Here is a 56,447-nt window from a genome sequence, read left to right as displayed (position 1 = left end):
GTCGCCCTGGTGGGGCTGTTCGCCATCTCGGAGTGCCTGATCTACCTGGAGGACATCCGCGGCACCAGTCGTCCGACCCTGACGCTGGGCTCGGCGATGCCCGGCGTGCGCTCCGCCGGCCGCTGCGCGCCGACCATCGCCCGCGGCTCGCTGATCGGCTTCGTGGCCGGGGTGCTGCCCGGGGCCGGCGCGGCGCTGGGCAGCTTCCTCGCCTACATGCTTGAGAAGCGCTGGGTAGGGCGCAACGGCCGCTTCGGCCAGGGTGACCCGCGCGGCGTGGCGGCGCCCGAGGCCGGCAACAACGCCGCCGCCGGCGGGGCGCTGATCCCCATGCTGTCGCTGGGCATCCCCGGCAGCGGCACCACGGCAATCCTGCTGGCACTGCTGCTGTCGATGAACATCACCCCGGGGCCGCTGCTCTTCGAGCAGCAGCCGGAGATGGTGTGGGGGCTGGTGGCGGCGCTGGTGATCGGCAACTTCGTGCTGCTGGTGCTTAACGTGCCGCTGGTGAGCCTGTTCGCTAAGGTGCTGCAGGCGCCGGGCTGGTTCCTGATGCCGATGGTGGTGATGGTGGCCTTCGTCGGCGTCTATTCGCTCAACAACAGCGCCTTCGATCTCTACATGATGCTGGGCTTCGGGGTGCTGGGCTATGCGCTGCGCAAGCTGGAGATCCCCACGGTGCCGGTGGTGCTGGGCCTGCTGCTGGGCGGACAGATGGAGTTCAACCTGCGTCGCGCCATGTCGATCTCCGGCGGTGACTGGAGCATCCTGTGGAACAGCGGCATCTCGGTGGGCATCTACCTGTTCGCCGTCATCCTGATCGTCGCCGGCCTGGCCTACGCCTGGCTGATACGAGGGCGCCTGCAGTAGGCCTGCAAGACTGGGCGCCGGCGCCCGGGGCTGCCAGAATGGGCCATCCAAGGAGAGAACGCCCATGACGCAGATGAGCTGGGAGCGGCTGCTCGACCCGGGTCGCCTGCACGACCGGCGCGACGAGCGCCCCGGCGGCGGCCGCGACGAGATCGGCCGCAGCCCCTTCCACAAGGACCACGACCGCATCGTCTTCGCCGGCTCCTTCCGGCGCCTGGGGCGCAAGACCCAGGTGCACCCGCTGACCGACAACGACCATATCCACACCCGCTTGACCCACTCCCTGGAGGTGGGCTGCGTGGGGCGCTCGCTGGGAATGATCGTCGGCGAGCGGCTGAGCGGCCGCCTGCCCGACTGGATCACCCCGGCGGACCTGGGGGTGATCGTGCAGGCCGCCTGCCTGGGCCACGACATCGGCAACCCGCCCTTCGGCCATGCCGGCGAGTACGCCATCCGCGACTGGTTCGCCCGCGCCGCGGCCGATGGCGGCGGCCTGCTCGAGGGGCTCACCGAGCTCGAGCGCGAGGACCTGCTGACCTACGAGGGCAACGCCCAGGGCTTTCGCATCGTCACCCAGGTGGAGTACAACCAGTTCCGCGGCGGCATGCGCCTGACCACGGCCACGCTCGGCACCCTGCTCAAGTACCCCTGGACCGTGGAGCACGGCGGGGTGGCCGGCAAGTTCGGCTGCTACCAGAGCGAGCGCGAGCTGCTCGCCGAGGTGGCCGAGCGGCTGGGCCTGCTGCCCCGCGGCGAAGGGCGCTGGTGCCGCCACCCGCTGGCCTGGCTGGTGGAGGCCGCCGACGACATCTGCTACGCGCTGCTCGACCTGGAGGATGGCCTGGAGATGGGCATCCTGCGCTTTGACGAGGTGGCCGGGATCCTGATCCAGATCGCCGGTGGCGAACCCGCCGACTATGCCACCATGCAGCGCCACGGGGTCTCCCAGCGGCGGCGCATCGCCGCCCTGCGCGGCGCGGCCATGGAGCGGGCGGTCAACGACGTGGGCGCGGTGTTCGTGCAGCACGAGGCGGAGCTGCTGAGCGGGCGCCTCAAGGACGACCTGCTGGAGCTCTGCCACCCCGACCTGGGCTGGGGGGTGAAGGCGGCCAAGCAGCTGGCCCGCGAGCGGATCTTCCAGAACGAGCGCAAGGCCAAGCTGGAAATTGGCGCTTATACGACGTTGGGGATTCTTCTGGAGGCCTTTATCGGGGCGGCCCATGAGCTGCACCACCACGGGCGCTCCACCTTCAAGCACCAGCGGGTGCTGGCGCTGATCGGCGAGAACACCCCGCGCCCCTCCTGGAGCCTCTACGACAGCTACCGGCGCATGCTCGACTTCATCGGCGGCATGACCGACCACTATGCCGTGGACCTGGCCCAGGAGATGGGTGGCCGGCTGCGGGGCGACTGAGATGGCGCTGCCATGGGCCGCCGCGGCCGGCTGGCGGAGTGCGCTGCTGGGCCTGGCGCTGCTGCTGGCGGCCTTGCCGTCGCTGGCCGAGGGGCCCCTCGAGACGCTCGAGCGGGAGGGCTTCGACCACTACACCCTGGCGCTGACCTGGCATCCCGGCTTCTGCGCGAGCCGCTCGCGCCCGCCCCGGGAGTGCCGTGAACCGGACCTGCGCGACGGGACGGAGCAGGGCTTCGTGCTGCACGGCCTGTGGCCCTCGCTGCCCGAGCGCTTCGCCACGCGGGGCATCGACCGGCGCCGCTGGTGGCGGGAAGGGTGCTTTCTCGAGACGCCGCGGCCCGACGGCAGCTTGTGCCGTGCCCACTCGCCCCTCGAGCTGCCGGCGGCACTGGGGGAGGCGCTGGATGCCGCCATGCCGGGGCGCGCCAGCTGCCTGGACCGCTACCAGTATGCCAAGCACGCCGCCTGCCTGGCGTTGCCCGAGGCGGCGTACTTCGCGGCCTCGGTGGCGCTGCTGGAGACGGTCAACGCCAGTGCCTTCGCGGCCTTCGTGACCCTCAACCAGGGCGGCGAGGTGGGCCGCAACGCGCTGATCAATGCCTTCGAGGCGGCCTTCGGCGAGGGCACGGGGCGCGCGCTGCGCCTGGAGTGCCGCGGGCGCGGCAATCGCCTGCTCACCGAGGTGCGCATCGGCATCGATGCCGCTCGCCTGGCGGCCTTCCCGGCGGCGGAGGGCCTGGTGCGCCAGGACCGTGGCCGCTGCGCGACCCGGGTGCGCATCGCCACCTTCGACTGATCAGACCGAGGGGCCCTCCAGGGGCGGCAGGTCCAGCAGGCTGGCGCGATGGCGCAGGGCGATGATCACGGCGTCGTGGGTGGCGTCGTCGACCTCGCCCAGCCGGGTCGCGGTGAGCCGCCTGGCCAGGTCGACGCCACCCACCACCAGCAGGTCGTCCGGTGCCTGGCTGTTGTCGATCTCCCAGCCGGGCAGGGCCAGCACGCCCTTGACCGGTACCGGGCCGCCCACCTGGTGCTCGAGCCAGCCGGTCAGCCAGCGCGTGGCCTGGCGGGTCTTGCGCAGCGGGCGACGCTCGCTCCAGCCCGGGAAGCGCAGGCGGTCCGGTTCCACGGCGACCAGGTTGACCTCGCGGCCGCCGGGGGTGATGGCGGGGGTGCGGGCGCGGGTCTCGACCGCGAAGATGCCGTGGGGGGTAACCGCCACATGGTCGATGGTATAGCCATCGCCGGGCACGTCGTGGAAGACGAAGTAGGGATGCGCCTCGGGACGGATCAGCCGCTCGAGCTCCTGGCCCACGGCGAGTTCACAGGCCAGTCCCAGCTTCAGCCGGCGGATGCGCTGGAAGTCGCGGATCAGCAGGAAGCAGAACACCAGTGCCAGCAGGGTGCAGAGCGCCCCGTAGAGCGCCCACTCGATCCAGTCCTGCTCGCTGGAGAAGAGCATGCGGCCCATGCCGTAGACCAGTGGCGCCAGGGTGACGATGGGGCCCAGGGCGCCATCGAGGAAGAGGCCGGCGAAGGCGCGGTCAAGGCGGTCGCGCAGGGCCTGGCCGGGCTCGCGCAGCGGATGGGCGTCGAAGGGCGAGCGTACCCGGGCATCATGCAGGTTGCGCAGCGCCACCACGATCACCGCGGTGGCCGCCAGCGGGAAGAGGAAGATCAGCGGGAGCAGGTATTCCAGCCAGGCCATCGGGATTCCTTGCCCTGAGGGGGGAGCGTCCATTCTAGACAACCTAGCCCTCGCGGGGCCATGCTCTTTCGGCGTGACGGGCGAGGGATGAACGATGGGGCATGAGGAGGCAGGCGTGAGACAGGCAACAGCAGCGACACAGACCCATGACCTCGAGGCGCTCGCCGACTTCGTCGCGCGGCACCCGCGGCTGGCGGTGCTCACCGGCGCCGGCATCAGCACCGCCAGCGGCATCCCCGACTATCGCGACGACCGCGGCGACTGGAAGCGCCCGCCGCCCATGCAGCACCAGGTGTTCATGGCCAGCCATGCGGCGCGCCAGCGCTACTGGGCACGGGCCCTGGTGGGCTTTCGTGCCCTGCAGGACGCGACGCCCAATGCGGCGCATCAGGCCCTGGCGCGGCTCGAGGCGCTGGGCCATGTCGGCGGGGTGATCACCCAGAATGTCGATGGCCTGCACCAGCGGGCCGGCTCGCGGCGGGTGATCGACCTCCACGGGCGTGCCGACAGGGTGCGCTGCATGGGCTGCGGTGCCCGGCGCATGCGCCATGACCTGCATGCCGAGCTGGCCGACCGCAATCCGCTCTGGCGGGAGGCCGGTGCCCGGGCGGGCCCGGACGGCGATGCCGACCTGGAGGCCGACTTCTCGGGGTTCCGGGTGCCGGGCTGCACGCGCTGCGGCGACGGCATCTACAAGCCCGACGTGGTGTTCTTCGGCGACAGCGTGCCGCGCGCCACCGTGGAGGCCGCCTTCGCCCTGCAGGCCGAGAGCGATGCCCTGCTGGTAGTGGGCTCCTCGCTGATGGTCTTCTCAGGCTTCCGCTTCGCCCGGGCGGCGGCCCGGGAGGGCCAGCCCATCGCCTGTCTCAACCTCGGCCGCACCCGGGCCGATGATCTCTACGCGCTGAAGGTCCAGGCCCCCGCCGAGGCCCTGGCTGCGCTGTGCGAGATGCTGGAGGATGCCTCGCCCCGAGGGATCAGCCGCCGGCCAGCCTGACCTGGTAGCCGCGCTTCTCGAGCTCGCCCTTGAGCAGCTCGCGGTGGTCGCCCTGGATCTCGACGATGCCCTCCTTTACCGCCCCGCCGGTGCCGCAGCGCTTCTTGAGTGCCTTGGCCAGGGCCTTGAGCTCGCCGGCGGGCAGCGGGATGCCCTCGATGGTGGTCACGCCCTTGCCCTTGCGGCCGCTGGTCTCACGGCGGATGCGCACGATGCCGTCCAGGTCGGCCAGGCGGGCCTGCTCGGCCCGCTCGTCGCAGTCGCACTCGGCCAGGGGGCGGCGGCACTCCGGGCAGGTATCGCCATGTTCGGTGGAGTAGACCAGGCCGCCGAGCTGTTCCTTCAGGGATGCCATGTCGGCCTCCTCACGGTCGAGAGTGTCCGGGCGATGATAGCCCTGCCGTCGGCGCTCTGCATCCGTGAAGACGCTGTCCACAGGCGGTCTGGCGGGAAGGGTGTGGATATCAGGCGTGGGCGGCCAGGGCGCGGCTACTCTCCAGGTGGCCGATCACCGTGGGCAGCTGGAACATGTTGCTGATCATGATGGCGCCCGCCGGCGTCTCCTCGACGTCGGGGAAGCGGTTGAGGTGGATCACCGTCATGCCGGCGGCCAGGGCACCCCTGACACCCACCAGGGCATCGTCGATGACCACGCACTCCTCGGGGGCGAAGCCCATCAGGCTGGCGGCATGGCGGAACAGGCAGGGGTCGGGCTTCCAGCAGTTGGCCGTGTAGGCACTGAACAGGCGATTACCGAATACCTCGGCGAGCCCGGTGGCCGCAAGCGAGGTACGGATCTTGTTCTCCGGGCCATTGGAGACCACCCCCATGGGGTGGCCTGCGAGGGCGGCCAGGGCCTGGGTGGCGCCTTCGATGGCGATCAGCTCGCTGGCCAGGCGCCGGTTAAGGTTGGCGCGCATGCGGCACTCGAGGGTGTCGAGCCGGGCCGGGTCTACGCTGCCGTGGCGCTGCTCCAGTTCGGCGACGATGTGGCGAAAGCGGGCCCCGCGGAACTCTCCCATGTAGTCGCTGGCCTGGAAGGGCAGGCCGGCGTCGGTCAGGCTGGACGACATCTCGTCGGCGAGCAGTGGCTCGCTGTCGACCAGGGTACCGTCGCAATCGAAGAGCAGGCAGAGGGGGCGTGCCATCACCGGGCCTCACGATGAATCAGAACGTTATAAGATCATTGTTACAGATATCGGGTCTTCCTGCCCAATATTAAAGTCCAGTTTCCCTATTTTGTGAACAGTGTTCTTGAATCTCGGGGTGACAACAGGTGTCAGGGCTTCACGGCTTCCAGGGTGTGGCGAAGCACGAGGTCGAGCGCGCGGCGAGCCCGGGAGACGCCGGGTGCCGGCCGCTGCCCGAGCCCATCACGGCGATGGCGTTCGCGATCACCGCAGGCTCATGCCTATACTGACGGCGCGTCACGGCCAGGAGCAGGACCATGAATCTCGAACGCGTCGTCTTCGGCTTTTTCATCATCCTTACCCTGAGCCTCAATTACGCGTTCGTCGTGGGTGGCGTCGAGTCCCCGGCCCACCACAATGTCTGGATTCTCACGCTCACCATCATCGCCAACCTGGTCGCGATCGGCCTGAAACTGGGGGATCGCTCGCAGACTGGGGCGTTGCTGCTGGCGTCCGGCCTGGTTGCCGGCCTTCTGCTGATCACGGCGCGCGTCGTCTGGATCGTCGCGGATCCCGTTGGCGGGGGCGGACCGGGGCCCGGGGACATGGCCGATATCGTCTCGATCGCCACGGGAGCGCTGGTCGCGAATATCGTCGCGACGGCGATTCTGGTGGGCGATACGCTGCTCTCGCGCCGCTAGCAGGCCGCGCGGATCGGTTCAGCGTGGCCGCCGCGATCCAGGACAGGCAGATGGAGGGTTGAACGCATGACGCCGACCTCCGATCTCGACCGGGTGACGATGATCGTCCTGCGCTATATGCGCCGGCCGCTGTTCGCGCTGCTGTTCGTGTATTCGGTGGGCATCATGGGCATGGCCCTGATGCCAGGCCAGGTCGTCGATGGTGAGACGACCAACATGAGTCTCTTCCACGCCTTCTATTTCTTCACCTACACGGCGACCACCACCGGTTTCGGCGAACTGCCCAACGGCTTCAGCGAGGAGCAGCGCCTGTGGACGATCTTCTGTCTCTATACCGGCGCCACCGCCTGGTTCTATGCGATCGGCTCCCTGATTCGCCTGGTTCAGAACCCCCATTTCAGCCAGGCCATGGATGGGTTCCGCTTCGCCCGCAAGGTCAAGCAGTACAGGGAGCCTTTCGTCATCCTCTGCGGTTTCGGCGATACCGGCAGCCTGCTTGCCCGGGGCCTGAGCGACCACCGTATGCGCGCGGTGATACTCGATTCCGACCCCGAACGCATCAAGGCACTGGGCGTGCGCGATTACTCGGTCGCGATGCCGGGACTCTGCGCGGACACCAGTGCGCCGAAACACCTCCTGGCCGCGGGAGTCGAACATCCCGCGTGTCGGGCCCTGGTCGCGCTGACCAACGATGACGACGTCAATCTCAAGATCGCGGTGATGGCACGGCATCTGAACCCGCGGCTCAGGGTCATCTGTCGTTCGACCTCGGCGCGCCACGAGGCCAATCTGCGGGCACTGGACAACGTCACGGTCGTCGACCCGTTCGAGATCTTCGCCCAGCTCCTTCACTGGGCGATCGTCCGTCCCGAACTGCACAACCTCAATTCGTGGTTCGTGGGCGCTCGTGGCGTCAAGCTCGGGGTACCGCTAGAGGTTCCGCGCGGCGACTGGATCCTGTGCGGGTACGGACGGATGGGGCACTGGATCCATCGCTACCTCGAGGCCCAGGGCGTCGGCGTGCGGATCATCGATCCGGAAGTGGACACCGAAGAGGCCGGAGACGGTGCGGTCATGGTCCAGTCGCACGCCGATCATTTGGCTCTGGTGACCGCGGGGATCGAGAATGCGGCCGGGGTCGTTGCCGCGACCGATCGCGATGCCGACAATCTCAGCACGCTGCTGTCGGTGACGGAGCTCAATCCGCAGGCGTTTCGCATCGTGCGCCAGAACCGTCATGAGAACCAGGTCGCGTTCGATGCCGCGCGGGCCGACCTGGTCCTCCAGCACAGCCTGACAACGGCGCGCCGGATCCTGAAGCTGCTGATCTCGCCGCTTGTCCAGGAACTGATCGAATGGCTCGCTGAACAGGAACCGGCCCAGACGCAAGGCCTGGTGGCCCGCCTGCAGGTAGCCACGGGCACGGAACCCCCGCACCTGTGGTCGGTCAGGCTGGTCCCGGGGGAGGCCCCGGCGGTGACTGACTATCTGGAAGCCGGTGGTGTTGTGACGTTGGGTGCGCTGTGTCGCGATGCGCGTGCGTTCCCGGAAGCGCTCCCGTGCGTCGCGCTCGCCGTTCGCCGGGCGGGCCATTCGATCATGCTGCCGGATGAGGAGTGTCCGCTCGACGCCGGTGACGAGATCCTCTTCTGCGGCATCCAGTGGGTGGAACACATGCTGCAGGCGACGCTGCATAATCCCTATACGCTGCGCTATGTCGTCACCGGGGTCGATGCACCGCGCGGGGTCCTGTTCGCATGGCTGGAGGAGAGGCGACGTCGAGTCATGGGCCCAGCAGCAGGGCGAGCGCCCCGGCCAGGTAGCAGGCGATGATACCGACACTCTCGAAGCCGATGCGGCCAGGGCCCTGGCGCTCGCGATGGATCATCCCGACCATCAGGATGCCGGTCATCAGCAGCGACAGGGCGACCCACAACGCGACCGTGTCGGGAATGGCGTGGTAGACCGAGCCACCCCTGTAGGCGATGTCCGAGGCCGCGACGAACAGGGTGTCGAAGGCGTTGCCGCCGATGATGCCCGCCACGGCCAGGGTCAGGGCGCCGCGCCGCACCGCCGCCACCGAGGTCACCAGCTCCGGCAGCGAGGTCACCACCGCCGTCATCAGCGCCCCCACCACCGACTGCCCGAGGCCGGTCTGCTCGGCGATCACCGCGGCACAGCGCTCCAGCAGCCAGCCGCTGATGCCGAGCATCGCCGCCAGGGCCACGAAGGAGAGCCAGAGCCTTGTCGCCGAGCGCTTCATGGCCCGCTCGTCGGGCACGTCGGGCTGGGTCTCCCGGGTCTGGGCGGGTCGCCACATGGGGTTGTCGCGGCTGCGATCCACCAGGCGCAGGCCGAACAGGTAGCCGAGCAGCAGCAGCGGAGTGACGGGGTGCACCTGCCATAGCGTCCACTCGGGGGCGAAGCGTCCCACCAGCACCAGCGACAGCAGGCACAGCAGCAGGCCTGCCTGCATCAGGTTGCCCAGCGAGGCCGCGGCATGTTCCAGGTTGGCGCGCCGGTGGGTGATGTCGGCGATGGTCAGGAACAGCGTCTGCACGGCAATGCCGCCCAGGGCGTTGCTCATCGCCAGGGTCGGACGGTCGGCCAGCGCCGCCGAGACCGACACCACGATGCCCGAGAGGGAGGTGGCCATGCCCAGCAGTACCGCGCCGGCGATGGCCTCGCCGAGGCCGGTGCGATCCGCCAGGTCGTCGACGATCCCGGTCAGCCGGGTCCCCACGACGCCAATCACCAGGGCGCAGCCGCCGAACAGCAGCAGGGCCATGCCGAGGGACGGCTCGTCCAGCAGCGACGTCATGGGGTTCGTTTCCCGACCCTGGCGGTCGTGTCCCTTGCCGCCGGGCGTGGCGAGAGCACTGCGCTGTCCATGGAGGCTCCTGGGGGCGGGGTATCGAGACGAGCGTAGCGCGTTATGCCCCGCCTGGGCAGGGGGCCGAACGCCTTGCGGTGAGTGTGCGACCTGGGACCATGTGCCAGATCTCGCCACCCGTGAAGCGGATCAGGGCGGTGGATCCCAGTGCGCATCTATTATTTATCTTATTGAAATAAATGGTTTTATATCTTCCTTTTGGCATCCTGGCCCGATGGGTGCAGCTCGTAGGGTGAGCAACACGGCCGGCATGAGCCGCCCGCTATCACAGGGGGGCACCGGCCGGGACGTAAAGCCAGGCGGCTTTCACAATCTCGCCAGTCCACGATTCGATGGAGGTGTGAACATGATGTCCAAGGAAACTCTCAAGAAGCTCGGTATCCTCGGTGTGTCCTTCGGCCTGATCGCCAGCCCGCTGGCTTTTGGCGGTGGTGATGAGGAGTACGAACCCGCCACCACCACGGAGCAGGAGGAGTCCAGCGACTCCGGTGAGGCCATGGGCTCCAGCGACAATGCCGGCGCCAGCGTTACCAGCACCGAGTACGAGAACGAGGAGCAGGAGAAATCGGAGTGGGAAACCTCTGGCTCCGATGACGGCTCCGACCAGGAGTACGAGGAGGCAGAGGAAGAGTGGGATGAGCCCGAAGAGGGCGAGGACGACGAGGAGTCCACCTGGTAAGGCTCTGGGCGAGCCCCCCGGGGTGGCTCGCCCCTGATTCGTGATGGCAGTCTTCAGAGCGAAGAGGTGTTGCCGCCCCGTTGATCGGGGCGGTTTTTTGTCTGTGCCGCCCTGCCGGGGGCGTCATCCGGCCCAGGGTCGGCTAGCATGAAGCGAGGGCCGCAGGGGGCACCTCCTGCGGCGCATGATGTCACGGCAGGCGAGGTAAGGATGAAGCAGGAGACCCTCTGGTCACTGGTCGGCTCCGCGGCGGCGGTGGCCGCCAGCGTGATGGCCCGCAGGACCGCCGACAAGGCCTATCGGCATGAGGTCGGCGAAGCCCCGCCGGCGAATCCCGACGAGCCGGATGTGGGCTGGCGACAGGCCCTGCTTTGGGGGGCGGCCACCGGCGTGCTGGTGGGGGTCGCCCGGGTGGTGGGACGCCGCGCCGGCCGCGAGGTGATGCATCGTGCCCCCCGTCCCGGCCGCGGTCGGCGGGCGCTGCGCCGGCTCGGGCGATAGCGCCCATGGGCTCGGGTCGCAGCGCGTGCCGCCGCGCCGGCGGGTGGTGGACCTGCCTGGTGGCGATGCTCCTCGCCGCTCAGGCCATGGCCGGGACGGACGATGAGGCTGCGGCCTGGCGGGCCCTGGCGCAGGGTGGGCATGTGGCCCTGGTGCGCCATGCCCTGGCGCCCGGTATCGGCGATCCGCCGGGCTTTGTGCTCGATGACTGCACCACCCAGCGCAACCTCTCCGCGGATGGCCGCGCCCAGGCTCGAGCCATCGGCGAACGGTTTTGCGAACGGGGGATAACGGTGGCGGCGGTGCATGCCAGCCGCTGGTGCCGTGCCCTGGAGACCGCCGAGCTGCTGGGGCTCGGCGAGGTCATCCCCACCCCGGCGCTGGACTCCTTCTTCCGCGATCGCGGCGAGGCCGACGGCCGCACCCGCGCCGCTCGCGCCCTGATCCGCGACTGGGGTGGCGAGGGTGCCCTGGTGCTGGTCACCCACCAGGTCAACATCACCGCCCTGGTGGGCGGAGGCGTCGGGTCCGGCGAGATCGTCGTGGCAAGGCCCGGTGCCGAGGGCCTGGACGTGGTCGGCCGCATCCGCTGAGGGCGGCAGTCGCCGCAAACGACAGGGGCGGCCCGCGGCCGCCCCTGTGGTTCAATGCGCCGTGATCACTTGACCCTGGGGTCGAGCTCGCCACGCTCGTAGCGCAGGAACATCGCCTCGAGGTTGATCGGGGTGATCTTGCTGGCGTTGCCGGCGGTACCGAAGGCCTCGTAGCGCGCCTTGCAGATCGCCTTCATGGCCGCCGTGGAGGCCTTGAGGAACTTGCGCGGGTCGAACTCGGCCGGGTTCTCGGCCAGGAAGCGGCGCACCGCGCCGGTGGAGGCCAGGCGCAGGTCGGTGTCGACGTTGACCTTGCGGACGCCGTGTCTGATGCCCTCCACGATCTCCTCGACCGGCACGCCGTAGGTCTCGGGAATCTGCCCGCCGAACTCGTTGATCACCGCCAGCCACTCCTGGGGCACCGAGGAGGAGCCGTGCATCACCAGGTGGGTCTCGGGGATGCGGGCGTGGATCTCCTTGATGCGCTGGATGGAGAGGGTGTCGCCGGTGGGGGGCTTGGTGAACTTGTAGGCGCCGTGGCTGGTGCCGATGGCGATGGCCAGGGCGTCCACGCCGGTGGCCTTGACGAAGTCGGCGGCCTCCTCCGGGTCGGTGAGCAGCTGGTCGTGGTCCAGCTTGCCCTCGGCGCCGATGCCGTCCTCCTCGCCGGCCATGCCGGTCTCCAGGCTGCCCAGGCAGCCCAGTTCGCCCTCCACCGAGACCCCGCAGGCATGGGCCATCTCCACGGTGCGGCGGGTGACGTCGACGTTGTAGTCGTAGTCCATCGGGGTCTTGCCATCTTCGCCCAGCGAGCCGTCCATCATCACCGAGGAGAAGCCGAGCTGTATGGAGCGCTGGCAGACGCCGGGGCTGGTGCCGTGGTCCTGGTGCATGACCACCGGGATGTGCGGGAACTCCTCCACGGCGGCCAGGATCAGGTGGCGCAGGAAGGGGGCGCCGGCATACTTGCGGGCACCGGCGGAGGCCTGGACGATCACCGGCGAGTCGGTCTCGTCGGCGGCCTCCATGATGGCGCGCATCTGCTCGAGGTTGTTGACGTTGAAGGCCGGCACGCCGTAGCCATGCTCGGCGGCGTGGTCCAGCAGCTGGCGCATGCTGATTAGAGCCATGGGGTCACCTGTCGTGTATAGAGATCATGACGGCGTGGCCACGAGGGCCACGCCGGATAGTGGATTTCGAGGGGGGCGGTGCCTCAGCGGGCGGCGGCATCTTCCAGGGCCTTCACCGCCGGCAGGGTCTTGCCTTCCACGTACTCGAGGAAGGCCCCACCGCCGGTGGAGATGTAGGAGACACGATCCTCGATGGCGTACTTGTCGATGGCCGCCAGGGTGTCGCCGCCGCCGGCGATGGAGAAGCCGTTGCTCTCGGCGATGGCCAGCGACAGCGCCTCGGTACCCTTGCCGAACTGGTCGATCTCGAACACGCCCACCGGGCCGTTCCACAGGATGGTGCCGGCATCCTTGAGCAGGCCGCCCAGGCGCCCGGCGGTATCCGGGCCGATGTCGAGGATCATCTCGTCGTCGTTGACCTGGTCGACCGGCTTGACCACGGCCTCGGCCGACTCGGAGAACTCGGTGGCCACCACCACGTCCGTCGGCAGCGGGATCTCGACCCTGGCCATCAGCGCCTTCGCCTGGTCGATCAGGTCGGCCTCGTGCAGCGACTTGCCCACGTTGTAGCCGGCCGCGGCGATGAAGGTGTTGGCGATGCCGCCGCCGACGATCAGCTGGTCACACCTCTCGGAGAGGGCGTTGAGCACCTCGAGCTTGGTGGAGACCTTGGAGCCGCCGACCACCGCGACCATGGGGCGCGCCGGGGTGGCGAGCGCCTTCTCAAGGGCGTCGAGCTCGGCGGCCAGCAGCGGGCCGGCGCAGGCGGTGGGGGCGAAGCGCGCCACGCCGTGGGTGGAGGCCTGGGCGCGGTGGGCGGTACCGAAGGCATCCATCACGAAGACGTCGCAGAGCGCGGCGTACTGCCGGGCGAGCGCCTCGTCGTCCTTCTTCTCGCCCGGGTTGAAGCGCACGTTCTCCAGCAGCACCACCTCGCCGTCGGCGACCTCGACCGCGCCGTCCAAATAGTCGGTGACCAGGCGGACCGGGCGGCCCAGCAGCTCGCCGAGGTGCTCGGCCACCGGCGCCAGCGAGAACTCCTCGGCCGGCTCGCCCTCGGTGGGTCGGCCCAGGTGGCTCATCAGCATCACCCGGGCGCCGGCGTCCAGGGCGGCCTGGATGGTCGGCAGGCTGGCCCGCAGGCGGGCGTCGCTGGTCACCTTGCCGTGCTTGACGGGCACGTTCAGGTCCTCACGGATCAGCACCCGCTGGCCGTTGAGGTCGAGGTCGGTCATCTTGCGCACGTTCATGGAAGCAGGTTCCTCGTCTGGGGAAAGCCGAAGGGACGTCATCTGTCGGGGGTGTCGGGCGGAGCCGGGGGCAGGGCGGCCAGGCGCCGGGCGACATCGAGCATGCGGTTGGCGAAGCCCCACTCGTTGTCGAACCAGCACAGCAGTTTGACCAGGCGGCCACCGGCCACCCGGGTCTGGGTGGCGTCCACGATACCCGAGCGCGGATCGTGGTTGAAGTCGACCGAGGCCACCGGCTCCTCGGTGTAGCCGAGCCGCCCGGCGAGGCGGCCGCGGCTCGCCTCGGCCAGCAGGGCGTTGACCGCCTCGGCGGTGGTATCGCGGCGCACGCAGATCGACAGGTCCATGGTCGAGACGTTGATGGTCGGCACCCGCACGTGCAGGCACTCGAAGCGACCGGCCAGGTGGGGCATCAGGCGGTTGATGCCGCGGGCGAGGCCTGTATCGACCGGCACGATGGAGTGCATCGCCGAGCGGGTCAGGCGCAGGTCGGTCTGGTGGTAGGCGTCGATCACCGGCTGGTCGTTCATCGCCGAGTGGATGGTGGTGGTCACGCCGTGCTCGATCTGGAGCGCCTCGTCGAGCACGGTGAGCACCGGCACCAGGCAGTTGGTGGTGCAGGAGGCCGCGGAGACGATGCGGTGGTGCGCGGCCAGGGTCTGGTCGTTGATGCCGCTGACGATGGTGGCATCGACGTCGCTCTCCGCGGGCTGGGAGAACAGCAGCCGGCCGGCCCCGGAGGCGAGGTGACGCTGGGCGGTGGCGCGGTCGCGAAAGCTGCCGGAGCACTCCAGCACCAGGTCGATGCCGAGCTCGCCCCAGGGCAGCCTTGCCGGATCGGGCTCGCAGAGCACCCGGATGGCCCGGCCGTTCACCACCAGGCGCTCGCCCTCCACCTCCACACTGCCGGGGAAGCGGCCATGGGTGGTGTCGTAGCGGGTCAGGTAGGCAATGGTGGCGAGATCCGAGAGCTCGTTGATCGCCACGATCTCCAGGCGCGGCTCATGGGGCGAGGCGTGGCGTGACGCTTCTGCCTCGACGAGGGCGCGCAGCACGCACTGGCCGATGCGGCCGTAACCGTTGATGGCGATGCGAAGGGCCATGGGGGTGACAGGGACTCCGGAACCGGGAAACACGAAGCGGCGATTCTAGCGCATCTGCGCCCCGATCGTCTGCTCTAGGGGCCCACCAGTAGTGGCTATCGCATGAATAGAACGCTGTTCATCGAGGCGATAGCCGCAGGCCCTGTGGCCATTGTGGGAGCGCAGCTCTGCTGCGCGATGGCCAAGGGCATCGATGTTCCGTGGCCACCATGGGCGCCTGTCGGCGCCATTCGTTGAGGCGTCGCACCGGCAATAAATTGCGCTCTCGCAGGGCACTTCGCCGTCTTCACGCCGAAGTGCGATGATCCGAGAAAACCGCGCAATACCGGCATGGGATGTCCTAAACGAGAAGAGCTTTCGCGAGCAGGGTAGAGGGCGCAACCGAGGCCCTTGAAAAACGCCGAAGCGCTCCTATTGTGCAGATTAGCGGGGCGATGTCAGCTGCAAGTGGCCTCTCCCCGCCCATCGACACGAGGTCAATCAGCGTAGGAGGTGTTCGTGATGTTCGGAGATCTCAGGCGTTTCGATACCGGCCGGACCCAGGGCCTGGACTGGTTCCGGCAATGGATGGACGAGATGCTGCCCGAGGCCGGTGCCGCGGATATCCGTTCGGTGCCCCGCGGCAGCTTTCCGATGATCAACGTGGGGCGCACCGACGATGCGGTACGGGTTTATGTGTTCGCCGCCGGCCTCTCGGCCGAAGAGCTGGAGGTGAGCCTCCAGGACAACGTGCTGACCGTCTCGGGCCGGCGTGGGCCCGACGCCGCGCCCGAGGCGGCGGCGGCGCGCACCGACTTCCGCCTCGAGCGCTTCCGTGGCGAGTTCAGCCGCTCGCTGGCGCTGCCGGATGGCCTGGACGTCGAGCGGGCCGAGGCGCGCTTTCGCGACGGGGTGTGCGAGGTGCTGCTGCCCAAGCGCGAGGAGCTCAAGCCGCGGCGCATCGCCATCCAGGCGGCGTGAGACAGGTCGTGTGTTCGAGGACTTCCGAGGAGGTGAGCGAGATGAACGATGTGACACGTCATGATGCCCCCCAGGCGCCGGCCGACCGCGAGCAGGAAGTGGAGACCCTGCTGCCCCCGGTGGATATCTTCGAGGACGGCAACGCGCTGCACCTGATCGCCGACATGCCCGGCGTGACCCGCGAATCGCTGCATATCGAGGTGGACAACAACGTGCTGAGCCTGGAGGGCGAGGTACGCCTCGAGATGCCCGAGGGGCTGACCGCGATCTATGCCGAGGTGCGAGCCCAGCGCTATGCGCGGCGCTTCACCCTCAGCCACGAGATCGATGCTGAGGCCATCCAGGCGCGCATCGACAATGGCGTGGTGGAGCTGGTCCTGCCGCGCAAGGAGACCCACCGCCGGCGGCGCATCGAGGTCAAGGCGGCCTGAGCGGGCGCTGACCCGGGAGCCCCTGCTCCGCGCGGGCAGGGGCTCCCGTTGCATGCGCGGCCTCCTCTCGGTACCGTTTTCCCCTACGCTGGGAAGAGCGTATTCACCGGTACCAAGGAGAGGAACGACATGAACGATATCACCAAGCTGCTGGGCAGCGAGGCCGACACCCTGCTGGGACACGTCTGCCGCGGCGTGCCCGCCGAGACGATCCACCCGCCCGGCCCGGATTTCATCGACCGGGTAATGGCCCAGAGCGACCGCCGCCCGAACGTACTGCGCAACATGCAGGCGCTGTTCGACCACGGCCGCCTGGCCGGCACCGGCTATCTCAGCATCCTGCCGGTGGACCAGGGCATCGAGCACTCGGCGGGGGCCTCCTTCGCGCCGAACCCGCGCTACTTCGACCCGGCCAACATCGTCGAGCTGGCCATCGAGGGCGGCTGCAACGCCGTGGCCTCGACCCTCGGCGGGCTGGCCGCCGTGGCGCGCCGCTATGCCCACCGGATCCCGATGATTCTCAAGCTCAACCACAACGAGACGCTGAGCTACCCCGCGATCTACGACCAGACGCTGTTCGCCCAGGTCGAGCAGGCCTTCGAGATGGGCTGCGTGGCCGTGGGGGCGACCATCTACTTCGGCTCCCACGAGAGCCGTCGCCAGATCATGGAGATCAGCGAGGCCTTCGAGCGTGCCCATGAGTTGGGCATGGTCACGGTGCTCTGGGCCTACCTGCGCAACCCGGACTTCAAGCAGGACGGCACCGACTACCACGTGGCCGCCGACCTGACCGGCCAGGCCAACCACCTGGCGGCCACCCTCAAGGCCGACATCGTCAAGCAGAAGCTGCCCGAGACCAACGGCGGCTACCGTGACATCGCCTTCGGCCACACCCATGCCAGGGTCTACGACGAGCTGACCTCGGACCACCCCATCGACCTGGCGCGCTACCAGGTGGCCAACTGCTACCTGGGCCGTGCCGGGCTGATCAACTCCGGCGGTGGCTCCAAGGGCGCCTCCGACCTCGCCGAGGCGGTGCGCACCGCGGTGATCAACAAGCGTGCCGGCGGCATGGGGCTGATCTCCGGCCGCAAGGCCTTCCAGAAGCCCACGGGCGAGGGCGTCGAGCTGCTCAACGCCATCCAGGACGTCTACCTGGCGAAGGACGTCACCATCGCCTGAGGCGATCGCGGCTACCAACGCAGGCGGGCCCGGCAGATGCCGGGCCCGCCTGCGTTCGGGACGAGGAACTGTCGGGCGGGGTTAGCCCAGCAGCGTCTCGGCCTGCTCGACCACATTGTCCACGGTGAAGCCGAAGTGCTTGAACAGGTCGCCGGCCGGCGCGGACTCGCCGAAGGTGGTCATACCGAGGATGGCGCCGTTCAGGCCCACGTACTTGTACCAGAAGTCGCGATGGCCGGCCTCGATGGCCAGGCGCGCGGTGACGGCGGCGGGCAGCACCCGCTCGCGGTACTCGGCATCCTGTCGGTCGAAGAGGTCGGTGGAGGGCAGGGAGACCACGCGCACCGCGCGCCCCTGCTCCTCGAGCCGCGCCGCGGCGTCCATGGCCAGGCCGACCTCGGAGCCGGTAGCGATCAGGATCAGCTCCGGGGTGCCCTCGCTGTCCTTCAGGACGTAGCCACCACGCTGGATGTCGGCCAGCTGCTGCCGGCTGCGCGCCTGGTGCGGCAGGCCCTGGCGGGAGAAGACCAGGGCGGTGGGGCCGGAACGGCGCTTGATGGCGGCGTCCCAGGCGGCGGCGGTCTCCACGCTGTCGCAGGGGCGCCAGGTGGCCAGGTTGGGGGTGGAACGCAGGGTGGTCAGCTGTTCGATGGGCTGGTGGGTGGGGCCGTCCTCGCCCAGGCCGATGGAGTCATGGGTGAAGACGTAGATGGCCTGCTGGCCCATCAGCGCCGCCATGCGCACGCTGTTGCGCATGTACTCCATGAAGATCAGGAAGGTGGCGCCATAGGGCACGAAGCCGCCGTGCAGCACGATGCCGTTCATGATGGCGCCCATGCCGAACTCGCGCACGCCATAGTGCAGGTAGTTGCCCCCCGGCGCGTCGGGGCTTATCGCCTGGGCGCCCTTCCAGAAGGTCAGGTTGGAGGGCGCCAGGTCGGCGCTGCCGCCGAGCAGCTCGGGCAGCTGGGGGCCGAGCTCGTCGAGGCAGGCAAGCGACGCCTTGCGGCTGGCCACGCTGTCGCCCTTGGCCTGGGCGGCCTCGATCATCGCCTCGCTGGTGATGCTGGTCGGCAGGTCACCCTTGAGGCGGCGCTGGAGTTCCCTGGCCTCTTCGGGGAAGGCCTCGGCGTAGCGCGCGAGGCGCTCCTTCCAGGCGTCCTGGCGGGCCTGGCCGGCCTCGGTGGCATCCCAGCCGCGGTAGATCTCCTCGGGCACATGGAAGGGCGCATGCGGCCAGTCGAGCTGGCGGCGTGCGGCGGCGACTTCCTCCTCGCCGAGCGCCGCGCCGTGGCACTCCTCCTTGCCCTGCTTGTTGGGGGCGCCGAAGCCGATGATGGTCTTGCAGATGATCAGGCTCGGCTTGTCGTCATGGCTGCGAGCCAGCTCGATGGCGGCCTTGATCTCCTCGGGCTTGTGGCCGTCGACGTTGGGCACCACGTGCCAGCCATAGGCCTCGAAGCGCTTGGCGGTGTCGTCGGTGAACCAGCCCTCGACCTCGCCGTCGATGGAGATGCCGTTGTCGTCGTAGAAGGTGATCAGCTTGCCGAGCTTCTGGGTGCCGGCCAGCGAGGCGACCTCGTGGGAGATGCCCTCCATCAGGCAGCCGTCGCCGACGAAGCACCAGGTGTGGTGGTCGACGATGGTGTGGCCGGGGCGGTTGAACTGGGCCGCCAGGGTGCGCTCGGCCAGGGCCATGCCCACCGCATTGGCCAGGCCCTGGCCCAGCGGGCCGGTGGTGGTCTCGACGCCCGGGGCATAGCCGTATTCCGGGTGGCCGGCGGTCTTGGCATGCAGCTGGCGGAAGTTCTGCAGCTCCTCGAGGCTGAGCTCGTAGCCGGTCAGGTGCAGCAGGGAGTAGAGCAGCATGGAGCCGTGGCCGTTGGAGAGCACGAAGCGGTCGCGGTCGGGCCAGTGCGGGTCGGCCGGGTTGTGAACGAGGTAGTCGTTCCACAGCACCTCGGCGATGTCGGCCATGCCCATGGGCGCGCCGGGATGGCCGGAATTGGCCTTCTGGACGGCATCCATGGACAGCGCGCGTATGGCATTGGCCAGTTCGAATCGGGACGGCATGGTGTGCTCCTCGCCTGCGGCAGAAAGTAGGCAACGACACGCACGGGCCAGGGGGAGTGGCCGGACGTGGCTTCTGGCTGGGTGACGCCGCGGGACGGGGCGGCGCGATCGAATTCGGGCGCCTATTGTCGCCGACTTGCCGCCCCGACTCAAATCGCGGATGCCCGGGACAGCCGCAGCGTGTAGACTTCGCGACTGCCTATTGCCGATATAAAGAGGGCCGAGGACGCCATGAGCGAATACTCCCTGTTCACCTCCGAGTCCGTGTCCGAGGGGCATCCGGACAAGATCGCCGACCAGATCTCCGATGCGGTGCTCGACGCCATCATCGCCCGCGACAAGCAGGCCCGGGTGGCCTGCGAGACCCTGGTCAAGACCGGCGTGGCGATCGTCGCCGGCGAGATCACCACCTCGGCCTGGGTCGACCTCGAGGCCATCGTGCGCGAGGTGATCACCGGTATCGGCTACACCTCCTCGGACGTCGGCTTCGACGGCGAGACCTGCGGCGTGCTCAACCTGATCGGCAAGCAGAGCGTGGACATCGCCCAGGGCGTCGACCGCAGCAAGCCCGAGGACCAGGGCGCCGGCGACCAGGGGCTGATGTTCGGCTACGCCACCAACGAGACCGACTCCTACATGCCGGCGCCGATCCATTACGCCCACCGCCTGGTGGAGCGCCAGGCCGAGCTGCGCAAGCACGGCCTGCTGCCCTGGCTGCGCCCGGATGCCAAGAGCCAGATCACCTTCCGCTACGATGCGGCGGGCCAGCCCTGTGCGGTGGACGCCATCGTGCTCTCCACCCAGCACGACCCGGAGATCGACCCGGATGAGCTGCGCAAGATGGTCAAGCGCGAGATCATCGAGCAGGTGATCCCCGCCGAGTGGCTCTCGGCCGAGACCAAGTACCACATCAACCCCACCGGCAAGTTCGTGATCGGTGGCCCGGTGGGCGACTGTGGCCTCACCGGGCGCAAGATCATCGTCGACACCTACGGCGGCACCGCCCGCCACGGCGGCGGCGCCTTCTCCGGCAAGGACCCCTCCAAGGTCGACCGCAGCGCCGCCTATGCCGGCCGCTACGTGGCCAAGAACCTGGTCGCCGCCGGCCTGGCCGACAAGTGCGAGATCCAGGTCTCCTACGCCATCGGCGTGGCCGAGCCCACCTCGGTCGCCGTCAACACCTTCGGCACCGGCCGGGTGGACGACGTGCGCATCATCGAGCTGGTGCGCGAGCACTTCGACCTGCGGCCCAACGCCATCACCCGCATGCTCGACCTGCTGCATCCCATGTACCGGCTGACGGCGGCCTATGGCCACTTCGGTCGCGAGCCCTTCGAGGCCTCCTACACCTGGACCGACACCCAGGGCCAGGAGCATACCGAGACCTTCACGGCCTTCCCCTGGGAGAAGACCGACCGCGCCCACGCCCTGCGCCAGGCGGCCGGGCTGTAGGAGATCGCTTACAGCCGATGACGGGCCCCGCTGGCAGCGCCAGGCGGGGCCCGTTGCTATGGTCAGGGCAGTCCTCGCGTGGGAGCCGCCCTGATGCCCCGTTACCTGGCCGGCTGGCTGCTGGCCCTCTCCTTGCTCTTCCCGTCCCCGGCCGTGGCCTGTCCCGACTGGACAGGCGAGCGCGCCGAGCGCGAGCTAGCCGCCCTGTCCGAACGGCTGGCGGGGTGGGACGACGCCTACTACCGCCGCGGCGAGTCGCCGGTCTCCGATGGCGTCTATGACCAGGCCCGGGAGCGGCTCGCGGCCTGGCGGCGCTGCTATCCGGGGGTGGGCGAGGGCACTGCGCCTGACGATTCGCGGCCGGCCGGCCCGGTGCGCCATCCCGTAGTACAGACCGGGCTCGCCAAGCTCGAGGGCGAGGCCGCGGTGCGCCGCTGGCTGTCCCGCCGCGACGACGTCTGGATGCAGCCCAAGGTGGACGGCGTAGCGGTTACCCTGGCCTACGCGCGGGGGCGCCTGGCGAGGGCGGTAAGCCGAGGGGACGGGCTCCATGGCCAGGACTGGACGGTGGCGGCCCGCCGCATACCGGCGATCCCCGTGCGGCTGCCGGAGGCGATCGATGCGACCCTCCAGGGCGAGCTCCATCTGCGCCTGGCGGAGCATGTCCAGGCCGAGACGGGCACCGCCGGGGCACGCAGCGAGGTGGCCGGGCTGCTGGCCCGCGAGGCACTGGAGGCCGACGCGGCGCGGCGCATCGGTTTCTTCGTTTGGGACTGGCCGGATGGCCCGGCGACGATGGAGGAACGACTCGAGAGGCTCGAGCACCTGGGCTTCGACGAAGCCGTCGCCCTGACCCGGCCGGTGGCGACCCTGGCCGAGGTGGCGCTGTGGCGGGAGCGCTGGTACCGCGGCCCACTGCCCTTCGCCACCGACGGGGTGGTGCTGCGCCAGGGGCGCCGCCCACCGGGACGGGAGTGGCGGGCCGAGCCGCCGGGCTGGGCCGCCGCCTGGAAGCATCCGCCCCGGGAGGCACTCGCCGAGGTGCGCGGGGTCGCGTTCCGCATCGGCCGTACCGGTCGCATCACCCCGCTGCTGCACCTGCATCCCGTCGAACTGGAGGGCCGGACGATCCGCCGGGTCGGCCTGGGCTCGCTGGCTCGCTGGCAAGCGCTCGACATCCGCCCGGGCGACCAGGTGGTGGTCGCCCTGGCCGGCCTGACGATTCCCCGGCTGGAGAGCGTGGCCTGGCGAGCCGCCGAGCGCCCGGCGGTCGAGGCGCCCGACCCGGCGGCCTACCATGCCCTGAGCTGCTTTCATCCGCTGCCGGGCTGCGAGGCGCAGTTCCTCGAGCGCCTCACCTGGCTGGGCGGCTCCCAGGGGCTCGACCTGCCCGGCGTGGGGCCGGGCACCTGGCGCTCTCTGGTCGAGGCGGGGCTGGTCACCGGCTTGCTGGACTGGCTGGCCCTGGACGAACGCGCCTTGCGCCGCGCCCACGGCATCGGCGAGGTGCGTGCCGGGGCCCTGATGGCGGCCTTCGAGACGACCCGGACGGCAGCGTTTCCCCGCTGGCTGCAGGCGCTGGGGGCACCGCCCGGCGTCGAGGCCGCCCTGCCGGCGGACTGGGCGACCCTGAGCGGCCATGGCCACCGTGACTGGGCGGCGTTACCCGGGGTGGGAGCCGATCGCGCCGCGGCGCTGGTCGACTTCTTCGCCCATCCCGAGGTGCGGGTCCTGGCGCGGCGACTGGGCGAGGCCGGCATCGACGGCTTCTAGGCGTGCGCCTGCGTTGGTTGTCCGGGGTCATGCTCACTGCCTATAGTGAGGTCACGCTTTTTGTCCTGATAGAGGTGTCGCTCGATGAACCACCCCGCCGTTTCTGCCCCCGTGGCGACCGACTGCAAGGTTGCCGACCTCTCCCTCGCCGACTGGGGACGTCGTGAGATCCGCATCGCCGAGACCGAGATGCCGGCGCTGATGACGATCCGCGACAAGTACCGCGGCGAGCAGCCGCTGGCCGGCGCACGTATCGCCGGCTGTATCCACATGACCATCCAGACCGCGGTGCTGATCGAGACCCTGGTGGACCTGGGGGCCACGGTGCGCTGGTCGTCCTGCAACATCTTCTCCACCCAGGACCATGCCGCGGCCGCCATCGCCGCAGCCGGCATCCCGGTGTTCGCCTGGAAGGGCGAGAGCGAGGAGGAGTTCTGGTGGTGCATCGAGCAGACGGTGGAGGGCCCTGACGGCTGGAGCCCCAACCTGGTGCTCGACGACGGCGGCGACCTGACGGCGCTGCTCCACGAGAAGCGCCCCGAACTGCTGGACGCTATCCATGGCATCTCCGAGGAGACCACCACCGGGGTGCACCGCCTGCAGGAGATGCTGCGCGACGGCCTGCTCAAGGTGCCGGCGATCAACGTCAACGATGCCGTCACCAAGTCGAAGAACGACAACAAGTATGGCTGTCGCCACTCGCTCAACGACGCCATCAAGCGCGCCACCGACCACCTGCTGGCGGGCAAGCAGGCGCTGGTGGTGGGCTATGGCGACGTGGGCAAGGGCTCGGCCGCCTCGCTGCGCCAGGAAGGCATGATCGTGCGCATCGTGGAGATCGACCCGATCTGTGCCATGCAGGCCTGCATGGACGGCTATGAGGTGGTCTCGCCCTATCGGGAGGGCGTCAATCGCGGCCTTGAGAGCATCGATCGTGACCTGCTCTCGCGGATCGACCTGGTGGTGACCGCCACCGGCAACATCCACGCCTGCGACGCCCCCATGCTCCAGGCCCTCAAGCGGGGCGCGGTCGTCTGCAACATCGGCCACTTCGACAGCGAGATCGACACCGCCTACATGCGCCGGCATTGGCACTGGGAGGAAGTGAAGCCCCAGGTGCATCAGATCTACCGTGACAGCAAGCCGGGACACTTCGACCCCGACAGTCGCGACTACCTGATCCTGCTCTCCGAGGGGCGCCTGGTGAACCTGGGCAACGCCACCGGCCATCCCTCCCGGGTAATGGATGGCTCCTTCGCCAACCAGGTGCTGGCGCAGATCCACCTCTTCGATGGCCGCTTCGCCGAGCTGCCCGAGAGCGACCGGCGGGACGCCCTCGGCGTGACGGTGCTGCCGCGCCACCTCGACGAGGAGGTCGCCCGCTACATGGTGCAGGGCTTCGGCGGTGTGGTCACCCGCATGACCAAGGAGCAGGCCGACTACACCGGCGTCGCCGTCGACGGGCCCTACAAGCCGGAGGCCTATCGCTACTGATCGCATCGTTGCTATCGAATCACGCCGTCGGCCAGGGCTCGATCCTGCTGGTGGTCAACACCCCTATCAGAGAAGCGGCGGCGGATGAGCTTCGCGCAGCGAACTGGCGGCGCAGCTGCCGCTGATGCTCTTTCACCAGAGTCATCTTATGGTCTGCGCGGTGGGGTCTCGGTGGCCCTGGTGCAGTCCATTCCCAGCCCCAGCGGCGAGGCTCGGGTCGCATTGCTCACCGTGAACTACCTGATCTTTCTGTTCTCGATCCTGATTCAAGGACTGACCATCAGTTACGTGGTCAACCGCTTGTTGAGTGGTCCTTGACCGGAACGGGCTGGCGTATTCAGTGCCACTGCTCGCCTTGACCTATATTCGGGCTCCAAGATCTATGCTTAAGCTTGGGTAAACCGATAGGGAGAGTGGGCATGGGGTGCACATGGAACTGCTGACGCTGCTAATCGTGCTGTTGGTCGCGCTGGGTGCCGGCCTGGGAGTGCAGTGGTTAGCTATGTGCCATCAAACAATGCCCACTTATCCCCAGCGCGCGCCTTTCCTCGGCGGGGGCTTGCCCGAGACCCACGCCTGGAACCGTTACCACGTTCGTTATTACCCCATGACGCTGCTGCTCATCGCCTTCGAAATGGAGATGATGTTCATGTATCCCTGGGCGGTCGTCTACGTCGAGCAGGGCATGAAGGCGGTAATGGAGATGGGCATGTTCCTGGCCATTTTATCCGTGGGCATCGTTTACGGCTGGCGCGAGGGGGTGTTCAAGTGGCAGTGAGCTGGCTTTCCCGCCTGGCGGCACGGGCCAGGGTACCGGTATTTCCCGCGCTGGGTATGCACGGCGACACGATACTGCATCGGCTGGCCCTGACGCCGGGCATCGAACTGGTCGACTCGCCGCGGCATGCCAGCATCTTGCTGGTAGCGGGTGGTGTGCCGCCGGACCTGCATGAGGCGCTGCGTCGGTTGCACGACCAACTCCCCGCGCCTTTTGCCACCCTGTGGTATCGCAGTGCCCCCCTGAGCGAACTCGCCGGTGACCTGCGCGTTGATGACCCCGAAGCCCTGCCCGAGGCATTGAAGCGCCTCCATCGTGAGCTGATGAGTGGAAGGCGCGACAGTTCGCCGCGGCTGTTGCCGGATGAGCCTCCCAATCCCTGGGAGGGCTTGGGTGACGATGGGCACGGCGGCGAAGGCATGATGGGCGGTGTCCCCTACGGCCGACCCATGGCCATGAACATGCACGACGACATTCGTGACGGGCTGACGCTGGATTCGCTGACCGTCACTCTCGGCCCTTTCCTGCCAGTCCTGCCCCCGGGGTTGGGCGCGAAGGTGACCCTGCAGGGCGATCTTGTTCAGAGCTGGGTGACCCAGCTTGCCCCGTATCCCATCGCGCTCGAGAACGTGTTCCACGAGGCGCTGCAGCGGCCGGTGCCCATCGCGGAACTCGAGCTTGCCCGGGCGCGCCATCATCTGCAACGTCTGGCGTTTTCCTTGCGCCTGTCCGGGCTTGAGCACCTGGCGCTGGTGGCATTGCGTCTGTCTCGAGGGCTGAATGTCGAAAGCCGAGTGGGACGGCTGCATCGCTGGTTGACGCGTTGTGGCTTCTTTCGTCTGACGGCGGCCGGGCGGGGCCGCCTCGAGGCGGGCCAGGCTCGCCGAGTAGGCGGTATCGCTGCCAGGGCTGCAGGGCTCGAGGAGGATCTGCGCAGCCGAGATGCCGCCTACCGCCGGTTGGGCTTCACGCCGATCGTGCAACGTGGTGGTGACACCAACGCTCGCTGGCGACAGACCCTGGCGGAAATCGACCACTCCTTGCAGTTGGCGTGCCGGGCCGAGCAGGAGGATCTGTACAGCGAGATGACCGAGGCCGTCGAGACGCCGCGCGGCCCCTGGGATGACTACCGGCCCGAGGATGCCAGCGACATACTCGAGGACCTTCTGCCTGGCCTGGAATGGGATGAGGCGCTGACCACCATCGCTAGCCTGGACCTGGCCGGGGTCTCCGAATGGCCCCTGGAGCCATTGTCGGAGACGTCGCTAAAAGACGATGAGGAGCGCCAGGCATGATCGTAAGCGAACTCCTCCTTCCGGTGTTCGTAGTCTTGGCGACCCTGGCGGTTGGTGCCTATCTGGTAGGGGTGATCGACGGCGCTATCGGTGCTGCCTTGGGTGCGCCCCGGGGCCAAAGTGCCTGGCTGGCGCCGCTGACCCAAGGCGCCTGGTTGCTAACTCAGCAGGCCAACACCACCGAGGCGCCGGATTGGCGAGCCTGGCGATTGGCGCCGGCCCTCTATCTGGCCCTGGCCGCGACCGGGCTGGCGGTGGTGCCCTGGTCACCGACGCTGATTCCCACCGATCTGACGACCAGCGTGGTGCTGTGGGGCAGCGTCGAGGCCCTGGCCACGGTGGTGATCTTCCTGCATGGCTGGTCCGCAAACACGCTGCTGGCGCTGATCGGCGCCTACCGTTACGTGGCCCTGGGTCTCTCCTACATTCTTATCAGCATGTTCGTGCTGATTGGCGTGGCGCTACCGGCGGAGTCGCTGCAATTCAGCCAGGTAGTGGCCTCCCAGGCGGAGATGTGGAATGTCATTCGTCAGCCCTTGGGCCTGCCGCTGTTTCTGATCGTCGGTCTGGGCATGACCTTCTGGGGGCCGTTCAACCTGGCAGACTCCCGGGACTTGGCCGGAGGCACGGCGTCGGCGGTGTCTGGTCCGCCGCGACTGGTCTGGAACCTGGCCCGGGCGGCGATGCTGGTGGCCTTCAGCGGCGTGGCGGCCAGCGCCTTCCTCGGCGGCTGGCTGGGGCCTTGGTTGCCGGGCCCGCTGTGGATGGTCATCAAGATGCTGGTGGTGCTCGCCGTGCTGTTGCTGATCGGCCGGCTGGTGCCACGGGTTCAGCCGGAGCGCTGCGTCACCCTCATGTGGGTGGTATTGCTGCCATTGTCCTTTATCGACCTGATCTGGGCGGGCATGGAAGCATTGTTGTAAGACGTAGTTTCATGAATAAGTAGCTTCAAGAATAAGCGGAGGCGCTGCTGAAATGGATTATCCCCTCACGGTTGATATCGCGTTTCTGTTACTGGCCATTCTCGCGGTGGTTTCCGGTTGGCGCGTGTTCTGTACCGATTCGATGGTGCGCGCCTCCTTCTTCCTGCTGGTGTCGTTCATCGCCGTGGGCGTGATCATGATCCTGCTGGCGGCGGAATATCTGGGCGTGGCGATGTTCTTCATGATGGCCGTGGAGATGATGGTCATGGCGACCTTCATGGTCATGTTCATGATGAATCCGGCAGGGCTGAACCCGATGATGATGGTTCACCAGCATAAGTTCTCTATTGCCGCCGGCGTCGTGATCTTCGTGTTACTGGCCGGTGTGGCGCTGCTGGCGGAGTTTCCCACCAACCCCCTGCCGGCGGACCTCGATCCGGTTACCTCCCTGGGTAATGAGTTGCTAGGTGACTCGATGCTGATCTTCGAGTCCGCGGGCATCGTGCTGCTGACTACCATGATCGGCGTGGTGGTGCTGTCGAGCCATCGCGGGCGCTATGGGGGCGCCCATGAAGGCTCGATGCCGCCGGGGTTGGTGCCTGGGGGCGATCCTGCGGGCATGCCGAAGGAGGATGAAGAAGAGGGCGGTGGTCATCACCATTGCCACTGATGGGAATGGAGCGCCGAGCTGGGCCATCGCCGTGGATGTTGATGCGCGGAGCCGATCCGGCAGCAGGTCCAGGAGGGGCGCTGTGAATCCGCCTTTCGTCGCTACCTACGCCTCATGGCGCAGGCCTCCCTCTTCGACCTGTCCTCGGCGCTCCTCGTCAGGTCCAACTGCCATTGCCTGGCGCGAAAGGAGGCAAGAATGACACTGGTTACCCTATTGCTATTGGCCGCCGCACTGATCGGTATCGGCTTCTACGGGGCGCTATCCCAGCAGTCCTTCGTGATGCTGATGATGGGCCTTGAGCTGATCCTCAACGGCGTCATGCTGGCCGCCGTGGCGTTCTGGGCATTGAGTGGCGCCGGTGCGCCGGAGGGGCAACTGCTGACCATCGTGGTCATGGCGGTGATGGCCATCGAGATGGCGATGGGCTTCGCCCTGGTGGTGGCGGTGTTCCGCACCAAGCAGGCGGACGTGACCGAGGGCATCACGGAGTTGAAGCACTGATGCTATGGACCCTCGTGCTGGTGCCGTTGCTGGGCGCGATCCTGCTTTACCTTGGTGGCCGACGCCTTGGCCGTTTCGGACTCTCGCTATCGGCGGCGCTTGTCGTGCTGGTCACTCTGGTGCTGGCCGGCCTGGCGGTCATGAGCGGCTGGCAGGGCGGTGTTGCCTGGAGCGAGACGCTGGCGCTGACTCTCAAGCTCTCCGCCGCCGGTAGCGTCTTTGCCGTGACGATACCGCTGATCGCCCTGCCGATCGTCGCCTACGCCGGCTCTCATGAGGTGACCCTGCGTTTTGACCAGCGGCGTGCCGAACCCCAGGGGCGGCGACTGATGGCAGTGCTGCTGGCCTTCGTCGGCGCCATGCAGTTGTTGGTGCTGGCTAATGATTTTCTGACGCTGCTGATTGCCTGGGAGTTGGTCGGTGCCTGCTCCTGGGCGCTGATTTCTCACAAGTGGGGCCAGGTGGAGGTGCCCAAGGAGGCGGCCCAGGCCTTCCTGGTCACGCGTTTCGGCGACCTGGGCCTGTATATCGCCGCGGCGGCGGTATTCGCCGGCAGCGGCGGCTTCGGCTATGCCGGCCTGGCGGCCTTGGACGATGGGCTCTTAGGAGTCGCGATAGCCGGCATTCTGCTGGCGGCGGCAGCCAAGTCGGCGCAACTGCCATTCTCCTCCTGGTTGTTCGCCGCCATGGCCGGCCCGGTGCCGGTGTCGGCGTTGTTGCATTCGGCGACCATGGTGGCGGCGGGCATCTACCTGCTTGCACGATTGCAGCCAACGCTCTCCACCGTCGAGTGGTTCGCCCCGCTGGTCATCGCCATTGGCTTGGCGACCGCTCTGGTCGGAGGCGTAGTCGGGATATTCCAGTGCCATGCCAAGAAGCTGCTGGCGGCTTCGACGTCCGCCCAATACGGCTTGATGTGGGTCGCGGTCGGGGCGGGTTTCCCCGGCGTGGCCCTGCTGCACTTCGTCGCTCATGCCTTCCTGAAGGCCGGACTGTTCCTCGCGGCGGGGCTCGCCGAGCGCCAGACCGGCAGTTACCAACTGCACGACATGCGCCAGGGAGGCCGATTGCCGGGCATTGCCCTGGCCGTCGGCGTGATGAGCCTGGCCTTGGCCGGCATGGTCCCGTTGGGCGCCGCCTGGAGCAAGGAGCAGATCGCGGCGGCGGCGGGGCACCAGGCAGTCTGGCTGGCGCTACTGGTGTCCCTCGCCGGGGGCTTGAGCGCGCTCTATGCCACGCGCTTTCAGTTGCTGGCCTACGGTCGCCCGTTGCGTCGAGAGCGCTCTAGGCTACCCGATGGCCCGCGCCCCTCCCGTGCGGAAAGTGGATCACTCATGCTCTTGGCCGGGGTGACGCTGCTGCTCTCTGTCGTCTGGTGGCCCGAGGCCCAGGACTGGGTCGCCGAAGTACTGCCTCTGGCGTTGGCGAAAAGCAAGACCTGGGAGCTGGTCGTCTCCCTGGTACTGGTCGTGCTGGGCATCGCGGTGGGGTTCGTCATGACGCGTCGCCAACCTCGGTCGAGCATCTGGTTGGAGCGCGCCGCCGGCTGGTTCGGCCTGCCGGTGGCCATCCAGGCAATCGCCCAAGGAGCCGTGATGCTCGGCCACTTCCTGGCGCGCTTCGATGACCGGGTCGTGGATGGCGGGCTGCGTGGCACGGCGCGCTTCGGCCAATGGCTGGCACGGTGCCAACTGGCGCGCTTCGATGACCGGGTCGTGGATGCCGGGCTGCGTGGAACGGCGCGCTTCGGCCAGTGGCTGGCGCGCCGACATGCCCAACAAGGTGAGGCTGTTTCCGAGGGCATGCCAGGGCTCGTGATCCGCTTGAGCGAATGGGGCGGCTACTGGGCGCGTCGGGCACAGAGCGGCCAGACGCATCATTACTACACCGGCATTAGTCTGGGCCTTGCCGTCATTCTTGCCATTCTGGTCATAGGAGCCTGGTTGTGATTCTCACCGTCGCCTGGATCGTACCCCTGATGGGCGCCGTCGCGCTCGCCGCCTTCCCGCGCTGGAGTGAGGCGCGAGCGAGGCAATGCGCAGCGGGCGTGGCCGCACTGTCTCTGCTGGCGCTGGTGGTTGCCTGGGTCGGCTTTGATCCGGCGGGGCCGCTCTTTCAGCACGTCGATGAGATGCGCTGGGTACCGAGCATCGGTGTCGCCTACCGGGTCGGGGTGGATGGCATCGCCTTGGCGGTGGCGACCATGAGTGCGCTGCTGTTCGTTGCTGCCATCGTCTACCCGGTGGATACCCTGGGCCAACCGCGCCAGTATTACGCCTGGCTGCTGTTTCTGCAGGCGGTCTCCCTGGGGGTGTTCCTGGCGCTGGATCTGCTGCTGTTCTATGTGTTCTTCGACCTGTCCCTGGTGGGCATGTTTTTTCTCATCGGCCGCTGGGGGCACGGCACGCCCCAGGTCTCAGCGCTCAAGTTCTTCCTTTACACCTTCGCTGGCTCGCTGTTTCTGCTGTTGGCGATCATCGGCCTGTATCTCTCCCTCGATCCCTTCACCTTCGATATGCGCGTGCTGATCGAGCAACAGCCCTTGGCGGGTAGCGGCCTCTATGCCGGCCTGGTGTTCCTGGCGCTGATGCTGGGCTTTGCCATCAAGACACCCCTGGTGCCGCTGCACACCTGGCTGCCTCAGGCCCACGTCGATGCGCCAGGGCCGGCCTCGGCGATCCTCGCTGGGGTCCTGCTCAAGATGGGCACCTACGGCATGATCCGCCTGCCGTTTGCGATGATGCAGGAAACCTTCGCCGAGTATTCGCTTGTCGTCGGTATCGTCGCGCTGGTCGCCATTGTCTACGGCGCCCTGGTGGCGCTGGGGCAGAGCAATCTGAAGCGCCGCATCGCCTACACCTCGATCAACCACATGGGCTATACGGTGTTGGGGATCGCCGCCGCGGCCGCCTTGTTTGCCGATAACCAGACCGCCCGCCAGCTGGCATTGACCGGGGCCACGGTGGAGATGGTCGCCCATGGCCTGATCACCGGGGCGTTGTTTCTGATCTGCGGCTCCTTCTGGCAGCGCACCAGCGACTATGAACTGGATCATTACGGCGGCCTAGCTCATCAGGCCCCGTTGCTGACCGGCTTCACGGTGCTGGCCGCCTTCGCCAGCCTGGGCATGCCGGGGCTGGCCGGCTTCGTAGCCGAGTTTCAGGTCTTCGCCGGCACCTTCGCCATCTATCCCTGGCTGACGGTGCTCGGCGTGCTGGGCATCCTGATCACCGCCGCGCTGTTTCTGGATCTGCTGCGCCGGCTGTTCTTCGGTCGCCTGCCGGCACACCTGGGCGGATTCCGCGATCTCGAACCCGCCGAGTGGGGCGTGCTTGGCGTGCTGTCCCTGGGCATCCTGGTGATCGGTGTCTACCCGCGCATTCTGCTGACGCTCATCGAGGCATCAAGCGCGATCCTGGTAAGAGTTCGCTGATGCCCATCGGTGACCTGCTGCCCGAGATCGTCTTGCTGGTCGGCGCGGTGATCATCGTGCTGTTTGCTTCCTTTGCGCCACACAAGCATCAGGCCTGGGCCGCTGGGCTGGCCTTGATCGCCCTGGCACTTGCGGCGGTATTCAGCCTGATGCAGTGGCAGCAACCCCCGATGCGGACCTTCTCCGGCGTCTGGGCACTGGACACGGCGGCGGTGGCCACCAAGCTGCTGGTGCTGTTGGCCGGGGCGATTGCCGTCGCGCTGTCGCCGGACTGGATGCGCCGCGACCGACGACACGGGGAATACTACGCGCTGTGCCTGTTTACCCTGCTCGGCGTGATCATGATGGCCTCGGCCAACGACAGCATGGAGCTGGTGGTGGGTATCCTGCTCTCCTCCACGGCAAGCTACCCGCTGGTGGCCTACCACCGTGGCTTCGCGCCGGCGCTGGAGGCGGGCATGAAGTACTTCTTGATCGGCGCCTTGACCAATTCCCTGCTGGTGGTCGGCGTGGTGTTGCTGTTCGGCCTGGTGGGGGATACCGATTACGCACGCACGGCCCAGGTTCTGGCGGCATCGCCGAATGCGGCACCGCTGGCGCTAAGCGTGGCGGTGGCCTGTATCGTGCTGGGGCTGACCTTCAAGCTGGCGGCGTTTCCAGGTCATGCCTGGATGCCGGATGTCGCCCAGAGTGCCCCGGCACCTATCGCCGCGCTGCTTACCGTGGCACCCAAGGTCGGGGCCGCGGTGGCGCTGGCGCGGTTCGTGTCGCTATTGCCCGCGTCGCAGCTATGGCCGGTCATCGTCGCCCTGATCGCCGTGGTGACCATGACCCTGGGCAACCTGGCGGCGCTCAAGCAGACCGACGTGCGACGTCTGCTCGGTTGGTCGTCGGTCTCCCAGTCGGGCTATGCGCTGATGGCGGTGGTGGTGATCGGCGTCGAGCCCCAGGCGCCGGGTGCGCTGCTGGCCTTTCTTGCCGCCTATGCCCTGGCTAATCTGGCTGCCTTCGCGGTGGTGACCCATCTGCGCGGGCGCACGGCCCTCGAGGATTACCGCGGCCTTGGCCGCACTCAATCGATCACCACCCTGATCCTGATCCTGGCACTGCTGTCGCTGGTCGGCATCCCGCCGCTGGCGGGCTTCTTCGGCAAGTTCCTGCTGTTCAAGGTGACCATCGCCAGCGGTTATACCTGGCTGGCCGTGGTCGCCGCCATCAATACCGTTCTGTCCCTGTTCTACTACCTGCGAGTGATCGCAGTAACCATGTTCAAGCCGCTCGCGGGTGAAGTGCATGTGCTCGGCACCTGGTCCTGGCTGACCATGCTGACAAGTGGGGTATTGCTCATCGCGGCGAGTCTGGGCGCAGAAGGCGGGTTGGTGCTGGCGGCCGTACTGGGTTTCGTGGGTTAGCGATCGACGAAAGCGAGTAGCCCCGGCCACCAGGACGGCCGGTCAAAGCGCGGCTATAGCCCGGTCAGGCGCATCATCAGCGTCAGGTAGAGCGGGATCAGCAGCGGCGCGGCCAGGGTGGTGATCAGCACCGCCAGGGCGCCCTTCTCCGGGGCGATGCCGAGCTCCATGGCCACCACCACCACGTTGGCGGCCATGGGCACCACGCCGATCAGAAGCAGCGCCAGGGCCAGTTCCCCCGACAGCGGGAAGAGGGCCTGCAGCCCCAGCACCGCGGCCAGCGACAGCAGCGGCCAGAGCCCAAAGCGGATCGCCACGCAGGCGCCGATGAAGCGCAGATCGAACTCCCGTACGCTGACCCGCCCCAGGGTCATGCCGATGATCATCATGCCGAGCAGGGTATAGGTCGCCGGGAAGGCGGCCAGACCCTGCATCACCGCATCCGGCACCTCGAGCCCCAGGCCACTCACCAGCAGGGCGGCGAGGAAGGCATAGATCAGCGGCAGCCGGGCGATCTTGGCCAGGCTCTGGCGCACCGAGAACTGCCCTCGGGCGCTTAAGTAGAAGCCCACCGTGAACTCGTAGAGGGTCACCCCCAGCACGCAGAAGAGATAGAGCGTCACCCCCTGGGGCGGCAACAGCACCAGCGCCACCGGCAGGCCGAAGTAGCCGGTGTTGCCGGTGCCGGAGGAGAAGGCCAGCAGGGCGCTCTCCTGGGGGGCGAAGCCGCGCCTCGCCAGTTGGTGGACGACCACGGCGATCAGGCTGGCCAGCGCGAACAGCGCCGCGGTGAGCAGCAGGTAGCCGGGCGTGGGGCCGCCCTGGACCAGGCCGCGGAAGAAGGTCAGCGGCGCCACCAGGTAGATCAGCAGGGTGGCGACGGGGCGCGGGTCCACCGCCAGCCGGCGCGCGGCCAGCCAGCCCAGGCCAATATAGGCGAGCAGGGTCCAGAGGGGGCCCATCAGGGTGCCGGGGTCGATCGGGGTCATGTCCTTCCCTGGGTCATGGCGGCCGTGGGACCGCCTCTGCATGAACAGGATTGATGCAGCGTCGCGTATCTTTCATTGGTCGGCAGCCAGGCCAGCCGTCAGAATAGCCGCAATATGCATCATTTTCATGAGGTAAGCCGATGAGCACGCAGGAACACCCGCTGGGGATCAGCTTCGAGTTCTTCCCGCCCAACACCGACGCCGGGCGGGAGAAGCTGGTCGGCGTCCGCGACGCCCTGGCCGGCCGCGCGCCGCGCTTCTTCTCGGTCACCTACGGCGCCGGCGGCTCCACCCAGGACCGCACCCTGAACACGGTGCGGATGGTACGCGAGTCCGGTTTCACCACCGCGCCGCACCTCTCCTGCATCGGCAGCGACAAGGGCGCGCTGCGCGAGCTGCTCGCGCGCTACCGGGAGGAGGGCATCGACAGCCTGGTGGCCCTGCGCGGTGACATGCCCTCCGGCATGGGCGGGGGTGGCACAGGCCAGCTGCGCTACGCCAACGAGCTGGTCGAGTTCATTCGCGAGGAGACCGGCGACCATTTCGAGATCGCCGTGGCCGCCTACCCGGAGTCCCATCCCCAGGCGGCGAACCTCGAGCAGGACCTGGCCAACTTCGCCCGCAAGATGAAGGCCGGGGCCAACCTCGCCATCACCCAGTACTTCTTCAGCGCCGAGGCCTACTTCCACTTCGTCGACCGGGCGCGCGCGCTGGGCGTCGAGGCTCCCATCGTGCCCGGCATCATGCCGATCACCAACTACACCAAGCTGGCGCGCTTCTCGGACGCCTGCGGCGCCGATATCCCGCGCTGGATCCGCAAGCAGCTGGAGAGCTATGGCGACGACAGCGAGGCCATCGGCGCCTTCGGCGAGGAGGTGGTGTCGCGGCTCTGCCAGCGGCTGCTCGACGGCGGGGCCCCCGGGCTGCACTTCTATACGCTGAACCAGTCGACCCCCTGCCTGCGCATCCTCGACAATATCTTGGCTTGAGGCGAAGGCTCGGACTTCCAGGGTGCCATGACAGAGGCCCCGCCAATGGCGGGGCCTCTGTGCTCCTGTGCAATCGCTGGTGAAGGAAAAATCGTTTCAGCCTGAGGATGCCGTCGCCTTGTCCTCCTTGGGGTACAGCTTGCGCTGCATGAGGAACAGTGCCACCGCGATGGCAAGACCGGCAATATCGGTATAGATACCGCCATAGATCATGAATATCGCCCCGATCAGCATGAGAACTCTTGTCCACACCTTAATGGGCCCGAAGAACCAGGCCTGTACCATGCCGGACAGCAGCACGATACCCAAAGTGGCGGTGGCACCGACCCGCAGGATCTGCATCCAGGAGCCTTCCATCAGCATGGCCGGGCTATAGAAGAACATGAAGGGCACGATGAAGGCGGCCAGACCGATCTTGAACGAGGCCACCGAGGTTCCCATGGCGTTGGCGCCGGAGATGCCTGCCGCCGCGTAGGATGCCAGGGCTACCGGTGGGGTGATCGCCGAGACCACGGCGAAATAGAAGACGAAGAAGTGCGCCACCAGGGGCTGGACGCCGATATTGATCAGGCCGGGCGCGACCACGGAGGCGGCCACCGCATAGGCTGCCGTGGTGGGCATGCCCATGCCCAGCAGTATCGAGATGCACATGGCGAAGAACAGTGCCAGCAACTGGCTGACACCCGCCAGCCCGAGCAGCAGCGAGGAGAAGCGCGCGCCGACCCCGGTCAGCGAGATCACGCCGACGATCAGGCCGGCACAGGCACACACGGCGATGATCTGAATCGCCATGGTGCTGGCCAGCCGCAAGGCCCGCAGGATGGACAGGATGCCCATCTTGTTGGGGGAGATCCAGCTCACCACGGCGGCCGAGGCGGTGGCCAGAGTGCCGGCGCGGATCACCGAATAGCCCATGAACAGCGCCGCGATCAGTATGATGATGGGTGCAAAGAGATAGACCTGCTTGACCAGTCTCGAGAACAGCGGGATCTCGTCCTTGCGCATGCCCCTCATGCCCTTGTAGGCGGCCTCGAAGTCGACCATGCAGTAGACCGACACGAAGTAGAGAATAGCCGGGATCAGCGCCGCTACGGCGATCTCGGTATAGGGAATGCCGGTAACTTCGGCCATGATGAAGGCGCCGGCGCCCATGATCGGCGGCATGATCTGCCCGCCGGTCGACGCCGCGGCCTCGATGGCGCCGGCGCTCTTGCTCGGATAGCCCACCTTCTTCATCAGCGGGATGGTCAGCGAGCCGGTAGAGACCACATTGCCGGCGCTGGTGCCGTTGATCATGCCCATCAGGCCGGAGGCGAAGATCGCCACCTTGGCCGGGCCGCCACGGGCGCGACCGGCGCAGGCGAAGGCGAAGTTGACGAAGTAATCACCGACCTTGGAGGCCTGCAGGAAGGCCGCGAAGATGATGAAGAGGATGATGTAGGTGGACGAGACCGCGGTCGTCGGCCCGAGGATGCCGGCATCGGTGTAGACCTGGCTGAAGAACCGGTTGAACGACAGGCCAGGATAGCCCAGGAAGCCGGGAAGATAGGGGCCGAAGAAGACATAGAGCAGGAAGATGGCGGAGATCACCACCAACGCCAATCCGGTGAGGCGACGGGTCATCTCCAAGATCAACAGCGACCCGGCCAGTGCTGCAAGGGAGATGCCCACGGGCGCGAAGGAGGTGCCGGTTGAGGCCCGAAGCGGGGTACCGTAAATCAGGATCAGGTAGCCCGCCGTGGCCATGGCACACACCATCAGTACCAGGTCGCTGGGTGCGAGCTTACTGCGCACCTGACGGTAACACCAGGAGAGCAGGATAGCGCCGCCCGTGGCCAGCAGCAGGGGGTAGCCGAAGTGCCAGGTTTCGGTTTGCGGTTCGATGCGCAGGGCGCCGCTGCTGATTTGCTGCTGCATCAGGAAGACTTGAAGCAGGGCGTAGAGGGCGGGTATCAGCAGGGCATAGCTGATCCAGGTAAGCCAGACCGGCGAGGCTTTGCCGTGGCCTTCGTCGGCGAAGCGGGACCCGGCATAGAGGCCGAAACCCAGAATCAGGGCACCGGCGATATGCACGATGCGAAATGACCAGGTTTCCATCGGATAGACATTGAGCGATATCAGATGGAAAGCGGAGTAGGCGATAGCCAGGCCGGCGAAGAGTGCCCACTGCCAGCCAGTGAAGAGGCGCCGATTGGATTCGATGACTTCTTCGTCGACACCCTCGGCGATGCTGTCGGGCACCTTGTCGGTAGCCTCCTCGGACTCCCCTGGTCGGGTATCGGGAGCGTTGCTCATGGGATATCACCTTCGAGTGTGGGATAGCAGGAGTCGAAAATGCCCCGTCTCGACGTTATGGCCGGGAGCGGGGCAAGGCATCAGGCTCGAGAGACGATCAGTTCAGCTTGCGCTCTTCAGGGATCTCGTAGCCATTTTCCTCGTACCAGCGCACCGCACCCGGATGGAAGGGCAACACGGTGTTCTTGTCGATATTTTCCGGGATGGATGTGACGGCGCTGCGGTGTACTTCCTGCATGCGGTCGTTGTTCTCCATGCTCACCTTGGTGACTTCATAGATGAAGCTTTCCGGCAGATCACAGCCGGCGATAGTGAAGTTCCACATGGAAACGGCACGGGCATCCTCCTCGAGGGTCTCGTAGGTGCTGGCCGGGATCTGGAAGGGGGCGACCGGGAAGGCGTCGAGTACCTGGGCCTGCTCTTCCTCGGTGAACTCGATGATGTTGACGTCGGTCTGGACCTCCAGTTGGCTGACGGCCGGGATCGGAATGCCGGCAGCGAAGGCGATGACGTCGAGCAGGCCGTCCTGCAACTGACCCCCGAGGTCGGTCCAGCCACCATTACGGCGCTCGAAGTCGACACCCAGTGCTTCGAGAATCGCCGGGAAGTAGGTATCGGAGGTGGAGGCCGCCGGGCCGAAGCCGATACGGGCGCCCTCCGGGATGTCGGAGATCGAAGTAATGCCGCTGCCGGCCAGGGCGGTGATGGAGAAGGGTGTCTCATACATCGGGAAGAGCGCACAGACATTGTCCATCGGCACGCCCGGCGCCAGCGGGCTTTGACCGGCCAGGGCTTCGGCGGCCGGACCCATGGTGGTCAACCCAAGAGCGATATTCCCCGTATGAACCAGGGCCAGGTTCTGGTTCGGGCCGCCTGTAACCTCGCCACCGCCGGAGATGCCCAGTTCGTTGGCCACCAGGTTAGCCCAGCCGGAACCATAGACGAAGTAGGTGCCGCCCTGGCTGGCGGTACCCACGGTGAAGTTGTCCGGCCAGTCGCTGCGATCGGACTGGGCCGAGGCCGAGGCGGCGACCAGCAGGGAGCCGGCGAGGGTGCCGGCGAGGATCCGTGAGGTTGCGTTGCGCATGGCGTGTCTCCTGTATGCGGTTGTGCTCTTGTCATCTGCCCGGGCCGTCGTGCCCCGGGGCTGCATGCCGTTACCCAGTATGGTCACCGGCGGCGGGACCTGCCGTGGACCGGGCCGGGGTGGCATCAACGCCCAATACACAGCAATGGCCATGCCTGTCTGGTCGAATTCCTTGTATTTCATGATATTGCGAAGATATTGTTCGACCTTGGTCGAAGCGGCACTGGCGAGGTGGGGCCGGGATCCCGCACGGGACGGGGATCGGGCTGTGCGGATTTCCGCACGGCTCTCGCGGCAATGGTGCCGTCAGGCGTCGGCGTCGGGCGGCGAGGTCAGGGCGGCCGTCAGGCGGCTGGCCTGGTGGAGGTCGTTCATCAGCGAGGAGGCGAGCCAGGGGTCCAGGCGATGTTGGCGTAGCCGCTCGGCCAGTTCGTGCTGCCAGCGGCGACGGACATCCTCCAGGGGCGCCTCGATGTCGCGGGTGTCCGGGTCGTTGGCCAGGCGGTTGAGGCCTTCGGCGAGGGCCATGCGCAGGTCGTCGTGGGCCTCGCGCAGGGGGCTCGCCGGCGCGGCATGGCGCAGCAGGCTGCGCTGCAGCACCTCGCCGAAGCGTACCGCCTCGACCAGGCGCAGGGTGCGGGCATAGAGGGCCTCCAGGCGGGCCTCCTGGGCCGCGGTGAGGGGCGTGTCGATGCGCGAGTAGAAGTCCAGGATCTCCGCCATCAGCGGCTTGATCTGCTCGTGGTAGCGCACGTTCACCAGCGGCCACTCCTCGGGAACGATGGGGGCCTCGATCACGGCCCGGTCGGGCGGGTGGCCGATCGCCTCGGCGCTGGGCACCAGGATGGCCGCGGCGAGCAGGTGGTAGGTGCGCCGGTCGAGCCGTCGGCACTCCTGCTCGATCGCCGCGAGGGCCGTATCGGCGTGCTGCAGGGCGTTGGTCTCCAGGTAGCGCGCCTGGGCCGGGGGAACTCTTGCTGGCTCGGGGAGGAACCGTTCCAGGCCGCTGGCCAGTCGCGGGATCCAGGGCAGCATCAGCACGATGCCGAGAACGTTGAAGAGGGTATGGAAGAGCGCCAGCTTGAGCGGCCAGGCGGTGGCCGCCAGGCCCAGCAGCGCGGCGAGCCGGTCTACCAGCCCGGCCAGCGGCAGCAGCAGGGCCAGGGCCACGGCCGCGGTGACCAGGTTGAAGATCACGTGGGCCCCGGCCAGGCGTCGGCCGGCCGTGCTGGCGCCGAAGGCACCGATCACCGCGGTCACGGTGGTGCCGATGTTGGCGCCGATGGCGATGGCCAGGGCCGGCAGGTAGGGCAGCTGGCCGGAGGCCAGTGCCGTGAGGGTGATCAGCAGGGTGGCGTGGCTGGACTGCATGACCACGGTGGCCATGACGCCGAAGAGCACCAGCAGCGGCCAGTGCCAGAGGTGCTCTCCGGCCAGGCCGTCGAGGGAGAGACCATCCTGCCAGGTCTCGAAGCCCAGCTTCATGAAGTCGATGCCCAGCAGCAGCAGGCCCACGCCGAGCAGCAGGCCGGCGATGCCGGCACGACTGCCCTGCAGCAGCCGGGAGCCCAGCAGCCCCAGCGCCAGCAGCGGCATCGCATACTGGGCGAGGTCGGCCTTGAGGCCGAAGCCGGCGATCAGCCAGGCACCGGTGGTGGTGCCGAGGTTGGCGCCGAAGAGCAGGGCAATGGCGGCGGGCAGGGCCACCAGGCCGGCGCCGACGAAGGACATGGCCAGCAGGGTGACCAGCGAGCTGGACTGGACCAGCGCAGTCGCCAGGGCGCCCACGGCGATGGCCCGTGAGGTGCGGCGGGTGGCGGCGTGCAGCCAGCGGTCCAGGGTGCCGCCGGAGAGCCGCTTGATGCCTTCCTCCAGGTGGCTCATGCCCCACAGGAAGAGGCCCAGCCCGGCGGCCAGGGTGGCCAGGTCGAGTCGCGCGAACAGCAGCGCCGCCGCGGCCGCGAGCCCGAGCAGCTCGAGCAGGCGGCGCTGCGGCAGCAGGACGGTGGCCGCTCCCTGGCCCATGCGTTTCAGTGCCCTTTCGGGTCGAGGATCTTCACGGTCTGCAGGTCGCTGCGCGTCTGCTCCTCGCGCTCGCGATTGACCCGGGTCTCGAGCTCGGGCAGGGCCTCGTTCTCGATGGGCAGCTGCTCGAAGAAGTCACAGCTTACGCAGTCACGATAGCGGATGCCGTTCTGCTCCCAGCTGCGGATGCGGTCCATCTCGGCGCAGCGCGGGCAGATGGCCCCGGCGATAAAGCGTTTCTGGACGGCCATGGTGTCTCCTGTGGCGGCCCCGGCGGCGCGGCCGGGGCGATGGATGTCAGGGGCTCAGGCGGCACGGATGCCGCTGTGGCGCAGCAGCGGCTCAACGCTGGGCTCGCGGCCGCGGAAGGCGCGGAACAGCTCGGCGGCGTCACGGGAGCCGCCGCGTTCGAGGATCTCGGTGCGGAAGCGACGGCCGGTCTCGGGGTCGAAGATACCGGCTTCCTCGAAGGCGCTCCAGGCATCCGCGGAGAGCACCTCGGCCCACTTGTAGCTGTAGTAGCCCGCCGCATAGCCGCCGGCGAAGATGTGGCCGAAGCCGTTCTGGAAGCGGTTGAAGTCGGCCCGCGGGACCACGGCGACGGCATCGCGCACCGCGTCGAGCAGCGCCTGGATGTCGGCGGCGCTCGGCGCCGCGAGCTCGCGGTGCAGGCGGAAGTCGAACAGCGAGAACTCCAGCTGGCGCACCATGCCCATGGCGGACTGGAAGTTCTTGGCCGCGAGCAGCCGCTCGAAGAGTGCCTCGGGCAGCGGCTCGCCGGTCTCCACGTGGGCGGCGATCAGGTCGAGCCCCTCGCGCTCCCAGCAGAAGTTCTCCATGAACTGGCTGGGCAGCTCCACCGCATCCCAGGCCACGCCATTGATGCCGGAGATGTCGGCGACGGTCTGGCGGGTCAGCATGTGGTGCAGGCCGTGGCCGAACTCATGGAAGAGGGTGGTGACCTCGTCGTGGGTCAGCAGCGCCGGGGCGTCTCCCACCGGGCGGGTGAAGTTGCAGGTCAGGTAGGCCACCGGCAGCTGCACCGCGTCGCCCTCCAGGCGGCGGACCCGGCACTCGTCCATCCAGGCGCCGCCGCGCTTGCCCTCGCGGGCATAGAGGTCGAGGTAGAAACCGGCGATGGGGGCGCCGTGCTCGAGGATGCGGAAGTAGCGCACGTCGGGGTGGTAGCGCGGGGCCGTCTCGTCCTCCGCGAAGGTCACGCCGTAGAGGCGCTCGACCACCCGGAACAGGCCGTCGACCACCTGCGGGGCGGGGAAGTAGGGGCGCAGCTGCTCATCGGAGATGGCGTAGCGCGCCTCGCGCAGCTTCTCGCTGGCGAAGCCCACGTCCCAGGGCGCCAGAGACTCCATGCCCAGCTCGTCGCGGGCATAGGCCGAGAGCTCCGCATACTCCTCGCGGGCCTGGGGGACGGCGCGCGCCGCGAGGTCCTCGAGGAAGGTGACCACCTGGTCGGGCGACTCGGCCATCTTGGTGGAGAGCGAGTAGTCGGCGTAGTCGCTGAAGCCCAGCAGCTCGGCCAGCTCGTGGCGCAGCGCGAGGATCTCCTCCATCACCGGGGCATTGTCGTACTCGCCGGCGTTGGGGCCCTGGTCCGAGGCCCGGGTGACGAAGGCGGTATAGATCTCGCGACGCAGCTCGCGGTCCTCGGCGTAGGTCATCACCGGGAAGAAGCTGGGGAAGTCCAGGGTGATGCGGTAGCCGGCCAGCCCCTTGGCCTCGGCATTGGCACGCAGGCTGGCCAGGGCGCTCTCGGGCAGGCCGGCCAGGCGGGTCGCGTCGGCGAGGTCCAGGTGCCAGGCCTGGGTGGCGTCCAGCAGCTGGTTGGAGAAGGTGTTGGAGAGCTCGGAGAGCCGTGACTTGATCTCCCCGTAGCGCCGCTTCTTCTCGGCGGGCAGGTCCACGCCGGCCAGGCGGAAGTCGCGCAGCGCATTTTCCACTGTGCGACGCTGGCCATCGTCGAGGGTCTCCCAGGCGGGACCGTCACGCAGTGCCTGCCAGGCCCGGAAGAGCCCCTCGTGCTGGCCGATCCAGGTGCTGTAGTCGGAGAGCTTGGCCAGGCAGGCCTGATAGGCCTCGCGCAGTTCGGGGTTGTTCATGGTGCCGTTGAGGTGCGAGACCGGTGACCAGGCCCGCGCCAGGCGGTCGTTTAGGGCTTCCAGCGGGGCGGCCAGGCTGTCCCAGCTGGGGGCGGCCGTGTCGGCGCGCGCCACCAGCGCCTCGATGGCCGTGCGGTTTTCCGCCAGCAGCGCCTCGATGGCCGGTACCACGTGCTCGGGCCGGATGGCATCGAAGGGGGGCAGTTCGTGGGGGTCGAGCAGCGGATTGCGGGACATGCACACCTCGGGTCGGGGCTAGGGAGTGGGTCTTAGATGCGGGCGGCCGCGGCGGGTTTCAATATGCTAGGCTTGCGTCCTTTTCGAGCTCGTGGAGTGGGCCCATGAACGAGACGCTGGAGCGCTGGAGCACGCGGCGCGCCTTCATCCTGGCGGTGACCGGGGCGGCAGTGGGGCTGGGCAACATCTGGCGCTTTCCCTACATCACCGGCGAGAACGGCGGTGCCGCCTTCCTGCTGCTCTACGTGGCCTTCGTGCTGCTGCTGGGGCTGCCGGTGATGATGGCCGAGATCCTGATCGGCCGCGCCGGGCGCCGCAGCCCCATGCAGTCGCTGGGCCACCTGGCCGGCCAGGCCGGGGCGAGTCGCCACTGGCGGCTTCTGGGCCTGTTCGGCGCCTTCACGGTGTTCTGCATCCTCTCCTTCTACTCGGTGGTCTCGGGCTGGTCCATCGAATTCCTGGTGGCCGCGGTCAATGGCGACTTCGTGGGGCGCAGCGCGGCGGAGATCGGCGCCGGCTTCGATGCCTTCCTCGCCGACCCCGGGCGGATGACCTTCAACCATACACTCTTTCTGGTGATGACCATGCTGGTGGTCGCCGCCGGGGTGGCCAAGGGCCTGGAGAAGCTCAACAACCTGCTGATGCCGATGCTCTACCTGCTGCTGCTGGTGCTGGCGGGCTATGCGGCCACCACCGAGGGCTTCGGCCCGGCACTGGCCTGGCTGTTCCTGCCCGACCTCACGGCGGTGACGCCCATGGTGATGTTGCAGGCCATGGGCCACGCCTTCTTCACCCTGGCGGTGGGCGCATGTGCGCTGATGGCCTATGGCGCCTACATGCCCGACCACCAGAGCCTGCCCCGGGCCGCCGTCTCGGTGGCGGTGCTGGACGTGACGGTGGCGCTGCTGGCGGGCATCGCCATCTTCTCGGTGGTGTTCGCCCAGGGCATGGATCCCGGCGAGGGGCCGGGGCTGATGTTCGTCACCCTGCCGGTGGCCTTCGCCGAACTGCCCGGCGGGCCGCTATGGCTCTCGCTGTTCTTCCTGCTGCTGCTGCTGGCCACCTGGACCTCCTCCATCAACCTGGCCGAGCCCATGGTCGCCACCCTGCAGGGCTGGGGCCTGCGTCGGGGGGCCGCCGCGGCCGTGGTGGGGCTGGCGGTCTGGGGGCTGGGGATGCTCTCGGTACTCTCCTTCTCGAGCCTGGCCGAGACCCGGGTGCTGTTCGGCATGAACCCCTTCGAGCTGGTCAGCACCATTCCGCCGGAGATCTTCCTGCCGCTGGGCGGGCTGCTGATCGCCATCTTCGCCGCCTGGGTGATGCCCGAGGAGACCACCCTGCGGGCGCTGGATGCGGGTCCCAACGGCTTTCGTGCCTGGCGCGCCCTGGTGCGCTGGGTGTCGATCCCGCTGACGCTGGTAGTATTGTTGGCCGGACTGATCTGAGACGCCTGACCTGACAAGAAGAGGTGAGCAATGAGCGAGGCAACGAGTCTGCGACCCTGGAAGGGCCTCGAGCCGCAATTGGGCGCGCGGGTCTACATCGACCCGGCCTGCATGGTGCTGGGTGACGTGGTGCTGGGCGACGACTGCTCGGTGTGGCCCATGGCGGTGATCCGCGGCGACATGCACCGCATCCGCATCGGTGCGCGCACCAGCGTGCAGGACGGCAGCGTGCTGCACATCACCCATGCCAGCGACTTCAACCCCGACGGCTACCCGCTGACCATCGGCGAGGAGGTGACCATCGGCCACAAGGCGATCCTCCACGGCGCCACCCTGGGCAACCGCATCCTGGTGGGCATGGGCGCCATCGTCATGGATGGTGCCGTGGTCGAGGACGAGGTGATCATCGCCGCCGGCGCCGTGGTGACGCCCGGCAAGCGCCTGGAGAGCGGCCATGTCTATGCCGGCAACCCGGCCAAGGCGCTGCGCCCGCTCAAGGAGCAGGAGCGGGCCTTCTTCCCCTATACCGCCGGCAACTACGTCAGGCTCAAGGACGAATACCTGGTCGGCTGAGCCTGTCGCCGATTGGCAACTGATTGTTTTTTCTGGCCATGCTGCGCATAATCTGGTTTTTCATCCAGTATTTTCGAGTCTCTGCACATGGCCGACTTTCGTACTCACCTCGGCGTCGCGGTTGCCGGTGGCGCGCTGCTTGCTCTGGGCGGCTGGCAGGCCACCCCGCTATCCGCCCCCGACGCCGCCTCCCTGGCCATCCTGACCGCGTTCGGCGGCATTCTGCCGGATGTCGATGCCGACAACTCCCATGCCATCCGCCTGATCTTCACCCTGTTCGCCGTGCTGTCGGTGGTGGTGGGCGCCCTGCTGTTGCAGGGGTGGCTCGGCCCGGGGGGGCTCATCATCGCCTGTGGCGGCCTGTATGTTGGCGTGCGCTATGTGCTGAGTGCCGTGTTCAAGCGCTTCTCGGTGCATCGTGGTATCTGGCATTCGCTGCTGGCCTCGCTGCTGTGCGGGCTGGCGACCACGGTGGCCAGTTACCAGTGGCTCTCGCAGGACGCCTGGATGGCCTGGGCCCAGGGGCTGGCGCTGGTGCTGGGTACGCTGATCCACCTGCTGCTCGATGAGCTCTACAGCGTCGACCTGGTCGGGACGCGTATCAAGCGCTCCTTCGGGACGGCGTTCAAGCTGTTCGACTATCGCCAGCCGGGCAACTCGGTGCTCATGCTGGCGCTCGCCGCCGCGCTGATACCCTGGCTGCCCCCCTGGCCGGCGCTGCGCGAGCTGCTGCGTCACGGGGCCTCGCTCTGGCGGTAGTCCTCGGCCTTGAGGCCGTACTTGCGAAGCTTGTCGTAGAGGGTCTTGCGCGGCAGGCCGAGCTGCTCACAGGCATCGGAGACGCGGCCGCGGTGGCGGGCCAGGGCCTGGTCGATCAGGCTCTTCTCGAACAGCTCCACCTGCTGGGGCAGGGCCAGGTCGCCGCTGTCGCTGTCCACCCCCTCGAGCAGGGCATCCAGGCGGTGGTCGCAGGTGGCGCCCAGCAGCACGTAGCGTTCGGCCAGGTTGCGCAGTTCGCGCACGTTGCCCGGCCAGTCGTGGGCGAGCAGCGCCGAGATGCCGGCGGCATCCAGCGGCGGTGCCTCCAGGCCGCTGCGGTTGGCGGCGACCACGGCGAAGTGCTGGAAGAGCAGCGGGATGTCCTCGCGCCGCTCGCGCAGCGGGGGGATCGGCAGGGTGACCACCTCGAGCCGGTAGTAGAGGTCCTCGCGGAAGCGTCCCGCCTCGGCGGCGGCCTTGAGGTCGACCTTGGTGGCGGCGATCACGCGCAGGTCCAGGGGCACCGGCACGTTGGCGCCCAGCCGCTCGATGGAGCGCTCCTGCAGCACCCGCAGCAGCTTGACCTGCAGCGACAGCGGCATCGACTCGATCTCGTCGAGGAACACCGTGCCGCCCTGGGCATGCTCGAACTTGCCGATGCGCCGCTCCACGGCCCCGGTGAAGGCGCCCTTCTCGTGGCCGAACAGCTCCGACTCGATGATGCTCTCGGGGACGGCGCCGCAGTTGATGGCCACGAAGGGGTGACCGCCGCGGGGGCTGCGCTCGTGGATCGCCCGTGCCACCAGGTCCTTGCCGGCCCCGGTCTCGCCGAACAGCAGCACGTCGGTCTCCACCTGGCTGATGCGCTGGACCATGGAGGCGAGGCGCTGGATGGCCGGGGTGCGCCCCACCAGCCGCGGTCCCGGCGCCGACTGCTGGGCCTCGAGCTCGGCCTTGAGCTCACGGTTCTCGAGGCTCAGGCGACGCTTCTCCACGCCGCGGCGCACCATCTCCACCAGGCGCTCGCCGGCGAACGGCTTCTCCAGGAAGTCCCAGGCACCCTCGCGCATCGCCTCCACGGCGGTGGAGATGTCGCCATGGCCGGTGATCAGGATCACCGGCAGGTCGGGGTCGCGGCCGCGCACCTCGCGCAGCAGGGCCATGCCGTCCATGCCGGGCATGCGGATGTCGCTGACGATCACCCCGGGGAAGTCCGGCGTCAGGGCCGCCAGGGCGGCCTCGGCGCTCTCGAAGGCGCGGGGCTCGTAGCCCGCCAGCTCCAGGGTCTGGCCGGCGGTGATGCGCAGGTGCGCCTCGTCGTCGATGATCATCACCGGAAGGGTCGCCGGCTCATGCATGGGTGTCGTGCTCCTCGGGCCTGGTGTCGCCGGTCGCCTCGGGACCGGGGTCGCGGGGCAGGGTAATGGTGAAGCGGGCACCGCCGCCAGGCGCGTTGTCCGCGGCCAGTCGGCCGCCCAGGTCATCGATGATGCGCGCCGAAATCGACAGCCCCAGGCCCAGACCGCTGCCCGGCGACTTGGTGGTGAAGAAGGGCTCGAAGATCCGTCCCAGGTGCGCCTCGGCGATGCCGGGGCCGTTGTCGATGACCCGGATGCTTACCTCCTCGCCGTGGGGCTCGATGCTCAGCCATAGTCGCGGCGTCTCGGTCCGGGCCATGGCCTGGAGGGCATTGCCGATCAGGTTGACCAGCACCTGCTCCAGGCGCACCAGGTCGGCGCGCACCCAGGCCTCCTCCCCGGGCCAGTCGCGTTCGACCACGACCCCGGCGTCGCGCAGCCGCGACTGGAAGAGCCGCAGGGCGTAGCCGAAGCAGGCGGGGACCGAGACACTGGTGGGCCGGTCGCCGCTCTTGCGCGAGAACTGGCGCAGCTGGGCACTGATCTCGGCCATGCGGTCGGTGAGCTCGATGATCTGCGCCAGGTTGCTGCTCGCCGCCTCGCTGCGGCTGCGGGCCAGGAATGCGGCGGCATTCTCGGCATAGGCGCGAATCGCCGCCAGCGGCTGGTTGAGCTCGTGGTTGATGCCGGCGGCGAGCTGGCCGAGCACGGCGAGCTTGGCGGCCTGGACCAGTTCGTCGCGGGTCTGGCGCAGCCGCTCCTCGGCGCGGCGACGCTCCTCGATCTCGCCGGAGAGGCGCCGGTTGGTCTCGACCAGGTCGCGGGTGCGGCGCTGCACATTGCGTTCCAGCTCGTCCCTTGCCCGGGCCAGGGTACGCCGCTCCCGCTCGGCGAACTGCTCACGCTCGCGGCGCAGCCGCAGGCGCTGCCAGCCGACGCCGCCGGCCAGGACCACCACGCCGTAGAGGCCGCCGGCCAGCAGCGCGGCGAGCCACTGCGCCTGGACCACCGGCGCCAGCGACTTGAGGATATGCATCTCCCAGCCGAACGCCGGCATGGGGCGCGACAGGCCCAGGTAGTCGTCGCCGGCCAGCGGGCCTCGCCGGAAGCCGACACGCTGGCTGTGCTCGCCCGGGGTGCCGGTGATCTCGATGCCGGCGGGGGCCAGCGGCTCATCGGCATAGCGGCGGGTGTCCAGCAGCGCCTCCCGCTCGTCGCCGGAGAGCGGCTGCAGGGCCCGCATGCGCAGCTCCGGACGGCTGGCCATGAAGATGATGTCGTCCGTATCGGTGACCAAGAGCTCGGCATCCTGCTCGGCCCAGCTCGCCTCCAGGGTATCGAGCAGCACCTTCACCACCATGACGCCATCGGGGCTGGCATTCGGTTCGGTGTCGTCGAGCCACACCGGGGCCGAGAAGTAGTAGCCGCGCTCCCGGGACTGCACGCCCAGGCCATAGAAGCGCCCGGCGTGGCCGGCGATGGCATCCTGGAAGTAGCTGCGAAAGGCGTAGTTCTGGCCGATGAAGGTGTTGGGGCGGTGCCAGTTGCTGGCGGCCAGGGTGTCGCCGTGGCGGTCGATCAGGTAGATGTCGGAGACGCCGGCGGTGGCGCGGAAGCGGTCCAGCAGTCGGTTGAGCGGCATGGGGTCCTGGCTCTGCGGGGAGGCCAGGAAGCGCCTGACCATCTCCCGCGAGGCGAGCAGGGCGGGCAGATAGTCGTGGCGAGAGAGGTGGCCGACCAGGCTCGCCGCCGAGAGGCGCAGCTCGTTCTGGGCGTCCTGGCGCAGACCCTGCAGGGCCTGGTCGCGGGCCAGCAGGGCGGCCTGCCACATGGCGAGCACCAGCCCGAGGGGCATCAGCAGCCAGAGCAGCTGGCGGGCCCGACGGCGGGAGGGCATCGGCATGGCCGGCCTCAGCGGGAGGTCGCCGGCATGACCTGGGCGCGGCGCAGGGCGCGCTGGGCCCGGGTCTCGGCGCGCTCGACCTCGAGCAGCCCCTCTTCCACGAAGACCAGGTGCTCGTGGGCGCGGGTGCGGGCGTCCTCGGCCCGACCCTCGAGGATGGCATCGAGCAGGGCGCGGTGCTGCTTCATCAGCAGCGGGCGCGACTCGGGCTTCTCGAACAGGTGGGCCAGGTTGTCGACGATGCTCTTCTCCAGCAGGTGGAAGATGCCGCGGATGGTATGCAGCAACAGCACGTTGTGGGCCGATTCGGCGATGGCCATGTGGAAGGCCGCGTCGGCGCGGGCCTCGAGCGCCGGGTCGCGCCCCTTGAAGCAGGCCTCCAGCTCCTCGAAGCGCTTGATCAGCAGCGCCTTGTCGGTGGGCGTGGAGCGCAGGGCCGCATAATAGGCGGAGATGCCCTCCATGGCGTCGCGGAACTCGAGCAGGTCGAGGTGGAACTCCCCGTGGCGGGAGAGCATCTCCAGCAGCGGGTCGCTGTAGCCGCTGTTGAGCTCCTCGCTTATGAAGGTGCCGCCCCCCTGGCGGCTGGTCAGCAGGCCGCGGGCCGACAGCTTCTGGATGGCCTCGCGCAGCGAGGGGCGCGAGACGCCGAACCGCTCGGCCAGCTCGCGCTCCGGCGGCAGGCGCTGGCCGGGCTTCAGGCTACCCTCGAGGATCAGCGCCTCGAGGCGCTCGGTGATGACATCGGCGAGACGAGGCTGTCGGACGGGTTGATAGGCCATGGTGGCGGCTCCGGAACACGTGGCGAAAGTCGGCATGGTATCGCCATCAAATTGGTATTACCAAACACCGCGTCGACGACTCGTTGCCGCCGTTCCGGGCCACTCGAATTTGTTCAGCTACATCAAGGTGTTGGGAGAAGCGTTGAAGGCGATAGACTAAAGTATAGGCAGGCGGGGCTGGGAAGCGGGCGGCGCGCGTTTGACACTGCAGGCTCCGCCTCCTAATGTGCGGCAACGTTTTCATGTCAATTGGTCTTACCAATTTACCGTAGTCCGAATCAACGACTTCAGCGCAACGCTGCCGTGCCCCCGCGCTGTCCAGGATCCTGCCCATGACGCCAGTCAAGCTCTATCCGCCGAAGCCGGAGAAGGTCTACTTCTTCGGGACCTGCCTCGTCGACCTCTTCTATCCGGAAGCCGGACTGGACGGTATCCGCCTGCTCGAGCGGGAGGGCATCGAGGTGCTCTTTCCCGAGGACCAGACCTGCTGCGGGCAGCCGGCCTACACCTCGGGCTACCAGCAGGAGGCCCGCGCGGTGGCGGCGGCCCAGCTCGGCCTCTTCCCCGAGCCCTGGCCGATCGTGGTGCCTTCCGGCTCCTGCGGCGGCATGATGCGCACCCACTACCCCCAGCTTTTCGCCGACACCGACCTCGAGGAGCAGGCCAATGAGGTGGCGGGGCGAGTCCATGAGCTGACCGAGTTCCTGGTGCATGTCTGTCACCTCAAGCTCGAGGATCGCGGCGCACCGGAGAAGGTCGCCATGCACACCTCCTGCAGCGCCCGGCGCGAGATGGGGCTGGCCGAGACCGGCCCGGCCCTGCTGGCCCAGCTCGGCAAGGTCGAGCTGGTGGAACAGGCGCGGGCCGCGGAGTGCTGCGGCTTCGGCGGCACCTTCGCCGTGCGCCATCCCGAGGTCTCCGCGGCCATGGTGGAGGACAAGACCACGGCCATCGCGGAGGCCGGCGCCCAGCGCTTCGTGACCTCCGACTGCGGCTGCATGATGAACATCGGCGGCCGCTTCGAGCAGCAGAAGAAGCCGGTCAAGGGCGAACATATCGCCAGCTACCTGTGGCGGAGGACCTCATGAGCGCAGTCCAGACCCCCGGTGTTCAGACATACAGCCCCCGCGAGTTCCATCGCCAGGCCCACGATGCCCTGGGCAATCCGCAGATCCGCGCCAACTTCCGCAAGGCGATGGATGGCCTGATGACCAAGCGCCGTGACAGCTTCGGCGACTGGGAGCTGGAGACCCTGCGCGAGCTGGGTGCCAATATCCGCCTGCGGGCGCTCGCCAAGCTGCCCGACCTGCTCGAGCAGCTGGAGGCCAACTGCGAGGCCAACGGCATCCGGGTGCACTGGGCCGAGGACGGCGACCAGGCCTGCCGGATCATCCGCGAGATCTGCGACGCCCACGGCGCCAGGTCGGTGATCAAGGGCAAGTCGATGGTCTCCGAGGAGATGCACCTCAACGCTCACCTGGAGGAGGCGGGCATCGAGGCACTGGAATCCGACCTCGGCGAATACCTGGTGCAGCTCAACGAGCAGACGCCCTCGCATATCATCATGCCGGCGATCCATCTCAATACCGATGAGATCTCCGAGATCATGCACGACAAGACCGGCACCGAGCGCACCCGCGACGTCGACTATATGACCGCGGCGGCCCGTGCCCAGCTTCGCGAGCGCTTCATGGCCGCCGACGTGGGGGTCTCCGGGGTCAACTTCGCGGTGGCCGAGACCGGCACCCTGTGCCTGGTGGAGAACGAGGGCAACGGCCGCATGACCACCACGGTGCCGCCGGTGCACGTTGCCGTGACCGGCATCGAGAAGGTTGTCGAGCACCTGCGCGACGTGCCGCCTCTCTATGCCCTGCTGACCCGCTCGGCCACCGGCCAGCACGTCACCACCTACTTCAACATGATCAGCTCGCCGCGCAAGGAAGGGGAGCATGACGGACCGAAGGAGGTGCACCTGGTGCTGGTGGACAGCGGCCGCTCCCGCATCTACCAGGACGACGAGCTGCTCGACACCCTGCGCTGCATCCGCTGCGGCGCCTGCATGAACCACTGCCCCGTCTATACGCGGGTGGGCGGGCACACCTACGGCACCACCTACCCGGGGCCGATCGGCAGCATCCTGTCGCCGCACCTGATGGGATTGGAGGACACCAAGGACCTGCCCACGGCATCGAGCCTGTGCGGCGCCTGCGGCGAGGTCTGCCCGGTGAAGATCCCGATTCCCGACCTGCTGGTAAGGCTGCGCCGTGAATCGGTGGGCGAGGGGCGCGGCAACGTGCCCGGCGCCGGCGTCAAGCGCACCCGCAAGGAGGCCGCGGCCTGGAAGGGCTTCCAGTGGCTGGCGACCCACCCCTCGGCCTGGCGCGCCGGCACCTCGGTGGCCGGCAAGCTCAAGGCGCTGATGCCTGCCAAGCTGGGCGCCTGGACCGACTACCGCACCGCCCCCAAGCCAGCCGGCACCACCCTGCATGCGCTGGTCAAGCGCCATCAGGCGAACAAGACCCATGAGGAGGAGCGCTGATGCGTGCTCGCGACGCCATTCTCAAGCGCCTGCGCGAGCGGGCCGACGGCCCCCTGAGCGCGCCCGAGAGCGACTTCGCCGTGGTGACCCACCGCGGCTGGAGCCAGGAAGAGCGCCTGGCCCGCTTCGAGCGCTGGATCGCCTCGGTGCACGGCGAGGTGGTCCATACCCCCCGGGAGACCTGGACCGAGGCGCTGGCCAGGGTGCTCGCCGACAAGGGCGTGCGGCGGCTGGCGCTGGGCAAGGAACACCCGGTGGCCGCCGAGGCGCGCCGCGCCCTGGCCGATGCCGAGATGGAGCTGGTCGACGTCGACCGCGATATCGAGCAGTGGCAGCGCGAGCAGTTCGAGCGGGTCGACGCCGGCCTGACCTCGACCCGCGGCGCCATCGCCGAGACCGGCAGCCTGTGGCTGTGGCCGACGCCCGACGAGCCGCGCCTGATCAGCCTGGTGCCGCCAATTCATGTTGCGGTGCTGGATGCCGATACCCTCGAGGACACCTTGTTCGATGTCGTCGAGGCGCATGGCTGGGCCGACGGCATGCCCACCAACGCCCTGCTGATCTCCGGGCCCAGCAAGACCGCCGACATCGAGCAGACCCTGGCCTACGGCGTCCATGGGCCCCGCGAGCTGGTGGTGCTGGTGCGCCATCCTGCTGCCACGGAGGAGCAAGCCTGATGGCCACGGATACATGGCGCGATCTCAAGGCGGCGCTGGCGGCGGCGATACCCGTCGAGCGGCTGATCGATGACCCGTTGCGCACCCTGGCCTACGGCACCGACGCCAGCTTCTATCGGCTGATACCGCGGCTGGTGGTGCGCCCCGAGAGCGAGGCGGAGCTGCAGCACACCCTGGCGGAGTGCCGCGAGCGCGAGTTGCCGGTGACCTTTCGCGCCGCCGGCACCTCGCTGTCCGGCCAGGCGGTGACCGACTCGGTGCTGATCCAGTTCGGCCGCGGCTGGCGGGACCATGCGATCCTCGACGAGGGCCAGGCGATCCGCCTTCAGCCCGGGGTCATCGGGGCCCGAGCCAACCAGCTGCTGGCCCCCTTCGGTCGCAAGATCGGCCCCGACCCGGCCTCGATCGCCAGCTGCATGGTCGGCGGCATCGCCGCCAACAATGCCTCGGGGATGTGCTGCGGCACCGCCCAGAACAGCTATCGCACGGTGCGCGACATCCGGGTGATCCTGGCCGACGGCAGCCTGCTCGACACGGCGGATGCCGATAGCGTCGCCGCCTTCCGGGCCTCCCATGGGGAGCTGCTGGCCGGCCTGGAAAGGCTCGCTGCCCAGACGCAGGGCAACGCCGCGCTGGCGGAGAAGATCCGCCACAAGTACCGGCTCAAGAACACCACCGGCTACGCCCTCAACAGCCTGGTCGACTTCAGCGATGGCATCGAGATCCTCAAGCACCTGATGATCGGCTCCGAGGGCACCCTGGGGTTCATCAGCACCATCACCTACGACACCGTGGTCGACGAGCCCCTGAAGGCCGCGGCGCTGGCCTTCTTCCCCGACATGGGCACCACCTGCCGCGCGACCATCGCCCTCAAGCGGGCGCCGGTCTCCGCCGTGGAGCTGATGGACCGGGCCGCGCTGCGCTCGGTGCAGGACCAGCCGGGCATGCCCGCGGTACTGAGGACGCTGCCCGAGGGGGCGGCGGCGCTGCTGGTCGACGTGCGCGGCAACGACGAGGCCGAGCTCGAGGCGCGCATGCAGGCGGTCCAGGCGACTCTCGAGGGCATCCAGACTCAGGAGCCGGTCACCTTCACCCGTCACGCCGATACCTATGCCCTCTACTGGAAGATCCGCAAGGGGCTCTTCCCGGCCGTGGGAGCGGTGCGCGAGACCGGCACCACGGTGATCATCGAGGACGTGGCCTTTCCCATCGAGCGTCTCGACGAGGGCGTGCTGGCGCTGACCGACATCTTCCATCGGCATGGCTACCGGGACGCCATCCTCTTCGGCCACGCCCTGGAAGGGAACCTGCATTTCGTGTTTCCCCAGGGCTTCGAGAAGCCCGGCGAGGTGGAGCGCTACCAGGCGCTGATGGACGAGGTGGCGCAGCTGGTCGGCGTGGAGTATGGCGGTTCGCTCAAGGCCGAGCATGGCACCGGGCGCAACATGGCGCCCTACGTGGAGCTGGAGTGGGGACCCGAGGCCTATGCGCTGATGTGGGAGATCAAGGCGCTCTTCGACCCCGGTAACCTGCTCAACCCCGAGGTGATCCTCAGCCGCAACCCGACGCTGCACCTGGAGAACCTCAAGCCCCTGCCGGCGGCCGACGCGATCGTCGACAAGTGCATCGAGTGCGGCTTCTGCGAGGCGGTCTGCCCCTCGACTGACCTGACGCTGACGCCACGCCAGCGCATCGTCATCCGGCGCGAGCTGGCCAGGCTCGAGGCGCTGGGGAACCAGGCCAGCGATGCCGACAGGGCACGCATGGCACAGCTCGAGAAGGCCTATGTCTACCACGGCATCGACACCTGTGCGGCCACGGGGCTCTGCGCTACCCAGTGTCCGGTAGGCATCGATACCGGTGAAATGGTGCGTCAGCTGCGCCGCGACCGGGCGCTCGACAAGGCCTCCCTGGCCAGGCGTATCGGCCGACACTTCTCCGGGGCAACGCGTGCGGCGCGGGGCGGTCTGGCCGCGGCGGGCGCGGCGCGGGCCGTGCTGGGCGTCAACCTGATGGGCAAGGTGAGTACCGGTGCGCGCCGGCTGAGCGGAGAGCGCTTGCCCCAGTGGAGCCCGGCCCTGCCCAGGTCGGCGCCGATCCGGGTGCTGGAGCAGGCGCCGTCGGGGGATGCCTCTAGGGATAAGGTGGTCTACCTGCCCTCCTGTGCCACTCGCATCTTCGGCGCGGCCCATGACGACGAGACCGAGGCACGCTCGGTGATGGAGATCACCCTGGCGCTGCTCGACAAGGCCGGTTACGAGGTCATCCTCCCGGAGATGATCGGCCACCTCTGCTGCGGCATGGCCTTCAAGTCCAAGGGGCAGTATGACGAGGCCAACCACAAGGCGCGCGAACTCAACCGCGAACTGCTGGTCGCGAGCCAGAACGGACGCTATCCGGTGCTCTGCGATACCAGCCCCTGCACGCTGCAGATGCAGGAACACCTGGATGAGCGGCTCGAGATGCTGGAGCCGGTCGCCTTCGCCCATGACCACCTGCTGCCCCGGCTGGCCGTCACGCCGCTGGACGAGCGGGTCGCCGTGCACGTTACCTGTTCGAGCACCCGCATGGGGCTGGCCGACAAGTTCGTCGGGCTGGCGCGGGCCTGTGCCCGGGAGGTGGTGGTGCCCGCGGAGATCACCTGCTGCGGCTTTGCCGGTGACAAGGGTTTCACTACCCCGGAGCTGAATGCCTCCGCGCTGGACGGGCTGGCCGAGCAGGTCGCGGAGTGCAGTGCCGGCTACTCGAATTCGCGCACCTGCGAGATCGGCCTGAGCCAGCACGGCAAGATCCCCTATCGCTCGATCTTCTCGCTCCTCGACCGGGCCAGCGGGGCGCCCTGACATTTTTCTTCCCGCGGGTCTTGCGTGGTGTCGGGAGAATCCGTAAAGTACGCATCCGCTGCCGGCGACGGGCAACGTTGCAGGCGGTGATGAGAGGCAGAAGTGGTTGTTTCAGTTTGGGTTTTTCGAGCAAGTTGACGAAATTCCCGCTTGACGGAAACGCCCGGTTCGGTAAAATACCGCTTCTCGATCGGTCGCCATCTCGATGGCCTGTCGATCAGCCGCAGGGTGCCACGGCGCGCCTCGCAGGGTTGACACGGACAGCCGATCACGTAGAATACGCCTTCCTCGCAGGGCGCTGACGAGGCCGCCGCTCGCTAGAGCCGGCCACGCCAGCAAGCGAGACGCTCCCTTCATCGAGATCGGAGCCGCTCTTTAACAATCGATCAGGTAATTCATGTGGGCGCTTGTCGGGATGTTGGTGACCAGTCACTGCAACATTCAAGGCAAGCGACTCGTCAAATGAGACGTTTGAACCTT

The 56,447-nt window shown here is 68.1% G+C and carries 50 protein-coding genes (1 of these 50 running past the window's edge); 32 read left to right on the top strand and 18 right to left on the bottom strand.

Annotated elements, in window-relative coordinates; translation table 11 throughout:
* From M8009_RS15280 to M8009_RS15270, 3 genes are all read left to right on the top strand, one after another.
* Window positions 1-870, top strand: the 3' portion of a protein-coding gene (locus M8009_RS15280) for a tripartite tricarboxylate transporter permease (RefSeq protein WP_250062746.1). It extends 627 nt beyond the left edge of the window; the window shows 870 of its 1,497 coding nt (coding positions 628-1,497); its start codon lies beyond the left edge, outside the window; its stop codon occupies window positions 868-870.
* A gap of 64 nt (window positions 871-934) precedes the next feature.
* On the top strand, window positions 935-2,284 hold the full coding sequence (locus M8009_RS15275) for a deoxyguanosinetriphosphate triphosphohydrolase (RefSeq protein WP_250062744.1): 1,350 nt from the start codon (window positions 935-937) through the stop codon (window positions 2,282-2,284).
* A 1-nt stretch (window position 2,285) separates the two neighbouring features.
* Window positions 2,286-3,080 carry a ribonuclease T2 family protein gene (locus M8009_RS15270; protein ID WP_250062742.1) on the top strand — a complete coding sequence of 265 codons (795 nt, stop codon included), beginning with the start codon at window positions 2,286-2,288 and terminating at the stop codon, window positions 3,078-3,080.
* Here M8009_RS15270 and M8009_RS15265 read toward each other — a convergent pair whose 3' ends face one another.
* Window positions 3,081-3,992 carry a nuclease-related domain-containing protein gene (locus M8009_RS15265; RefSeq protein ID WP_250062740.1) on the bottom strand — a complete coding sequence of 304 codons (912 nt, stop codon included), beginning with the start codon at window positions 3,990-3,992 and terminating at the stop codon, window positions 3,081-3,083.
* A 115-nt stretch (window positions 3,993-4,107) separates the two neighbouring features.
* On the opposite strand from M8009_RS15265, the gene M8009_RS15260 reads away from it, so the two are divergent.
* Entirely contained in the window at window positions 4,108-4,989 is an 882-nt protein-coding gene (locus tag M8009_RS15260; protein WP_250062739.1) for an NAD-dependent protein deacetylase, read from the top strand.
* Here the strand turns inward: M8009_RS15260 and M8009_RS15255 are convergent.
* Window positions 4,970-5,344 (bottom strand): translation initiation factor Sui1, encoded by a 375-nt coding sequence (locus tag M8009_RS15255; protein WP_250062737.1) that lies wholly within the window; start codon window positions 5,342-5,344, stop codon window positions 4,970-4,972. The two genes, M8009_RS15260 and M8009_RS15255, sit on opposite strands and share 20 nt — an antisense overlap.
* Before the next feature lie 109 nt (window positions 5,345-5,453).
* Window positions 5,454-6,137 carry an HAD family hydrolase gene (locus tag M8009_RS15250; protein ID WP_250062735.1) on the bottom strand — a complete coding sequence of 228 codons (684 nt, stop codon included), beginning with the start codon at window positions 6,135-6,137 and terminating at the stop codon, window positions 5,454-5,456.
* A gap of 299 nt (window positions 6,138-6,436) precedes the next feature.
* Here M8009_RS15250 and M8009_RS15245 point away from each other — a divergent pair, with 299 nt between their 5' ends.
* Window positions 6,437-6,820, top strand: a complete 384-nt coding sequence (locus M8009_RS15245; protein WP_250062733.1) for a DUF6394 family protein — start codon at window positions 6,437-6,439, stop codon at window positions 6,818-6,820.
* A gap of 66 nt (window positions 6,821-6,886) precedes the next feature.
* The gene (locus tag M8009_RS15240) at window positions 6,887-8,653 is read left to right on the top strand and encodes a potassium channel family protein (protein WP_250062731.1); all 1,767 of its coding nucleotides are present in this window, start codon (window positions 6,887-6,889) and stop codon (window positions 8,651-8,653) included.
* Here the strand turns inward: M8009_RS15240 and M8009_RS15235 are convergent.
* Complete coding sequence (locus tag M8009_RS15235) at window positions 8,604-9,641, bottom strand: sodium:calcium antiporter (RefSeq protein WP_250062730.1); 1,038 nt, start codon at window positions 9,639-9,641, stop codon at window positions 8,604-8,606. The two genes, M8009_RS15240 and M8009_RS15235, sit on opposite strands and share 50 nt — an antisense overlap.
* A 418-nt stretch (window positions 9,642-10,059) precedes the next feature.
* Here M8009_RS15235 and M8009_RS15230 point away from each other — a divergent pair, with 418 nt between their 5' ends.
* The 3 genes from M8009_RS15230 (at window position 10,060) to M8009_RS15220 (ending at window position 11,486) form a co-directional block, all read left to right on the top strand.
* Window positions 10,060-10,392 (top strand): hypothetical protein, encoded by a 333-nt coding sequence (locus tag M8009_RS15230; protein WP_250062728.1) that lies wholly within the window; start codon window positions 10,060-10,062, stop codon window positions 10,390-10,392.
* Window positions 10,393-10,602: 210 nt separating this feature from the next.
* On the top strand, window positions 10,603-10,893 hold the full coding sequence (locus M8009_RS15225; protein WP_250062726.1) for a DUF4235 domain-containing protein: 291 nt from the start codon (window positions 10,603-10,605) through the stop codon (window positions 10,891-10,893).
* 65 nt (window positions 10,894-10,958) lie between these two features.
* Entirely contained in the window at window positions 10,959-11,486 is a 528-nt protein-coding gene (locus M8009_RS15220; RefSeq protein ID WP_250063072.1) for a histidine phosphatase family protein, read from the top strand.
* Between the two features lie 65 nt (window positions 11,487-11,551).
* Here M8009_RS15220 and fba read toward each other — a convergent pair whose 3' ends face one another.
* The 3 genes from fba to M8009_RS15205 all read right to left on the bottom strand — a co-directional run bounded on the left by fba (window position 11,552) and on the right by M8009_RS15205 (window position 14,969).
* Window positions 11,552-12,616, bottom strand: a complete 1,065-nt coding sequence (gene fba, locus M8009_RS15215; RefSeq protein ID WP_250062724.1) for a class II fructose-bisphosphate aldolase — start codon at window positions 12,614-12,616, stop codon at window positions 11,552-11,554.
* An 83-nt stretch (window positions 12,617-12,699) separates the two neighbouring features.
* Window positions 12,700-13,866, bottom strand: a complete 1,167-nt coding sequence (locus M8009_RS15210) for a phosphoglycerate kinase (protein ID WP_250062722.1) — start codon at window positions 13,864-13,866, stop codon at window positions 12,700-12,702.
* Window positions 13,867-13,904: 38 nt separating this feature from the next.
* Entirely contained in the window at window positions 13,905-14,969 is a 1,065-nt protein-coding gene (locus tag M8009_RS15205; protein ID WP_250062720.1) for a type I glyceraldehyde-3-phosphate dehydrogenase, read from the bottom strand.
* 501 nt (window positions 14,970-15,470) lie between these two features.
* Here M8009_RS15205 and M8009_RS15200 point away from each other — a divergent pair.
* From M8009_RS15200 to M8009_RS15190, 3 genes are all read left to right on the top strand, one after another.
* Window positions 15,471-15,929: an Hsp20/alpha crystallin family protein gene (locus M8009_RS15200; protein WP_250063070.1), complete on the top strand. Its 459-nt coding sequence runs from the start codon at window positions 15,471-15,473 to the stop codon at window positions 15,927-15,929.
* A 41-nt stretch (window positions 15,930-15,970) separates the two neighbouring features.
* Window positions 15,971-16,360 carry an Hsp20/alpha crystallin family protein gene (locus M8009_RS15195; RefSeq protein WP_250062719.1) on the top strand — a complete coding sequence of 130 codons (390 nt, stop codon included), beginning with the start codon at window positions 15,971-15,973 and terminating at the stop codon, window positions 16,358-16,360.
* A gap of 129 nt (window positions 16,361-16,489) precedes the next feature.
* Entirely contained in the window at window positions 16,490-17,542 is a 1,053-nt protein-coding gene (locus M8009_RS15190) for a class I fructose-bisphosphate aldolase (RefSeq protein ID WP_250062717.1), read from the top strand.
* Window positions 17,543-17,623: 81 nt separating this feature from the next.
* On the opposite strand, the gene tkt is transcribed toward M8009_RS15190, so the two are convergent.
* Complete coding sequence (tkt, locus tag M8009_RS15185) at window positions 17,624-19,615, bottom strand: transketolase (RefSeq protein WP_250062715.1); 1,992 nt, start codon at window positions 19,613-19,615, stop codon at window positions 17,624-17,626.
* Between the two features lie 231 nt (window positions 19,616-19,846).
* Here tkt and metK point away from each other — a divergent pair, with 231 nt between their 5' ends.
* The 12 genes from metK to M8009_RS15125 all read left to right on the top strand — a co-directional run bounded on the left by metK (window position 19,847) and on the right by M8009_RS15125 (window position 33,349).
* Window positions 19,847-21,067, top strand: coding sequence for a methionine adenosyltransferase (gene metK / locus M8009_RS15180; protein ID WP_250062713.1), 1,221 nt, complete (start codon window positions 19,847-19,849; stop codon window positions 21,065-21,067).
* A 93-nt stretch (window positions 21,068-21,160) separates the two neighbouring features.
* Window positions 21,161-22,840, top strand: a complete 1,680-nt coding sequence (gene ligB / locus M8009_RS15175; RefSeq protein ID WP_250062711.1) for an NAD-dependent DNA ligase LigB — start codon at window positions 21,161-21,163, stop codon at window positions 22,838-22,840.
* 84 nt (window positions 22,841-22,924) lie between these two features.
* A complete protein-coding gene (ahcY, locus tag M8009_RS15170) occupies window positions 22,925-24,334 on the top strand; it encodes an adenosylhomocysteinase (protein WP_250062709.1) in 1,410 nt (469 codons plus the stop codon).
* An 84-nt stretch (window positions 24,335-24,418) separates the two neighbouring features.
* Entirely contained in the window at window positions 24,419-24,652 is a 234-nt protein-coding gene (locus M8009_RS15165) for a hypothetical protein (protein WP_250062707.1), read from the top strand.
* Window positions 24,653-24,764: 112 nt separating this feature from the next.
* Entirely contained in the window at window positions 24,765-25,112 is a 348-nt protein-coding gene (locus M8009_RS15160; protein ID WP_250062705.1) for an NADH-quinone oxidoreductase subunit A, read from the top strand.
* Complete coding sequence (locus M8009_RS15155; RefSeq protein ID WP_250062703.1) at window positions 25,103-26,407, top strand: NADH-quinone oxidoreductase subunit D-related protein; 1,305 nt, start codon at window positions 25,103-25,105, stop codon at window positions 26,405-26,407. Before M8009_RS15160 ends, M8009_RS15155 begins: the two co-directional genes overlap by 10 nt.
* Complete coding sequence (locus M8009_RS15150) at window positions 26,404-27,330, top strand: complex I subunit 1 family protein (protein ID WP_250062701.1); 927 nt, start codon at window positions 26,404-26,406, stop codon at window positions 27,328-27,330. Before M8009_RS15155 ends, M8009_RS15150 begins: the two co-directional genes overlap by 4 nt.
* 52 nt (window positions 27,331-27,382) lie before the next feature.
* Window positions 27,383-28,000, top strand: a complete 618-nt coding sequence (locus tag M8009_RS15145; RefSeq protein WP_250062699.1) for an NADH-quinone oxidoreductase subunit J — start codon at window positions 27,383-27,385, stop codon at window positions 27,998-28,000.
* 198 nt (window positions 28,001-28,198) lie between these two features.
* Window positions 28,199-28,504, top strand: coding sequence for an NADH-quinone oxidoreductase subunit NuoK (gene nuoK, locus M8009_RS15140; RefSeq protein WP_250062697.1), 306 nt, complete (start codon window positions 28,199-28,201; stop codon window positions 28,502-28,504).
* A complete protein-coding gene (locus tag M8009_RS15135) occupies window positions 28,504-30,453 on the top strand; it encodes an NADH-quinone oxidoreductase subunit 5 family protein (protein WP_250062695.1) in 1,950 nt (649 codons plus the stop codon). Before nuoK ends, M8009_RS15135 begins: the two co-directional genes overlap by 1 nt.
* Window positions 30,450-31,937: a complex I subunit 4 family protein gene (locus M8009_RS15130; RefSeq protein ID WP_250062693.1), complete on the top strand. Its 1,488-nt coding sequence runs from the start codon at window positions 30,450-30,452 to the stop codon at window positions 31,935-31,937. Before M8009_RS15135 ends, M8009_RS15130 begins: the two co-directional genes overlap by 4 nt.
* A complete protein-coding gene (locus M8009_RS15125) occupies window positions 31,937-33,349 on the top strand; it encodes an NADH-quinone oxidoreductase subunit N (RefSeq protein WP_250062691.1) in 1,413 nt (470 codons plus the stop codon). The genes M8009_RS15130 and M8009_RS15125 overlap by 1 nt, the downstream gene beginning before the upstream one ends.
* A 53-nt stretch (window positions 33,350-33,402) precedes the next feature.
* Here the strand turns inward: M8009_RS15125 and M8009_RS15120 are convergent, their stop codons facing one another.
* A complete protein-coding gene (locus M8009_RS15120) occupies window positions 33,403-34,338 on the bottom strand; it encodes an AEC family transporter (protein WP_250062689.1) in 936 nt (311 codons plus the stop codon).
* Window positions 34,339-34,478: 140 nt separating this feature from the next.
* Between M8009_RS15120 and metF the strand changes: the two genes are divergently transcribed.
* Entirely contained in the window at window positions 34,479-35,327 is an 849-nt protein-coding gene (gene metF / locus M8009_RS15115; protein ID WP_250062687.1) for a methylenetetrahydrofolate reductase [NAD(P)H], read from the top strand.
* A gap of 96 nt (window positions 35,328-35,423) precedes the next feature.
* On the opposite strand, the gene M8009_RS15110 is transcribed toward metF, so the two are convergent.
* The 5 genes from M8009_RS15110 to prlC all read right to left on the bottom strand — a co-directional run bounded on the left by M8009_RS15110 (window position 35,424) and on the right by prlC (window position 43,088).
* Window positions 35,424-37,622: a TRAP transporter permease gene (locus M8009_RS15110; RefSeq protein WP_250062685.1), complete on the bottom strand. Its 2,199-nt coding sequence runs from the start codon at window positions 37,620-37,622 to the stop codon at window positions 35,424-35,426.
* A gap of 97 nt (window positions 37,623-37,719) precedes the next feature.
* Complete coding sequence (locus M8009_RS15105) at window positions 37,720-38,709, bottom strand: TAXI family TRAP transporter solute-binding subunit (RefSeq protein ID WP_250062683.1); 990 nt, start codon at window positions 38,707-38,709, stop codon at window positions 37,720-37,722.
* A gap of 306 nt (window positions 38,710-39,015) precedes the next feature.
* Complete coding sequence (locus M8009_RS15100; protein WP_250062680.1) at window positions 39,016-40,734, bottom strand: Na/Pi cotransporter family protein; 1,719 nt, start codon at window positions 40,732-40,734, stop codon at window positions 39,016-39,018.
* Window positions 40,735-40,739: 5 nt separating this feature from the next.
* Window positions 40,740-40,985 (bottom strand): YheV family putative zinc ribbon protein, encoded by a 246-nt coding sequence (locus M8009_RS15095; RefSeq protein WP_250062679.1) that lies wholly within the window; start codon window positions 40,983-40,985, stop codon window positions 40,740-40,742.
* Window positions 40,986-41,039: 54 nt separating this feature from the next.
* The gene (gene prlC / locus M8009_RS15090; RefSeq protein ID WP_250062677.1) at window positions 41,040-43,088 is read right to left on the bottom strand and encodes an oligopeptidase A; all 2,049 of its coding nucleotides are present in this window, start codon (window positions 43,086-43,088) and stop codon (window positions 41,040-41,042) included.
* Window positions 43,089-43,192: 104 nt separating this feature from the next.
* On the opposite strand from prlC, the gene M8009_RS15085 reads away from it, so the two are divergent.
* From M8009_RS15085 to M8009_RS15075, 3 genes are all read left to right on the top strand, one after another.
* The gene (locus M8009_RS15085; RefSeq protein ID WP_250062675.1) at window positions 43,193-44,533 is read left to right on the top strand and encodes a sodium-dependent transporter; all 1,341 of its coding nucleotides are present in this window, start codon (window positions 43,193-43,195) and stop codon (window positions 44,531-44,533) included.
* A gap of 30 nt (window positions 44,534-44,563) precedes the next feature.
* Window positions 44,564-45,106, top strand: a complete 543-nt coding sequence (locus M8009_RS15080; RefSeq protein ID WP_250062673.1) for a gamma carbonic anhydrase family protein — start codon at window positions 44,564-44,566, stop codon at window positions 45,104-45,106.
* Window positions 45,107-45,193: 87 nt separating this feature from the next.
* A complete protein-coding gene (locus M8009_RS15075; protein WP_250062671.1) occupies window positions 45,194-45,865 on the top strand; it encodes a metal-dependent hydrolase in 672 nt (223 codons plus the stop codon).
* Here M8009_RS15075 and M8009_RS15070 read toward each other — a convergent pair.
* Genes M8009_RS15070 through M8009_RS15060 form a run of 3 tightly spaced genes read right to left on the bottom strand, consistent with a single transcriptional unit; the run spans window position 45,841 to window position 49,908 of the window.
* The gene (locus tag M8009_RS15070; RefSeq protein ID WP_250062669.1) at window positions 45,841-47,223 is read right to left on the bottom strand and encodes a sigma-54-dependent transcriptional regulator; all 1,383 of its coding nucleotides are present in this window, start codon (window positions 47,221-47,223) and stop codon (window positions 45,841-45,843) included. The two genes, M8009_RS15075 and M8009_RS15070, sit on opposite strands and share 25 nt — an antisense overlap.
* A complete protein-coding gene (locus M8009_RS15065; RefSeq protein ID WP_430886921.1) occupies window positions 47,216-49,120 on the bottom strand; it encodes a sensor histidine kinase in 1,905 nt (634 codons plus the stop codon). Before M8009_RS15065 ends, M8009_RS15070 begins: the two co-directional genes overlap by 8 nt.
* Before the next feature lie 14 nt (window positions 49,121-49,134).
* Window positions 49,135-49,908, bottom strand: coding sequence for a GntR family transcriptional regulator (locus tag M8009_RS15060; RefSeq protein WP_250062665.1), 774 nt, complete (start codon window positions 49,906-49,908; stop codon window positions 49,135-49,137).
* Between the two features lie 332 nt (window positions 49,909-50,240).
* On the opposite strand from M8009_RS15060, the gene M8009_RS15055 reads away from it, so the two are divergent.
* Genes M8009_RS15055 through M8009_RS15040 form a run of 4 tightly spaced genes read left to right on the top strand, consistent with a single transcriptional unit; the run spans window position 50,241 to window position 55,967 of the window.
* Window positions 50,241-50,996, top strand: a complete 756-nt coding sequence (locus M8009_RS15055) for a (Fe-S)-binding protein (protein WP_250062663.1) — start codon at window positions 50,241-50,243, stop codon at window positions 50,994-50,996.
* Window positions 50,993-52,447, top strand: coding sequence for a LutB/LldF family L-lactate oxidation iron-sulfur protein (locus tag M8009_RS15050; RefSeq protein WP_250062661.1), 1,455 nt, complete (start codon window positions 50,993-50,995; stop codon window positions 52,445-52,447). Before M8009_RS15055 ends, M8009_RS15050 begins: the two co-directional genes overlap by 4 nt.
* The gene (locus tag M8009_RS15045; protein WP_250062659.1) at window positions 52,447-53,124 is read left to right on the top strand and encodes a LutC/YkgG family protein; all 678 of its coding nucleotides are present in this window, start codon (window positions 52,447-52,449) and stop codon (window positions 53,122-53,124) included. The genes M8009_RS15050 and M8009_RS15045 overlap by 1 nt, the downstream gene beginning before the upstream one ends.
* Entirely contained in the window at window positions 53,124-55,967 is a 2,844-nt protein-coding gene (locus M8009_RS15040) for an FAD-binding and (Fe-S)-binding domain-containing protein (RefSeq protein ID WP_250062657.1), read from the top strand. The genes M8009_RS15045 and M8009_RS15040 overlap by 1 nt, the downstream gene beginning before the upstream one ends.
* 268 nt (window positions 55,968-56,235) lie before the next feature.
* Here the strand turns inward: M8009_RS15040 and M8009_RS15035 are convergent.
* On the bottom strand, window positions 56,236-56,447 hold a 212-nt coding region (locus M8009_RS15035), incomplete at its 5' end, for a hypothetical protein (RefSeq protein ID WP_250062655.1).

Source organism: Halomonas gemina (assembly GCF_023554995.1).
GTDB classification, from domain to species: Bacteria; Pseudomonadota; Gammaproteobacteria; order Pseudomonadales; family Halomonadaceae; genus Halomonas; species Halomonas gemina.
The sequence above is the reverse complement of the archived record's forward strand: the minus strand, read 5'-3'. Positions and strand labels throughout refer to the sequence as shown.

Bases quoted from the DNA above. Each gene is read 5' to 3' on its own strand.
- M8009_RS15275 (WP_250062744.1), top strand. From the start codon at position 935: ATGACGCAGATGAGCTGGGAGCGGCTGCTCGACCCGGGTCGCCTGCAC.
- M8009_RS15270 (WP_250062742.1), top strand. From the start codon at position 2,286: ATGGCGCTGCCATGGGCCGCCGCGGCCGGCTGGCGGAGTGCGCTGCTG.
- M8009_RS15265 (WP_250062740.1), bottom strand. From the start codon at position 3,992: ATGGCCTGGCTGGAATACCTGCTCCCGCTGATCTTCCTCTTCCCGCTG.
- M8009_RS15255 (WP_250062737.1), bottom strand. From the start codon at position 5,344: ATGGCATCCCTGAAGGAACAGCTCGGCGGCCTGGTCTACTCCACCGAA.
- M8009_RS15250 (WP_250062735.1), bottom strand. From the start codon at position 6,137: ATGGCACGCCCCCTCTGCCTGCTCTTCGATTGCGACGGTACCCTGGTC.
- M8009_RS15245 (WP_250062733.1), top strand. From the start codon at position 6,437: ATGAATCTCGAACGCGTCGTCTTCGGCTTTTTCATCATCCTTACCCTG.
- M8009_RS15240 (WP_250062731.1), top strand. From the start codon at position 6,887: ATGACGCCGACCTCCGATCTCGACCGGGTGACGATGATCGTCCTGCGC.
- M8009_RS15235 (WP_250062730.1), bottom strand. From the start codon at position 9,641: ATGACGTCGCTGCTGGACGAGCCGTCCCTCGGCATGGCCCTGCTGCTG.
- M8009_RS15230 (WP_250062728.1), top strand. From the start codon at position 10,060: ATGATGTCCAAGGAAACTCTCAAGAAGCTCGGTATCCTCGGTGTGTCC.
- M8009_RS15225 (WP_250062726.1), top strand. From the start codon at position 10,603: ATGAAGCAGGAGACCCTCTGGTCACTGGTCGGCTCCGCGGCGGCGGTG.
- M8009_RS15220 (WP_250063072.1), top strand. From the start codon at position 10,959: ATGCTCCTCGCCGCTCAGGCCATGGCCGGGACGGACGATGAGGCTGCG.
- fba (WP_250062724.1), bottom strand. From the start codon at position 12,616: ATGGCTCTAATCAGCATGCGCCAGCTGCTGGACCACGCCGCCGAGCAT.
- M8009_RS15210 (WP_250062722.1), bottom strand. From the start codon at position 13,866: ATGAACGTGCGCAAGATGACCGACCTCGACCTCAACGGCCAGCGGGTG.
- M8009_RS15205 (WP_250062720.1), bottom strand. From the start codon at position 14,969: ATGGCCCTTCGCATCGCCATCAACGGTTACGGCCGCATCGGCCAGTGC.
- M8009_RS15200 (WP_250063070.1), top strand. From the start codon at position 15,471: ATGTTCGGAGATCTCAGGCGTTTCGATACCGGCCGGACCCAGGGCCTG.
- M8009_RS15195 (WP_250062719.1), top strand. From the start codon at position 15,971: ATGAACGATGTGACACGTCATGATGCCCCCCAGGCGCCGGCCGACCGC.
- M8009_RS15190 (WP_250062717.1), top strand. From the start codon at position 16,490: ATGAACGATATCACCAAGCTGCTGGGCAGCGAGGCCGACACCCTGCTG.
- tkt (WP_250062715.1), bottom strand. From the start codon at position 19,615: ATGCCGTCCCGATTCGAACTGGCCAATGCCATACGCGCGCTGTCCATG.
- metK (WP_250062713.1), top strand. From the start codon at position 19,847: ATGAGCGAATACTCCCTGTTCACCTCCGAGTCCGTGTCCGAGGGGCAT.
- ligB (WP_250062711.1), top strand. From the start codon at position 21,161: ATGCCCCGTTACCTGGCCGGCTGGCTGCTGGCCCTCTCCTTGCTCTTC.
- ahcY (WP_250062709.1), top strand. From the start codon at position 22,925: ATGAACCACCCCGCCGTTTCTGCCCCCGTGGCGACCGACTGCAAGGTT.
- M8009_RS15165 (WP_250062707.1), top strand. From the start codon at position 24,419: ATGAGCTTCGCGCAGCGAACTGGCGGCGCAGCTGCCGCTGATGCTCTT.
- M8009_RS15160 (WP_250062705.1), top strand. From the start codon at position 24,765: ATGGAACTGCTGACGCTGCTAATCGTGCTGTTGGTCGCGCTGGGTGCC.
- M8009_RS15150 (WP_250062701.1), top strand. From the start codon at position 26,404: ATGATCGTAAGCGAACTCCTCCTTCCGGTGTTCGTAGTCTTGGCGACC.
- M8009_RS15145 (WP_250062699.1), top strand. From the start codon at position 27,383: ATGGATTATCCCCTCACGGTTGATATCGCGTTTCTGTTACTGGCCATT.
- nuoK (WP_250062697.1), top strand. From the start codon at position 28,199: ATGACACTGGTTACCCTATTGCTATTGGCCGCCGCACTGATCGGTATC.
- M8009_RS15135 (WP_250062695.1), top strand. From the start codon at position 28,504: ATGCTATGGACCCTCGTGCTGGTGCCGTTGCTGGGCGCGATCCTGCTT.
- M8009_RS15125 (WP_250062691.1), top strand. From the start codon at position 31,937: ATGCCCATCGGTGACCTGCTGCCCGAGATCGTCTTGCTGGTCGGCGCG.
- M8009_RS15120 (WP_250062689.1), bottom strand. From the start codon at position 34,338: ATGACCCCGATCGACCCCGGCACCCTGATGGGCCCCCTCTGGACCCTG.
- metF (WP_250062687.1), top strand. From the start codon at position 34,479: ATGAGCACGCAGGAACACCCGCTGGGGATCAGCTTCGAGTTCTTCCCG.
- M8009_RS15110 (WP_250062685.1), bottom strand. From the start codon at position 37,622: ATGAGCAACGCTCCCGATACCCGACCAGGGGAGTCCGAGGAGGCTACC.
- M8009_RS15105 (WP_250062683.1), bottom strand. From the start codon at position 38,709: ATGCGCAACGCAACCTCACGGATCCTCGCCGGCACCCTCGCCGGCTCC.
- M8009_RS15100 (WP_250062680.1), bottom strand. From the start codon at position 40,734: ATGGGCCAGGGAGCGGCCACCGTCCTGCTGCCGCAGCGCCGCCTGCTC.
- M8009_RS15095 (WP_250062679.1), bottom strand. From the start codon at position 40,985: ATGGCCGTCCAGAAACGCTTTATCGCCGGGGCCATCTGCCCGCGCTGC.
- prlC (WP_250062677.1), bottom strand. From the start codon at position 43,088: ATGTCCCGCAATCCGCTGCTCGACCCCCACGAACTGCCCCCCTTCGAT.
- M8009_RS15085 (WP_250062675.1), top strand. From the start codon at position 43,193: ATGAACGAGACGCTGGAGCGCTGGAGCACGCGGCGCGCCTTCATCCTG.
- M8009_RS15080 (WP_250062673.1), top strand. From the start codon at position 44,564: ATGAGCGAGGCAACGAGTCTGCGACCCTGGAAGGGCCTCGAGCCGCAA.
- M8009_RS15075 (WP_250062671.1), top strand. From the start codon at position 45,194: ATGGCCGACTTTCGTACTCACCTCGGCGTCGCGGTTGCCGGTGGCGCG.
- M8009_RS15070 (WP_250062669.1), bottom strand. From the start codon at position 47,223: ATGCATGAGCCGGCGACCCTTCCGGTGATGATCATCGACGACGAGGCG.
- M8009_RS15065 (WP_430886921.1), bottom strand. From the start codon at position 49,120: ATGCCCTCCCGCCGTCGGGCCCGCCAGCTGCTCTGGCTGCTGATGCCC.
- M8009_RS15060 (WP_250062665.1), bottom strand. From the start codon at position 49,908: ATGGCCTATCAACCCGTCCGACAGCCTCGTCTCGCCGATGTCATCACC.
- M8009_RS15055 (WP_250062663.1), top strand. From the start codon at position 50,241: ATGACGCCAGTCAAGCTCTATCCGCCGAAGCCGGAGAAGGTCTACTTC.
- M8009_RS15050 (WP_250062661.1), top strand. From the start codon at position 50,993: ATGAGCGCAGTCCAGACCCCCGGTGTTCAGACATACAGCCCCCGCGAG.
- M8009_RS15045 (WP_250062659.1), top strand. From the start codon at position 52,447: ATGCGTGCTCGCGACGCCATTCTCAAGCGCCTGCGCGAGCGGGCCGAC.
- M8009_RS15040 (WP_250062657.1), top strand. From the start codon at position 53,124: ATGGCCACGGATACATGGCGCGATCTCAAGGCGGCGCTGGCGGCGGCG.